The 57,671-nt window shown below is 68.8% G+C and carries 55 protein-coding genes and 2 pseudogenes (1 of these 57 running past the window's edge); 35 read left to right on the top strand and 22 right to left on the bottom strand.

What is annotated here, in order from left to right; translation table 11 throughout:
• Positions 1–926, top strand: partial view of an NAD(P)-binding domain-containing protein gene (locus ABZX90_RS31600; protein WP_355210537.1) — the 3' portion only. It extends 469 nt beyond the left edge of the window; 926 of the gene's 1,395 nt are visible here — the last part of the coding sequence; its start codon lies beyond the left edge, outside the window; the stop codon is at positions 924–926.
• A gap of 238 nt (positions 927–1,164) precedes the next feature.
• Positions 1,165–2,235 carry a helix-turn-helix domain-containing protein gene (locus tag ABZX90_RS31595; protein ID WP_355210534.1) on the top strand — a complete coding sequence of 357 codons (1,071 nt, stop codon included), beginning with the start codon at positions 1,165–1,167 and terminating at the stop codon, positions 2,233–2,235.
• A gap of 69 nt (positions 2,236–2,304) precedes the next feature.
• On the opposite strand, the gene ABZX90_RS31590 is transcribed toward ABZX90_RS31595, so the two are convergent.
• Genes ABZX90_RS31590 through ABZX90_RS31580 form a run of 3 tightly spaced genes read right to left on the bottom strand, consistent with a single transcriptional unit; the run spans position 2,305 to position 5,042 of the window.
• The gene (locus ABZX90_RS31590; protein WP_351131121.1) at positions 2,305–3,084 is read right to left on the bottom strand and encodes a D-Ala-D-Ala carboxypeptidase family metallohydrolase; all 780 of its coding nucleotides are present in this window, start codon (positions 3,082–3,084) and stop codon (positions 2,305–2,307) included.
• A gap of 45 nt (positions 3,085–3,129) precedes the next feature.
• Positions 3,130–3,669, bottom strand: coding sequence for a hypothetical protein (locus ABZX90_RS31585; RefSeq protein ID WP_355210531.1), 540 nt, complete (start codon positions 3,667–3,669; stop codon positions 3,130–3,132).
• A gap of 26 nt (positions 3,670–3,695) precedes the next feature.
• Positions 3,696–5,042, bottom strand: coding sequence for a GH25 family lysozyme (locus ABZX90_RS31580; protein ID WP_355210528.1), 1,347 nt, complete (start codon positions 5,040–5,042; stop codon positions 3,696–3,698).
• A gap of 489 nt (positions 5,043–5,531) precedes the next feature.
• On the opposite strand from ABZX90_RS31580, the gene ABZX90_RS31575 reads away from it, so the two are divergent.
• Positions 5,532–6,380, top strand: a complete 849-nt coding sequence (locus ABZX90_RS31575) for a thermonuclease family protein (RefSeq protein WP_351131108.1) — start codon at positions 5,532–5,534, stop codon at positions 6,378–6,380.
• Between the two features lie 95 nt (positions 6,381–6,475).
• Here ABZX90_RS31575 and ABZX90_RS31570 read toward each other — a convergent pair whose 3' ends face one another.
• From ABZX90_RS31570 to ABZX90_RS31550, 5 genes are all read right to left on the bottom strand, one after another.
• On the bottom strand, positions 6,476–7,018 hold the full coding sequence (locus ABZX90_RS31570) for a hypothetical protein (protein WP_355210525.1): 543 nt from the start codon (positions 7,016–7,018) through the stop codon (positions 6,476–6,478).
• Positions 7,019–7,063: 45 nt separating this feature from the next.
• Positions 7,064–7,777, bottom strand: a complete 714-nt coding sequence (locus ABZX90_RS31565; protein ID WP_351131107.1) for a GvpL/GvpF family gas vesicle protein — start codon at positions 7,775–7,777, stop codon at positions 7,064–7,066.
• Positions 7,778–7,930: 153 nt separating this feature from the next.
• Positions 7,931–8,299 (bottom strand): low affinity iron permease family protein, encoded by a 369-nt coding sequence (locus ABZX90_RS31560; RefSeq protein ID WP_351131106.1) that lies wholly within the window; start codon positions 8,297–8,299, stop codon positions 7,931–7,933.
• Positions 8,300–8,301: 2 nt separating this feature from the next.
• Complete coding sequence (locus ABZX90_RS31555; RefSeq protein ID WP_266764544.1) at positions 8,302–8,481, bottom strand: CsbD family protein; 180 nt, start codon at positions 8,479–8,481, stop codon at positions 8,302–8,304.
• A gap of 593 nt (positions 8,482–9,074) precedes the next feature.
• On the bottom strand, positions 9,075–9,644 hold the full coding sequence (locus ABZX90_RS31550) for a DUF5709 domain-containing protein (protein ID WP_355210666.1): 570 nt from the start codon (positions 9,642–9,644) through the stop codon (positions 9,075–9,077).
• A 214-nt stretch (positions 9,645–9,858) separates the two neighbouring features.
• On the opposite strand from ABZX90_RS31550, the gene ABZX90_RS31545 reads away from it, so the two are divergent.
• From ABZX90_RS31545 to ABZX90_RS31525, 5 genes are all read left to right on the top strand, one after another.
• On the top strand, positions 9,859–10,032 hold the full coding sequence (locus ABZX90_RS31545) for a CsbD family protein (RefSeq protein WP_351131103.1): 174 nt from the start codon (positions 9,859–9,861) through the stop codon (positions 10,030–10,032).
• Positions 10,033–10,458: 426 nt separating this feature from the next.
• Positions 10,459–11,886 carry an MFS transporter gene (locus ABZX90_RS31540; protein ID WP_355210663.1) on the top strand — a complete coding sequence of 476 codons (1,428 nt, stop codon included), beginning with the start codon at positions 10,459–10,461 and terminating at the stop codon, positions 11,884–11,886.
• A 570-nt stretch (positions 11,887–12,456) separates the two neighbouring features.
• The gene (locus ABZX90_RS31535) at positions 12,457–14,727 is read left to right on the top strand and encodes a M4 family metallopeptidase (RefSeq protein WP_355210519.1); all 2,271 of its coding nucleotides are present in this window, start codon (positions 12,457–12,459) and stop codon (positions 14,725–14,727) included.
• 251 nt (positions 14,728–14,978) lie between these two features.
• Positions 14,979–16,661 (top strand): hypothetical protein, encoded by a 1,683-nt coding sequence (locus tag ABZX90_RS31530; protein WP_355210516.1) that lies wholly within the window; start codon positions 14,979–14,981, stop codon positions 16,659–16,661.
• Between the two features lie 404 nt (positions 16,662–17,065).
• Complete coding sequence (locus ABZX90_RS31525; RefSeq protein WP_355210513.1) at positions 17,066–19,606, top strand: discoidin domain-containing protein; 2,541 nt, start codon at positions 17,066–17,068, stop codon at positions 19,604–19,606.
• Between the two features lie 117 nt (positions 19,607–19,723).
• Here ABZX90_RS31525 and ABZX90_RS31520 read toward each other — a convergent pair whose 3' ends face one another.
• From ABZX90_RS31520 to ABZX90_RS31480, 9 genes are all read right to left on the bottom strand, one after another.
• Positions 19,724–19,987, bottom strand: a complete 264-nt coding sequence (locus ABZX90_RS31520; RefSeq protein WP_355210510.1) for a hypothetical protein — start codon at positions 19,985–19,987, stop codon at positions 19,724–19,726.
• Between the two features lie 506 nt (positions 19,988–20,493).
• Positions 20,494–21,396, bottom strand: coding sequence for a hypothetical protein (locus tag ABZX90_RS31515; RefSeq protein ID WP_355210507.1), 903 nt, complete (start codon positions 21,394–21,396; stop codon positions 20,494–20,496).
• Between the two features lie 259 nt (positions 21,397–21,655).
• Positions 21,656–22,120 carry an ATP-binding protein gene (locus ABZX90_RS31510; protein WP_355210504.1) on the bottom strand — a complete coding sequence of 155 codons (465 nt, stop codon included), beginning with the start codon at positions 22,118–22,120 and terminating at the stop codon, positions 21,656–21,658.
• A 154-nt stretch (positions 22,121–22,274) separates the two neighbouring features.
• Positions 22,275–22,715: an OsmC family protein gene (locus ABZX90_RS31505; RefSeq protein WP_351131091.1), complete on the bottom strand. Its 441-nt coding sequence runs from the start codon at positions 22,713–22,715 to the stop codon at positions 22,275–22,277.
• 87 nt (positions 22,716–22,802) lie between these two features.
• On the bottom strand, positions 22,803–23,480 hold the full coding sequence (locus ABZX90_RS31500) for a response regulator transcription factor (protein ID WP_351131090.1): 678 nt from the start codon (positions 23,478–23,480) through the stop codon (positions 22,803–22,805).
• A complete protein-coding gene (locus ABZX90_RS31495; protein ID WP_351131089.1) occupies positions 23,477–24,841 on the bottom strand; it encodes a histidine kinase in 1,365 nt (454 codons plus the stop codon). Before ABZX90_RS31495 ends, ABZX90_RS31500 begins: the two co-directional genes overlap by 4 nt.
• A gap of 248 nt (positions 24,842–25,089) precedes the next feature.
• Positions 25,090–25,938 carry an ABC transporter permease gene (locus tag ABZX90_RS31490; RefSeq protein WP_351131088.1) on the bottom strand — a complete coding sequence of 283 codons (849 nt, stop codon included), beginning with the start codon at positions 25,936–25,938 and terminating at the stop codon, positions 25,090–25,092.
• Complete coding sequence (locus ABZX90_RS31485; protein ID WP_351131087.1) at positions 25,935–26,870, bottom strand: ATP-binding cassette domain-containing protein; 936 nt, start codon at positions 26,868–26,870, stop codon at positions 25,935–25,937. Before ABZX90_RS31485 ends, ABZX90_RS31490 begins: the two co-directional genes overlap by 4 nt.
• Before the next feature lie 206 nt (positions 26,871–27,076).
• Positions 27,077–28,105, bottom strand: a complete 1,029-nt coding sequence (locus tag ABZX90_RS31480; RefSeq protein WP_355210498.1) for an NAD-dependent epimerase/dehydratase family protein — start codon at positions 28,103–28,105, stop codon at positions 27,077–27,079.
• 124 nt (positions 28,106–28,229) lie between these two features.
• On the opposite strand from ABZX90_RS31480, the gene ABZX90_RS31475 reads away from it, so the two are divergent.
• From ABZX90_RS31475 to ABZX90_RS31450, 6 genes and pseudogenes are all read left to right on the top strand, one after another.
• The gene (locus tag ABZX90_RS31475) at positions 28,230–28,808 is read left to right on the top strand and encodes a TetR/AcrR family transcriptional regulator (RefSeq protein ID WP_355210495.1); all 579 of its coding nucleotides are present in this window, start codon (positions 28,230–28,232) and stop codon (positions 28,806–28,808) included.
• A gap of 194 nt (positions 28,809–29,002) precedes the next feature.
• Positions 29,003–29,845 (top strand): PP2C family protein-serine/threonine phosphatase, encoded by an 843-nt coding sequence (locus ABZX90_RS31470; RefSeq protein ID WP_355210492.1) that lies wholly within the window; start codon positions 29,003–29,005, stop codon positions 29,843–29,845.
• 46 nt (positions 29,846–29,891) lie between these two features.
• Positions 29,892–30,896 (top strand): MASE1 domain-containing protein, encoded by a 1,005-nt coding sequence (locus ABZX90_RS31465; protein WP_355210489.1) that lies wholly within the window; start codon positions 29,892–29,894, stop codon positions 30,894–30,896.
• Between the two features lie 177 nt (positions 30,897–31,073).
• Positions 31,074–32,714 carry a phosphoglucomutase (alpha-D-glucose-1,6-bisphosphate-dependent) gene (gene pgm / locus ABZX90_RS31460; RefSeq protein WP_351131079.1) on the top strand — a complete coding sequence of 547 codons (1,641 nt, stop codon included), beginning with the start codon at positions 31,074–31,076 and terminating at the stop codon, positions 32,712–32,714.
• A gap of 191 nt (positions 32,715–32,905) precedes the next feature.
• Positions 32,906–33,373 (top strand): DUF5990 family protein, encoded by a 468-nt coding sequence (locus ABZX90_RS31455; RefSeq protein WP_355210485.1) that lies wholly within the window; start codon positions 32,906–32,908, stop codon positions 33,371–33,373.
• Positions 33,374–33,582: 209 nt separating this feature from the next.
• Positions 33,583–33,738: pseudogene (locus ABZX90_RS31450) on the top strand (NADPH:quinone reductase); the annotation flags it as partial.
• 182 nt (positions 33,739–33,920) lie between these two features.
• Here ABZX90_RS31450 and ABZX90_RS31445 read toward each other — a convergent pair.
• The gene (locus tag ABZX90_RS31445) at positions 33,921–35,522 is read right to left on the bottom strand and encodes a tyrosine-type recombinase/integrase (RefSeq protein ID WP_355210482.1); all 1,602 of its coding nucleotides are present in this window, start codon (positions 35,520–35,522) and stop codon (positions 33,921–33,923) included.
• Positions 35,523–35,609: 87 nt separating this feature from the next.
• Here ABZX90_RS31445 and ABZX90_RS31440 point away from each other — a divergent pair, with 87 nt between their 5' ends.
• Positions 35,610–35,912, top strand: a complete 303-nt coding sequence (locus ABZX90_RS31440; protein ID WP_355210479.1) for a hypothetical protein — start codon at positions 35,610–35,612, stop codon at positions 35,910–35,912.
• Between the two features lie 16 nt (positions 35,913–35,928).
• Positions 35,929–36,879 (top strand): recombinase family protein, encoded by a 951-nt coding sequence (locus ABZX90_RS31435; RefSeq protein WP_355210476.1) that lies wholly within the window; start codon positions 35,929–35,931, stop codon positions 36,877–36,879.
• 25 nt (positions 36,880–36,904) lie between these two features.
• Here the strand turns inward: ABZX90_RS31435 and ABZX90_RS31430 are convergent, their stop codons facing one another.
• Positions 36,905–37,876: a hypothetical protein gene (locus ABZX90_RS31430; RefSeq protein ID WP_355210473.1), complete on the bottom strand. Its 972-nt coding sequence runs from the start codon at positions 37,874–37,876 to the stop codon at positions 36,905–36,907.
• 189 nt (positions 37,877–38,065) lie between these two features.
• Between ABZX90_RS31430 and ABZX90_RS31425 the strand changes: the two genes are divergently transcribed.
• From ABZX90_RS31425 to ABZX90_RS31375, 11 genes are all read left to right on the top strand, one after another.
• Positions 38,066–38,263: a hypothetical protein gene (locus ABZX90_RS31425; protein WP_355210470.1), complete on the top strand. Its 198-nt coding sequence runs from the start codon at positions 38,066–38,068 to the stop codon at positions 38,261–38,263.
• A gap of 173 nt (positions 38,264–38,436) precedes the next feature.
• Positions 38,437–38,613 carry a hypothetical protein gene (locus ABZX90_RS31420; RefSeq protein WP_355210467.1) on the top strand — a complete coding sequence of 59 codons (177 nt, stop codon included), beginning with the start codon at positions 38,437–38,439 and terminating at the stop codon, positions 38,611–38,613.
• Positions 38,614–38,786: 173 nt separating this feature from the next.
• The gene (locus tag ABZX90_RS31415) at positions 38,787–39,923 is read left to right on the top strand and encodes a ParB/RepB/Spo0J family partition protein (RefSeq protein ID WP_355210464.1); all 1,137 of its coding nucleotides are present in this window, start codon (positions 38,787–38,789) and stop codon (positions 39,921–39,923) included.
• A 63-nt stretch (positions 39,924–39,986) separates the two neighbouring features.
• Positions 39,987–40,196, top strand: a complete 210-nt coding sequence (locus tag ABZX90_RS31410; protein ID WP_355210461.1) for a hypothetical protein — start codon at positions 39,987–39,989, stop codon at positions 40,194–40,196.
• Positions 40,197–40,526: 330 nt separating this feature from the next.
• Positions 40,527–40,871 carry a hypothetical protein gene (locus ABZX90_RS31405; protein WP_355210458.1) on the top strand — a complete coding sequence of 115 codons (345 nt, stop codon included), beginning with the start codon at positions 40,527–40,529 and terminating at the stop codon, positions 40,869–40,871.
• Between the two features lie 138 nt (positions 40,872–41,009).
• Positions 41,010–42,812, top strand: coding sequence for a tetratricopeptide repeat protein (locus ABZX90_RS31400; protein ID WP_355210456.1), 1,803 nt, complete (start codon positions 41,010–41,012; stop codon positions 42,810–42,812).
• Positions 42,813–43,070: 258 nt separating this feature from the next.
• Positions 43,071–43,796 (top strand): HAD-IA family hydrolase, encoded by a 726-nt coding sequence (locus tag ABZX90_RS31395; RefSeq protein WP_355210453.1) that lies wholly within the window; start codon positions 43,071–43,073, stop codon positions 43,794–43,796.
• A 23-nt stretch (positions 43,797–43,819) separates the two neighbouring features.
• Positions 43,820–44,770, top strand: a complete 951-nt coding sequence (locus ABZX90_RS31390; RefSeq protein ID WP_355210450.1) for a transposase family protein — start codon at positions 43,820–43,822, stop codon at positions 44,768–44,770.
• 204 nt (positions 44,771–44,974) lie between these two features.
• On the top strand, positions 44,975–45,730 hold the full coding sequence (locus ABZX90_RS31385; protein ID WP_355210447.1) for a ParB N-terminal domain-containing protein: 756 nt from the start codon (positions 44,975–44,977) through the stop codon (positions 45,728–45,730).
• Complete coding sequence (locus ABZX90_RS31380) at positions 45,727–47,163, top strand: ParB N-terminal domain-containing protein (RefSeq protein WP_355210444.1); 1,437 nt, start codon at positions 45,727–45,729, stop codon at positions 47,161–47,163. The genes ABZX90_RS31385 and ABZX90_RS31380 overlap by 4 nt, the downstream gene beginning before the upstream one ends.
• A 333-nt stretch (positions 47,164–47,496) precedes the next feature.
• Entirely contained in the window at positions 47,497–47,703 is a 207-nt protein-coding gene (locus ABZX90_RS31375) for a hypothetical protein (protein WP_355210441.1), read from the top strand.
• 47 nt (positions 47,704–47,750) lie between these two features.
• On the opposite strand, the gene ABZX90_RS31370 is transcribed toward ABZX90_RS31375, so the two are convergent.
• On the bottom strand, positions 47,751–47,903 hold the full coding sequence (locus tag ABZX90_RS31370) for a hypothetical protein (protein ID WP_355210438.1): 153 nt from the start codon (positions 47,901–47,903) through the stop codon (positions 47,751–47,753).
• A gap of 66 nt (positions 47,904–47,969) precedes the next feature.
• The gene (locus ABZX90_RS31365) at positions 47,970–48,602 is read right to left on the bottom strand and encodes a hypothetical protein (RefSeq protein ID WP_355210435.1); all 633 of its coding nucleotides are present in this window, start codon (positions 48,600–48,602) and stop codon (positions 47,970–47,972) included.
• Positions 48,603–48,907: 305 nt separating this feature from the next.
• On the opposite strand from ABZX90_RS31365, the gene ABZX90_RS31360 reads away from it, so the two are divergent.
• From ABZX90_RS31360 to ABZX90_RS31335, 6 genes are all read left to right on the top strand, one after another.
• Positions 48,908–49,456 carry a hypothetical protein gene (locus ABZX90_RS31360; RefSeq protein WP_355210432.1) on the top strand — a complete coding sequence of 183 codons (549 nt, stop codon included), beginning with the start codon at positions 48,908–48,910 and terminating at the stop codon, positions 49,454–49,456.
• Positions 49,440–50,993 carry a terminase family protein gene (locus tag ABZX90_RS31355; RefSeq protein ID WP_355210429.1) on the top strand — a complete coding sequence of 518 codons (1,554 nt, stop codon included), beginning with the start codon at positions 49,440–49,442 and terminating at the stop codon, positions 50,991–50,993. Before ABZX90_RS31360 ends, ABZX90_RS31355 begins: the two co-directional genes overlap by 17 nt.
• A gap of 64 nt (positions 50,994–51,057) precedes the next feature.
• Positions 51,058–51,372 (top strand): hypothetical protein, encoded by a 315-nt coding sequence (locus ABZX90_RS31350; protein WP_355210426.1) that lies wholly within the window; start codon positions 51,058–51,060, stop codon positions 51,370–51,372.
• A gap of 118 nt (positions 51,373–51,490) precedes the next feature.
• The gene (locus ABZX90_RS31345) at positions 51,491–52,657 is read left to right on the top strand and encodes a TIGR02391 family protein (protein WP_355210424.1); all 1,167 of its coding nucleotides are present in this window, start codon (positions 51,491–51,493) and stop codon (positions 52,655–52,657) included.
• 59 nt (positions 52,658–52,716) lie between these two features.
• Positions 52,717–54,579, top strand: a complete 1,863-nt coding sequence (locus ABZX90_RS31340; protein ID WP_355210421.1) for a hypothetical protein — start codon at positions 52,717–52,719, stop codon at positions 54,577–54,579.
• Between the two features lie 638 nt (positions 54,580–55,217).
• Positions 55,218–56,459, top strand: a complete 1,242-nt coding sequence (locus ABZX90_RS31335) for an IS110 family transposase (protein ID WP_355210418.1) — start codon at positions 55,218–55,220, stop codon at positions 56,457–56,459.
• Positions 56,460–56,480: 21 nt separating this feature from the next.
• Here the strand turns inward: ABZX90_RS31335 and ABZX90_RS31330 are convergent.
• Positions 56,481–57,077, bottom strand: a pseudogene (locus ABZX90_RS31330) (IS5 family transposase); the annotation flags it as partial.
• A 66-nt stretch (positions 57,078–57,143) separates the two neighbouring features.
• Between ABZX90_RS31330 and ABZX90_RS31325 the strand changes: the two are divergent.
• Positions 57,144–57,365, top strand: coding sequence for a hypothetical protein (locus ABZX90_RS31325; protein WP_355210415.1), 222 nt, complete (start codon positions 57,144–57,146; stop codon positions 57,363–57,365).
• The coding region (locus tag ABZX90_RS31320) for a transposase (RefSeq protein WP_355210412.1) at positions 57,350–57,671 on the top strand (322 nt) is incomplete at its 3' end. The genes ABZX90_RS31325 and ABZX90_RS31320, both read left to right, overlap by 16 nt.

Here is a 57,671-nt window from a genome sequence, read left to right as displayed (position 1 = left end):
CCTCCGGTACCTGGACCACGCCCGGCCCGGCCGGGGCCGATGGTCTGCCCGCCCTCGGGGAAAGGGCCGTCGCCGGCCGCGTCGCCTACCGCGTCCCCGACCTCAAGGACCCGGCCGTCCGCTCTCGCTACGCCGGAAAGCGCACCGCCGTCATCGGCTCCGGCGCCTCCGCCTTCACCGCGCTGGCCACCCTCGCCGACGTCGCCAAGGACGAGCCGGGCACGCACGCGGTGTGGGTGCTGCGCCGTGGCATCGGCGGTTCCACGTTCGGCGGCGGGGAAGCCGACCAACTGCCCGCCCGCGGCGCCCTGGGGCTGGCCGCGAAGGCCGCGGTCGACAACGGCAACGCTGACGCGGTCACCGGTTTCCGCACCGAGGCGATCGAGCGGGCGGCCGACGGACGGTTGATCCTGGTCGGCGAGGACGGCCGACGCCTCGACCCGGTCGACGAGGTCATCGTGCTGACCGGCTTCCGCCCCGACCTGTCCTTCCTCTCCGAGATCCGCCTCCGCCTGGACGAGCGCCTGCAGGCGCCCATCGAACTGGCACCGCTCATCGACCCCAACCAGCACTCCTGCGGCACCGTCTACCCGCACGGACACCGCGAACTGTCCCACCCCGAGCAGGGCATCTACCTGGTCGGCATGAAGTCCTACGGCCGCGCCCCCACCTTCCTGGCCATGACCGGCTACGAGCAGGTCCGCTCCGTCACCGCCGCCATCGCCGGCGACCTCGAATCCGCCGACCGCGTCGAACTCACCCTCCCCGAAACAGGAGTGTGCGGAGGCGCAGGCCTCGACGACCCGGCAGCCGCACAGAGCGACGGCGGAGGCTGCTGCGCTCCGGCGCCGCAACTCGTACAGATCGGCATCGGCGCCCCCACCACGGCTGGCGTCACCGAGGACTCATCGTCCGGCGGCTGCTGAGCCTCGACCCCAGGTGCCCTCACCGCGCCCGCGGCGTCCGCCGGCTCCACCGGGGAGGGCCAGGCCACGGGCGCGTCGGGGGAGACGCGGCGGTGGCGGCGCTGTCAGTTGACACTCTTTCAAATACCGTCGCTCGAAAGGGCGTTGACTGTCGCACTCGGACAGCGAAAGGGCGCACGCACCCCTTTTTGCGGTGTAGTTTCTACCCGTCAGTAGGGGCTTGAGCAAGGGTGGGTGTGTGGCTGCCTCTCCGCAAACCGAAAAGTTCGCCGTCTGTCTTCGGAGGCTGAAGGATCGCAGTGGCCGGGGCTATGACCGCCTCGGCAAGGAGGCGGGTGTCAGTGGTTCCAGTCTGCATCGGTACTGCTCCGGCCTCAGTGTCCCGACGGACTACCGGGTGGTGCACTCCTTCGCCAAGGTGTGCGGCGCCAGTACGGAGGAGCTCCGTGAACTCCACCGGCTGTGGGCACTGGCGGACACCGACCGTGACGTACCGGCCGTGACCGCGGAGGATGTCCCGGAACAAGAACAGGAACCGGAACCGGAACCGGACGGACCTGCCGTGCCCGCGCAGGCGAGCCCCGGACCGGACGACGCCGTCCCGCAGGAGGTCACCCCCGACGAGGCCGAGAAGCCGCGGCGGTCCCGGGTGCCCGAGAAGCTGTCCTCCCGTTTCGCGGTGCTGGCCGCCGTGGTCGTGGTGGTGCTGGTGGCCGGGTTCGTGTGGATGCCCGCCGACGCCTCGTCGCCGGCCGACGACAGGCTGCTGTACTCCGCCGCGTGCAAGTCGGTGAGCATGGGACAGCATGACGAGTGCGTGCGCGAGGTCCAGAGACTGCTGGTGCGGGCCAAGGGCAGGCTCAGTGTCGACGGGGACTTCGGGCCGGAGACCCTGCGGAGGCTGACCGCGTTCCAGGTGCTGGCGGGTATGCCGGCGAACAACGTGGTCGATGGGCCCACCAAGGAGGCGCTCTACGCGCAGAAGGTGAGCATGTCGACCTGGTCACCGGAGAGGGTGGCGCAGCGGATCCGTGAGGTGTTCGTCGAGGATCCCCGTACCGCCGTGGCCATCGCCCACTGCGCGTCGTTCCTGGACCCGCTGTGGACGCTGCCCAACACCAACGGCAGCCGCAACTGGGGCGTGTTCCAGATCTCCGACGGCCGCCTGCGGGAGCTCGACGGCACACCGCTGCGGGCGTTCGACCCGGAGTGGAACATCCAGGCGGCTCACCGGCTGTGGAGCGCCCGGCACGATTTCCACGACTGGCCGTCCTGCGAGGCGGCGCTGAAGAACGCACCGAAGAGCTGAAGCCCGGAAGTTCCGGGTACCGCCGCCGCGGTACCCGGGACTTCCGGCTCGGGATCACCCGGGGCGGCGTCAGACCGTGCCGCTCTCCCACCACCAGTCACGGCCGAGGTCGGCCCTGCTGTCGACGTGCTGGTGGTCGACGGTGTACCGCTCCAGACCGGAGAACCCGCAGGTCTCCGCCTTCTGGTAGACGGTCTTGGTGGCCACGCCGGGCACATCGAGGTCGGCCGCGGTGCCGTACAGGTGCATGCTGTCGCTGGCTCCGCCGATGTCGGCGTTGTGCTCGATGCTGCGGAAGCCGGAGTTGACCGTGACCGGCTTGTCTCCCAGCTTCTTGCGCAGCGCCTCCAGCTTGTACATGCAGCGCCGGGCGTTCTCCTTCGCGGCCGCCGCGCTCACCTTGCCCCCGTTGAAGGTGCCGCTCGACTGGTCCACGAACTCGCTCCAGTTGAAGTGGGCCGTGGAGCCGTCCGACTGCTCCAGCGCGTTGAGCTTCGCCTGGGTGTTGGGACCGACGACGCCGTCGTCGTCGAGACCGTAGGCAGCCTGGAACCGCTTGACGGCCGCGGCCGTGCCGGGGCCGAAGTCGCCGTCGAGGCCGACCCGGGTGTGACTGGCGCTGTCGGCCGCCCAGCCCGCGACCCGGATCTGCAGCTCGGTCACGTCGGCGCCGCTGTCGCCCTGCTTGAGGGTGCGCGACCACGAATAGGCCTGCGCGACACCGGAGAACAGCAGCTGACCGAACGCGACGCCGGCGCCGACGGCGAGCGTGCCGCGCAGCATGCTGCGGCGGTCGAGGGGACGGCTGCCGACGGAGCGGGCGTCGGCGGAGCGGAAGAAGGAAGTCATCGTCGTCCTTTCGGAACGGTGGTGCGAAAAGGGTGCGGAAGGAGGTCAGTAGGCGAGCTGGAACGTCACGTTCTGCGCGTCGGTGTCATAGGCGTGGACGCGCAGGACGAAGTGGGTGCCGTCGTTGACGTCGGTCGCGACGGTGGCCCACGGGGTGCCGTGCGTGGAGTACTTGTTGTCGTGGTTGCACTTGGTGGTGTGGTCGACGAACACCACACAGGCGTCCAGGAACGCCCCCGGCACGTCCGTGCTGAGGAGCCGCATGTTGATGTCACCGCACCGCGAGGACGTGGTGAAGGTGCCGTACTCCTTGGCGGCCTCCTGGTAGTGGTACGTCAGGGTCTTGGCACCGCCGTAGCAGCTGATGGCGGCGGCCGAGGACTGCGCCGAGGCGGGCGCGACGCCCACGCCCAGCAGCGCGGTCGCGGTGAACAGAACCGAGGCGAACGCCCTGCTTCTGATCATGGTGGTCTCCGTTCGGGTGAGGGGTCGGAAGGCGATCTGGATGGTGGCGGAACTGCCTTTCAGGGGTACGCCGTTGGGCACCGTGACCCTGGTGCCGTCCGGGACGGACCGGTCGGTCATGGGGATGCTCCTCGGTACGGCCGGGATCACCGGTTGGCCAGCCGGTCCAGATCGGCCTGGGTGCCGTTGAACACGTCCCCGGTCGCCGGCGCCCGGACGCCCGGGAAGATCGCGGCGTCGGTGTACTGCCACATCGCCCAGGTCGTCGAGCCGTTCGGCAGCGGCGGCTGGGTGATCGACTGGCGGTAGTCCGCGAGTTGCAGCGGATACCGGGCGAAGGCGGTGGTCGTCCCCATGCAGTCGTCCAGGAAGGACTTCTGGGTGTAGATCATCGGGACGCGGCCGAAGGCGCTCTCCACCCGGTCGAGCCAGGCCTTGGCGTCGGCCACCGTGCCGTAGGTGGGACAGCGCCCGCTGCCGTCGTCCATGCGCTCCAGGTCGAAGATCGGCGGCAGGTCGCCCGCCCGCTTCCCCGTGTAGCCGGTCGCCCGCACGGCGGCGATGAACCGGTCGGCCTGGGCGGCACCCGTGTCGGCCGCCGTGCCCGTGTAGAAGTGGTACGGCGCCACGGCCAGCCCCGCCGCCCTGGCCCCCTCGAGGTCGGTGGCGAGGTATTCGTCGGTGACGTTCATGCCCCGGGTGGCCTTGACCGTCGCGAACTCGGCACCCGAGGCCCGTACGGCCTTCCAGTCGATCGGCGCCCCGCCGGGGTGCTGGTACTTGGCCGTGTCCAGGCCGTCGATCGGGTGACCGGCGGGGTGGGGCGGCGTGCAGTACGCGTTGCGGCTGGACCAGTCCACCAGCTTCGCCCAGGTGTTCGGGCCCACGGTGCCGTCGGCACTCAGGTTGGCGCAGTGCTGGAGCTCGATGACCCGGTCCTCGGTGCCGCCCCCGAAGTCGCCGTCGATGGTCAGCGGCGGATAGTGGAACGGCTCCATGGCCAGGTTCAGCCGGCACTGCACCTCCTTGACCTCATCGCTCTTCGCGCCCTTCTTGAGGGTCGGGCGCGCGTCGGTGTGGCCGCACACGGTCGCCTGCGCCGTGCCCGCCGTGCCCTGGTTCGCGCAGGTGTGCGGCTGCGCGGCCCAGGAGTTCAGCGCTGTCCAGGTCTGCGGACCGAGCACACCGTCCGCGCTCAGTCCGGCGCACCGCTGGAACTCCTTGACCCGCGTCTCCGTCGCCGATCCGAACGAGCCGTCCGCCGCGATCGGCGTGTACCGGCTCGGCTTCGTCGCCAGGTCGAGTTCGCACTGCGCCTCGACCGTCGCGTCCCCCGTCGATCCCTGTTGCAGCGTGGGCTGCGCGCTGGTGTGCCCGCAGACCGCGATCGCGGCGGCCGTGGCAGGCGCCGCCTGCACCGCCGCGGGCCCGCACAGGGGCAGGACCGCTGCCACGGCGAGGGTCAGACCCCGCAGAAGCGTCCTTCGTCCCATCTGGTGTTCCCCCTCTGATGAGTGGCCGGGAACCCCCGGCCGCTGGTCATCCTGGCAGCGGGTGATCCGAGACAGATCCTCTTGCGCCGGATCGGGACGCTGGGACAGTCGCACGCCTGTGACCTGCGGAGATGCGTCACCGCTGGGATGCAAATGGGATACGGACGGCGGAGCTGAAGCGCGATGAGGAGGCCGACGGGCGCACGAATGTGCGGCGGGAGAGGGGGGTGCGCGCTGTCGGTACGGGAGCGGCCCCCGTACCGAACTCCAAGGGACCCGTGATCCGCCGGGTGCGGGTTCGCGTCCTTTCCTGGGTGTGGTCGCGGCTTGACCGGTCCCCCGTTCGGACGCGGCAACAGGCATATGCCAGTGGCGGCGAGTAGTTTGCGGCTTATGGGGGGTCGATCCTCCCGTTCGATCTTCGCTCGAACGTTCGAGCAGGGGGTGTTCGCTCCCCCCCACTCCACCTCGACACTCACAGGAGCCACCATGCCCATGCTGCTGATCAAGGGTTCGTTCACCCTGAAGGACACGGCGCCCGACGGAGACACCGTCCACTTCATCGCCGACAACACCGAAGAATGGCAACTCGTCGGGGGCAAGAACCCCGTGCAGCTCACCCCGGCAGACCACGCGAAACTGCGCCTGGAAGGCATCGACGCACTCGAGACGCACTACCACGGGGCCCACCAGCCGCTGCCGCAGGCCCATGCCGCGGCGAACGAGCTCGTCGAATGGCTCGGCTTCACCGATGTGCAGCGCGACCCGGACGAAAGCGTCACCGCGTCGACTCCCGCCACCACACCCGGCTTCGTCCTCACCCGCGGTGCCGACGTCTACGGCCGTGTGATCGCCCTGGTCGGCAAGGGCACCCCTCCCGGAACCAGCGGCACGGAGATCACCGTCGACGCGGCTCTCCTGAAGAAGACGGCCAACCACCACATGGTCTCCGAAGGACTGGCCTTCCCGACCTTCTACCGCAGCCTCTTCAAGGACCTCCGCCTCGAACTGACCGCGGCGGCGCAGCAGGCCGAGGCGGCCGGCAAGGGCGTATGGCCCGACGACGTCTCGCTCTCCGGAGTGAAGGTCACCGGGCTGTCGTCCATCGAGAACGACTCGGTGATCCTGCCCAAGCTGTTCCGGCGCCTGGTGGACTACTTGAAGCTCGGCATGCCGATCACCTGGTTCCCCGCGTATCTCGCCGGCCAGGAGGACCCGGTCACGGTCCTGTCCACCGGAAAGCGGTTCATGGGTCTGCACCACGTCATCGAAGTCAGCAACGGCGACCTGGTCCGCCTGTCGTACCCGGCCGCCGATCTGCTCTTCGACGAAGCCTGAACCCATGACGCACGCCGAGGCCTTCCCCGCCCTGTCCGATCACCTCACCGGCGAGACCTTCTTCGCCCCTCGTGATCTGAGGCGGTGGGGGAGTGTCATCGAGCCGTGCCTCCCGATTCCTCCGGGGAGTGCAGGTCGCGGGCGTCGAGGCGTCGCCCTTCGGTGTCGGCGACGACGAGATTCCAGGCCCTTCCGTCACCGTCGTCGCCGTCCCGCCAGCGCGTGAAGTCGCGGGCCAGGCGACGCGCGCCGGGCCCGTCGGTCCCGGCGGTGTACGTGGTGGCGAGCTCGACGTCGTACTCGTAGGCGTCGAGGTGGATCAGCGTGACCCGGGTGAGGTGGCGGGCGGAGTCGGCGGCCTCGTTCTTCCGTGCCCAGCTCCCGAAGCGGTGGAGCAGGTCCGCGTCAGGCTCGCGCCGGGAGACGGGGCCGCTCGGCGGGTGAGGGGTACCTCCGGTGCCCTGCTTGCAGCCCAGGATCCATGCTCCTCGGTCGAGGTCCACCACGGCCGTGGGCTTCGCGGTGAGGGAGCGGTGGATGCCTTTTATGGATCTCGGGTTGTTCGGCCGTGCCCAGTGGTCCGAGGTGAACCGAGCCGGTACACCGAGGGCAACGCGTCCGGCATCGGCGCCGAGCACCAACTCGTCGTACCTTTGGCGCCCCTTACGGCGAAGGCGTCTCCATCAGCTGAAGCTGTACGGAGGGAGCGGTCCGTCGAGCCGGAAGTCGAAGCCCTCGCCCATCTGGTGGGCGAGACTCAACTCCGTGGTGAGGAACAGCTCGTCCTGTTCGTCGCTCACGAGGAAAGCGACGCTGAGGAAGTCCGTTCCGCCGGGCTGAGTGGCGTCGACCTTCCGGGCGAACGGGCGGAGTGCCTCGATCACCCCTGTCGCCAGGGCTTCTTGACGGGCCCGTGTCTCGTGAGCGACCAACTCGCCCAGCCGCGGAGCCGCGTCGGGGTCCGCCGTGCCGGCGCGGATCTTGTCGTCGAGCCGCCGGGCCACGTCCGACGCCGAGAGGATCTCGCCCAGCAGCATCTCCTCGTCCTGCGACGCCTTGAGGCGGTACTCGGCGCAGCCCTCCAACTGGCGCAGCCGGTCGGCGTAGTCCTCCGCGCGCTCTTCCAGCGCGAGCCGGACCGCTTCGTCGTCCGGGGCGGTGCAGCCGAACCTCAGGGGCAGTACGGTCCCGTCCGCCATCAGGCGTCGCTGGACCTCCTGATGTGCGCCGATGTCCCCGTGTTCGGGGCGCAGTTCCTCCGGTGCGTCACTCACCACCGCGCAGAGGGGACCAGCGGTCACCGTGCGCAGCCGGGAGGGCGATGCTCCTACTCCGTCGAGACCGTCGAGGCGTAGCGGATGGTCCTTCGACGTGATCGAGTAGATGTAAACGCCCATGGCTCATTTCTCCGCGTGAGACGCGCTTCTCTCCCGCCGGGAGGAGCGTCACACCGCACTCGCATTCAAAAGTGCAATACCATTATATAAGGGTACTTGACCCATGCGGTATGGATGAGCTGCAGTGCGGCGAGAGCCGCTGGGCCCTCGGATCTAGGTCTCGTCCTCCATGCGGATCACCTTCCTCAGATCCTCGTGTGCCCTGCCGGGTGCGCCTTCCCGCGCTTCCAGCAGCGCCGCGGCGATGGCGTCCAGCTTGCGCTGGATGGCACGCTCGGAGCGAAGTTCGGAGTTCTTCAACAGAGCCAGGAGCAGCAGCGTCACCGCGGTCATCGCGTCACCGGCGAGAAGGAGCCACTCGCCGGCGAGACCTGCGATGTGCACCGCGACGGTGAGTGAGACCAGCCCCACGCAGAACGCGAAGAAGGCCGGTGAGCTGGTGAACCTCGACGCCGATTCGGCGAACCGCTCGAAGCCGCCGCGTTCGTCACCACCGCGGTCGGCGGGATGCTGAAGAGTCATGGTCAGTGCTTGGTCCACTGGCGCACGCGGGCCGTGGCCGACTCTGTCATCTCCTGTGCCTTGCCGCGCAGTTGTTCACGTCGCCCCGCTCTCTGCACCGAACTGTCGCCCAGCGCCTTTCCGACGGACTCCTTCACCTTGCCCTTGATCTGTTTCGCCTTCGCGTTGCCCTTGAACTTCATCGTTGCCGTCCTCTCAGGGCGCCCCGTGCCGCGACATGGCCGGCTACCGCCCTCTTTCTCACCGTGTGGCCTCGTGGACGGCACCGCAAACCGGCGTGTTCGTCCGCGACCGGCACCTCATGGCGTACGGCCGGGTTTCTCCGCGCCACCGAGGGGGACCCAATGTGGACAGCCCGGAGTCGCAGGGAACCCGGTCCCGACCGGGATCGCACACACCAGGCACCGGGGCAGCGGACAGAAGGAAGATGAAGTGCCGTGACCGCGGACATCAGCATCAGGACCACCACGCGAACCGAAACGGGTTGGGCGAAGGCACGCCGTCCGCGGAAGAGCGGTCCGCGGACCTGTGTTCCGGCGACGGCCGACCGAGCGGCACGCCAGGACCGGTCCGGCCCCGAGTGGAACATCGTCAGGGGCGAGGACTGACCGTCCGTCAGCCCGCATCCGTGTGAGTTCGGAGGCTCGGTCCGTGCGGACGCGAAGAGTCGATCCGTACGCGTGCGAGAAACGATCCGTGCGAGTTCAAGGACTCTGCGCACCCCGGGTTCCGCGCACCCCGGGTTCCGCGCACCCCGGGTTCCGCGCACCGACCGCTAGGGACCGGTGTCCGTCTCGGAGCGCAGCCGGCGGACCACGTCCTCCGGGGGGCGGCGGACGTCCTCGTCCGGCAGCCGCTCGGGCACCTCGTCCGGAAGCAGGTGGACGGCGGCCTCCTCCCCGGACGAGGAGGTGGCACCGTCGATGCCGAGTTCCTCGGCGAGCATGTCGTGCTCGGCGTCCTGGTGGGCGCCCTCGTCGAGGGCTCCGGGCCGATCCGGGCGATCCGCCGCCACCTCGTCGTCCAGGGGCTCGTCGTCCTTGCCCTCCAGGTCGACCTCGCCCTCGACGTCGTCGGTATCGGGTTCCTCCAGCGCCGGATCCGTCCGCTCCTCGGCCAGCTTCTCGTCCAGGCTCTCCCCTTCGCGCTGCTCACGCGGCGTGGTACCCCGATGGTCCACGGCGAGCGGGCGCTCGGGCGGCGACCACCCTTCGTCGAAGGGATCCGAGCCCCGGTCCTCCAGGGTGTCCTCCGGGTCGAGGATGCCTTCGTCCTCGCGGACATCGGGGCCTTCCGACTGGTAGACCTGATCACCCATGACGTCGTCCTCGCTCTGGCTGCCCAAGATGTGCGCGACCCTCCGGACGGATCGAACTGTCATGGGCCCATGTATCCAGGCTCGCCCAGCCCATCCATTCCGGCACGCCGGAGCCGCGCGGGACCACGGAGAGTCACCGAGCGGTCGGGTGCCGAGCGGAATGTTCACGTTTGGCACCGGCGTGAGGGGTCACTCGACCCCTCGGCACCCGAAGTCGATCGTGATGAGGAAGTGAGCAGTCGTGGCTGGAGACCAGAAGGCCAAGGCCAAGATGGAACAGGCCAAGGGCAAGACGAAGGAAGCGGCCGGGCGCGCCGTGGGCAACGAGCGGATGATGGCCGAGGGCCGGGCCGAGAAGGCGAAGGGCGACGCGCGGCAGGCCAAGGAGAAGACGAAGGACGTCTTCAAGCACTGACAGTTCAGTGCGGGGCAGCCCGCGCTGCTGTCCGGCCGAGCCACGTGGGGCCCGTTCCTGTGAACGGGCCCCACGGCTCTGTGCGATCCGCTCTGTGTGAACCGCTCTGTGTGAACCGCTCAACCACTCTGTGTGAACGGCGCTGTGTGAACCGCCCGTGCGCACAGAGTCTGTGCGCACGGCTCCGCGCCGCAAGGTCGGCCCCGAAGCCCGCTGCCCGGGCCGAACCACATGGTGAGGCCCGGCCCCGCTGCCCCCGGAGCGAGCCGGACACGATGTCGTGTTGCCGGATGCCGGCACGGGCCGAAGATGGTGGGGGAGCGGCGGAGAGGAGCCCCCGGCGTGGGAGCGGACACGCAGGCAGAGGGACGCGGGGACAGTACGCCAGGGGCGGCCGAGGGAGCCGATCCGCGGCGGTGGCGCGCCCTGTGGGTCTCCCTGGCGGCCGGGTTCATGAGTCTGCTCGACGTCACCATCGTCGCGGTGGCCCTGCCGTCCATGCAGCGGGAACTGCACGCCTCCGCCCCGTCGATCCAATGGGTCGTCTCCGGCTACGCCCTCACCTTCGCGCTGGTTCTCGTGACGGCGGGACGCCTGGGCGACGCGATCGGCCGACGGCGGATCTTCCTGCTCGCGCTCGCCGCCTTCGTCCTGTGCAGCGCCGCGGCGGGCGCCGCCCCGACCATCACGCTCCTCATCGTGGCCCGGCTGGCGCAGGGTGTGGCCGCCGGCTGCCTCGCACCTCAGAACTCCGCCCTCATCCAGCAGATGTTCCGGGGAGCCGAGCGCGGGCGGGCCTTCGGGCTCTTCGGCGCCACCGTCGGCATCTCCAGCGCGGTGGGCCCCGTCGTCGGCGGACTGATCCTGAGGCTCGCCGACGGGCCCCAGGGCTGGCGCTGGATCTTCTATGTGAACGTGCCGGTCGGAGCCGTCGCCTTCCTGCTGGGCCTGCGCCTGCTGCCCAAGGTCGCTCCGGGCCGTCGGGAGCGACTCGACCTGCGGGGCGTTCTGCTCCTCGGCTGCGGCGTTCTCGCGATGATGCTTCCGCTGATCCTCGCGGAGTCCGGTGGTGTATTGAGGTTGTGGTGGCTCTTCCTCGTGGGCCTGGCCCTCCTCGCGGCGTTCGCGCGGTGGGAGCGGCGCCTGGCGGCGGGCGGCGGCCAGCCGCTTCTGCATCCTCGCCTGGTGACGAGCACGCGAGGGTACGCGGCCGGAGCGGTGATCGCCGCCCTGTACTTCGTGGGGTTCAGCGGTGTGTGGTTGGTGTTCGCCCTCTACTACCAGAACGGTCAGGGCTACTCCCCGCTGCGTTCGGGGCTCGCGGTGACCCCCTTCGCCATCGGTTCGGCCGCTGCCGCCGTGGTGGCCGGGCGGCTGGTGGAGCGGCTCGGCCGGCTCCTGACCGTCTGCGGCCTCGCCGCCGTGGTCCTCGGCCTGGGTGGAGCCGTGCTGATCCTGCTTCTCGCTCCCGTGGACAGCGCGGTGTGGTTCGCGGCTCCCGCCCTGTTCGTCGGCGGTCTGGGCGGTGGCTGCGTCATCTCGCCCAATGTCACGATGACGCTGCGGGACGTGCCGGTGCGGATGGCGGGAGCGGCCGGGGGCGCGTTGCAGACGGCCCAACGGCTGGGCGGCGCCGTCGGCACGGCCGCACTGCCGGGGCTGTTCTACGTAGTGCTCGGCACCGGCCGTCACGACTACCGCTCCGCCGTGGCGATCGCCGTCGGCTCCGGGATTCTGCCCATCCTCGGCGCCCTCGGCCTCGCCGTTCACGACTGGCTGCGCGACCGCAAGCCCCAGCCTTCACCCTGCCCACCCGAACTGTCCCACGGCCACACACACGCGAGTCAGCTCTGAGGGCCGAGCATCGGACGGGCCGAGGCTGAGCGGCCGAGCCCACGAAAGGCCGAGCCCGAGAGGGCGGCCGGGCATCCCGGGGGCGAGCGCCGAGGGCCCACTTCTCCGCCAGGGTGCGTCCGGACCTCCGGCTGTACGAGTCGGCGGTGGCAGCCGCGTTCACAGCCACCTCACAGCGGCCGAAACGACCTCGCGCGGGTGATGAACTCGCCGTGGACAATGGCCAGTTCAAGCCGATGTTTTGTCGGCTCCATGACAAGACCATCGGGGAGATGTCACTCTGCTGTCGAACGTTCACGCTTCGTTCACACCTCCCGCGCTCCTGATCCCCCGCCCCGTCAGTGCCCCGCGCCCCTGATTCCCCGCCCCGCCAGAGCCCCCGCGCCCCTGATTGCCCCCGTCAGTGTGCCCCCGCACCCTCACGATCCACGCGCCGCCGAGTCCGCGAGCGCCGTCGTGCGGCACTTCGTGCGGCGCTCCTTCCCGCCCAGCCTTCCGGACCGGCCGCACCCTGCCGTTCCGGTCGCCCGGGCCTCCCCCCGGGCCAACCCCCCGCAGAAGGAGATCACCTTGAACCGGCAACACGGTTCCGCCCGTCGGCGCAGACGCGCCGCTGCCCTCGCTCTCACCACCGCGACCTCGTTACTGGTCCTCGCCGTCCAGCCGGGCACCGCATCCGCCGCTCCCGCCGACCCCGTTCCGGCCAAGACCGTCGCCAAGCCCCGAGCCGGCGCGGCCCAGGTCCCGTTGTCGCCCGCCAGGCGCACCGCCCTCGTCAAGAGCGCCGGAGCCGCGGTGGGTGCCACCGCGAAGCGACTCGGCCTCGGAGCGCGGGAGAAACTCGTCGTCAAGGACGTCGCGCAGGACGTGGACGGTACGACCCACACGCGGTACGAGCGCACCTACGCGGGACTCCCGGTACTCGGCGGCGACCTGGTCGTGCACCTGAAGGACGGCCGGAGCACCGTGTCCGAGGCCAGTCGGGCCGCCATCGCGGTGGCGAGCACCAAGCCGAGGATCGCCGCCGCCGACGCCGCGGCGAAGGCCCTCGCGGTGGGCAGGAAGGCGGCCGTCGAGCGATCCGCGGTCGACGGGGCGCCCCGGCTCGTCGTCTGGGCCGCGGGAACCCGCCCGGTCCTGGCCTGGGAGTCGGTGATCGAGGGCTTCCAGCCCGACGGCACACCGAGCGAGCTGCACGTCGTCACCGACGCGGCCTCCGGCAAGGTCGCCTCCCGGTACGAGGGTGTGGACACCGGCTCGGGCACGGGCCAGTACAGCGGCACGGTGCCGCTCTCCACCACGCCGTCCGGCTCGTCGTACCAACTGGTCGACGGGGACCGCGCGGGCCACCGCACCTACGACCTCAACCAGGGAACCTCCGGCACCGGGACCCTCTTTACGGATGACAACGATGTCTGGGGCGACGGCACCCAGAGCGACCGGCAGACCGCCGGCGTCGATGTCGCCTACGGCGCGGCCGCGACCTGGGACTACTACAAGGACGTCTTCGGCCGCAACGGCATCCGCAACGACGGCGTGGCCGCCTACAGCCGGGCCCACTACGGCAACAGCTACGTCAACGCCTTCTGGTCCGACAGCTGCTTCTGCATGACCTACGGCGACGGCGCGAGCAACGCCAAGCCGCTGACGGCGCTGGACGTGGCGGCGCACGAGATGAGCCACGGCGTCACCAGCGCCACCGCCAACCTGACGTACTCGGGAGAGTCCGGCGGCCTCAACGAAGCGACGTCGGACATCTTCGCCGCGGCGGTGGAGTTCCACTCCGATCTCGCGGCCGACGTCCCCGACTACCTGGTCGGCGAGAAGATCGACATCCGCGGCAACGGCACGCCGCTGCGCTACATGGACAAGCCCTCCAAGGACGGTTCCTCCCGCGACTACTGGGACTCCTCCCTGGGCAGCATCGACGTCCACTACTCCTCGGGGCCGGCGAACCACTTCTTCTACCTGCTCTCCGAGGGGAGCGGCCCGAAGACCGTCAACGGTGTGTCGTACGACAGCCCGACCCATGACGGCCTGGTCGTGACGGGCATCGGCATCGAGAACGCCTCGCGGATCTGGTACCGCGCGCTGACGACGTACATGACGTCGACGACCAACTACGCCGGTGCCAGGGTGGCGACCCTCCAGGCCGCGGCCGATCTCTTCGGGGCCTACAGCCCCACCTATCTCGCCGTCGCCGACGCCTGGGCGGGCATCAACGTGGGCGACCGCATCGCCCTGGGTGTCAACATCGCCCCGGTCGCCGACCAGACCTCCGGGGTCGGCCAGGAAGTGTCCCTCCAGGTGAACGCGTACACCACCAACGCCGACGCGAGCCTGACCTACGCGGCCACCGGCCTGCCGGACGGCCTGGCCATCAGCGACACCGGCCTGATCTCCGGGGTCCCGACCACCACCGGGGTCAGCGACACCACGGTCACGGTGACCGACAGCACCGGGGCGGCCGTGTCGGTCAGCTTCCATTGGCGGGTCGCGTACGTCTACGCCAACAGCACCCGCGTCGACATCCCCGACGTCGGCCCGGCGGTCGAGTCGCCCATCATCATCACGGGCCGGACCGGCAACGCCTCGGCCACCACCGAGGTCTACGTCAACATCGTCCACACCTACCGGGGTGATCTGACGGTCGATCTGGTCGGTCCCGACGGAACCGCGTACGCGCTGCTGAACCGCAGCGGGGGTTCGGCCGACAACGTGGACCAGACGTTCACGGTGGACGTCTCGGCACAGCCGGTCGACGGCACCTGGAAGCTGCGGGTCCGTGACCTGGCCTCGATCGACGTGGGCTACATCCAGCAATGGCGGATCACGCCCTGACCCAGATGTGAGCCAGATGTGAGCCAGGTCTGACCCGTGCCCGTCCGGGCCGCCGCTGCGGTCCGGACGGGCACGCTGTTCGCGCGGAGCGTTCGCGCGCGTTCCGCCGTGCCGGTGTCCTGGCGACAGGCGTCCCCCGGATGCTCGACGATGGAGGGGACAGCACGTGGCGGTGCGGCGCGTCCACCTCTTCGGGGTGCCGGACCGGCTCGTTCGCGCCGCCGGGCGGCCGAAGTTCGCGGGAGAGCGGGATGGACTACTACGACCTCGGCACCCACAGCCGCCCCGTGACGACCTCCTCCGCCGAGGCCCAACTGTGGTTCGACCGCGGGCTGGTCTGGTCGTACGCCTTCCACCACGAAGAAGCCGTCACCTGTTTCGAGGCCGCCGCGGCGGCCGATCCCGACTGCGCCATGGCGTACTGGGGCATCGCCTACGCCCTGGGACCGAACTACAACAAGCCCTGGGAGTTCTTCGACGGCGAGGATCTGGCCCGGACGGTCGAGCGCACGCACACCGCGGTACGGCTCGCGGGCGAGAAGGCGGGCGCCGCGACCCCGGTCGAACAGGCCCTGATCGGTGCGCTCGGATCCCGCTACCCGCGGGCGGAGCCGGTCGAGGACTGCTCGGTGTGGAACGCGCCCTACGCGGACAGCATGCGCACCGCCTACGACCTCGCCCCCGACGACCTCGACGTCGCCGCCCTGTACGCCGACGCTCTGATGAACCTCACTCCATGGCGCCTGTGGGACCTACGCTCCGGTGAACCGGCCGAGGGTGCCCGGACGCCGGAAGCCAGGGCCGTCCTGGAGCGGGCGCTCGCGACGGAGGCGGGGGAGCGGCACCCCGGGGTCCTGCACCTGTACATCCACCTGATGGAGATGTCTCCCGCGCCCGAGACCGCCCTGCCCGTCGCGGACCGGCTGCGCGGCCTGGTGCCCGACGCCGGCCATCTCCAGCACATGCCCACGCATCTGGACGTGCTGTGCGGCGACTACCGGCGGGTGGTGGCGGACAACACTGACGCGATCGTCGCCGACGAGAAGGTCCGCGCGCGGGCCGGCGCGATGAACTTCTACACCCTGTACCGGTCGCACGATTTCCACTTCAAGATCTACGGGGCCATGTTCCTCGGCCAGGCGAAGACCGCTCTGGAGACCGCCGCGCACCTCGAAGCGTCCATCCCCGAGGAGCTGTTGCGGGTGCAGAGTCCGCCCATGGCGGACTGGCTGGAGAGCTTCCTCGCGATGCGGGTCCATGTGCTGATCCGGTTCGGCCGCTGGGCCGACATCCTGCGACTGCCGCTGCCCGCCGACCCGCGGCTGTACTGCGTGACGACCGCGATGCTCCACTACGCCCGCGGTGTCGCCCTCTCCGCCACCGGCCGGACCGCCGAGGCCGAGGCGGAGCGCGAACGGTTCCGCGCGGCGGTGTCCCGGGTCCCGGAGACCCGCATGCTGTTCAACAACACCTGCGCCGACATCCTCACGATCGCGTCGGCGATGCTGGACGGAGAGCTGGAGTACCGCAAGGGCAACCACGACGAGGCCTTCGCCGCGCTGGAGCGGTCGATCGCGCTGGACGACGGTCTTCCCTACGACGAGCCGTGGGGATGGATGCAGCCCACCCGGCACGCCTACGGGGCACTGCTCCTGGAACAGGGGCGGGTGCCGGAGGCGGAGGCCGTCTACCGTGCCGACCTCGGACTCGACGACACGCTGCCGCGGGCCGCGCAGCACCCCGGCAACGTCTGGGCCCTGCACGGTTTCCACGAGTGCCTGGTCCGGCTCGGCAAGGTGGGGGAGGCGCAGATCGTCGGCCAGCAGCTGAAGATCGCGCTCGCGTCGGCGGACGTACGGATCGAGGCCTCCTGCTACTGCCGTCTCGCCTCCGCCGCCGATCCCGCCGATCCCGTCGAACGGGACTGCTGCTGACGGAATGTTGCTGATCAGCCATCGCTGACTGAGCGTCAAGAATGGTCCGCCGGACCCGATGTGATCCCTCGGTCCGGGGCTCGGTGGCGGTCGGCCGGTGCGTTCCGTGCCCTCGTGTGCCTTCAAGCCTTGACGGATCTGTGCGGTGTCCCGACCGCCGGTGGCGTCCCCCTTCCAGGTCAAACCCCTCGGAGTCGCCCACCGACAGGGGCCCCGCGCATACGAGTTGAAGAAACTCGCGTCGCGGGACTTGCCACCCTGATGGTTCATTACTTAAATCAAACCGTGAACTAAGAGGCCTGGAAGCCCAGTTCGCGCCCATCCCTTTTAAGTCAGAGCTGCTTCCCAGCTCCGAACCCAGTGTGTCCGCTTCGCTCGTCACCCCACCCGCATGGAGTCACGGCATGAAACTCAGAACCCTGGGTGTCGCGCTCGCCGCAATGGCCGCGCTCATCACCCTGCCCCTCCAGAGACCGGCCGCCGCGGCCGATCTTCCGCTGTCCCAGGGCAAGACGGCCACGTCCTCGTCGGACGAGAACGGTGGCACCCCCGCCGCCTACGCCGTCGACGGCAACGCCGCCACCCGGTGGTCCTCGGCAGCCCTGGACACCCAGTGGCTCCAGGTCGACCTCGGCGCCTCGGCCACGATCACCAAGGTCGTCCTCAACTGGGAGGTCGCGTACGGCAGTGACTACCGCATCCAGACGTCCCCGGACGGCAGCAACTGGACCGACATCAAGACTGTGACCGGCGGCGACGGGGGCACCGACACCCTCGACGTCTCGGGCCAGGGCCGCTACGTACGGATGTACGGCGTCCACCGCGGCACCCAGTACGGCTACTCCCTGTGGGAGTTCCAGGTGTTCGGCGACGGCGGTACGACCCCGCCCGCGACCTGTGACGCGGCCAACGCCGCGCAGGGCAAGACAGCCACCGCCTCCTCCACGGAGAACGCGGGAACCCCGGCCTCGGCGGCCTTCGACGGCAACACCGGAACGCGCTGGTCGAGCGCGGCCTCCGACCCGCAGTGGGTCCAGGTCGACCTCGGAGCGGCCCGCGACCTGTGCCGGATCGACCTCAACTGGGAGGCCGCGTACGGCAGGGCCTTCCAGATCCAGGCCTCCGCGGACGGCCAGAGCTGGACCACCCTCAAGACCGTCACCGACGGCACCGGGGGCACGGCTTCCTACGACGTCTCCGGCCAGGGGCGCTACGTCCGGATAAACGGGACGACCCGGGGCACCGTGTACGGGTACTCGCTGTGGGAGGTCGCCGTCCACACCGGTTCGGGAGGCACCCCGCCCGTGGAGGGCGGCGGCGACCTCGGGCCCAACGTCATCGTCGTGGACCCCTCGACGCCCAACCTGCAGGCCAAGTTCGACCAGGTCTTCGCCCAGCAGGAGTCGAACCAGTTCGGCGCCGGCCGCTACCAGTTCCTCATGAAGCCCGGCACCTACAACGGCATCAACGCCCAACTCGGCTTCTACACCTCGGTCTCGGGCCTCGGCCTCAACCCCGACGACGTCCACATCAACGGTGACATCACCGTGGACGCGGGCTGGTTCAACGGCAACGCCACCCAGAACTTCTGGCGTTCGGCGGAGAACCTGTCGATCACTCCCTCCAACGGCACCGACCGCTGGGCGGTGGCACAGGCGGCCCCCTTCCGCCGTATCCACGTCCAGGGCGGTCTCAACCTCGCCCCGAACGGCTACGGTTGGGCGTCCGGCGGCTACATCGCCGACTCCAAGATCGACGGCACGGTCGGCCCGTACTCCCAGCAGCAGTGGTACACCCGTGACAGCTCCGTCGGCGGCTGGACCAACGGTGTGTGGAACATGACCTTCACCGGTGTGCAGGGCGCGCCGGCGACGAACTTCGACTCCGGCCCGTACACCACGCTGGACACCACCCCGGTCTCCCGCGAGAAGCCCTTCCTCTACCTGGACGGCAGCGCGTACAAGGTGTTCGTGCCCTCCAAGCGCACCAACGCCCGCGGTGTCTCGTGGCCCAACACGGCCGGTACGTCGATCCCGCTCGACCAGTTCTACGTCGTCAAGCCCGGCGCGACCGCGGCGACCATCAACGCGGCCCTCGCCCAGGGCCTCAACCTGCTGTTCACCCCGGGCGTCTACCACCTCGACCAGACCATCGACGTGACCCGGGCCAACACCGTCGTCCTCGGTCTCGGGCTCGCGACCGTCGTGCCGGACAACGGCATCGACGCGATGCACGTGGCGGACGTGGACGGGGTCAGGCTCGCCGGATTCCTCATCGACGCAGGCCGCTCCAACTCGGGCACCCTGCTGCAGATCGGTCCGTCGGGCGCCTCGGCCGACCACTCCGCCAACCCCACCACCATGCAGGACGTGTTCGTGCGGATCGGCGGTGCGGGTCCCGGCCTCGCCACCAACTCGGTCGTGGTCAACAGCGACGACGTCGTGATCGACCACACCTGGCTCTGGCGGGCCGACCACGGCGAAGGGGTCGGCTGGGACACCAATCGCGCCGACTACGGCCTCGTGGTCAACGGCGACGACGTCCTGGCGACCGGCCTGTTCGTCGAGCACTTCAACAAGTACGACGTGCTGTGGAACGGCGAGAACGGGCGCACGATCTTCTTCCAGAACGAGAAGGCGTACGACGTTCCCAACTCCGCCGCCATCACCCACGACGGCATCGTCGGATACGCGGCCTACAAGGTCGCCGACTCCGTGGCCGTGCACGAGGCATGGGGTCTGGGCAGCTACTGCAACTTCACCTCGGACCCGTCGATCGTGCAGGCGCACGGCTTCCAGGTCCCGGTGAAGACAGGGATCAAGATGCACGACATCCTGGTGATCTCCCTGGGCGGCAAGGGCCAGTACGCCCACGTCATCAACAACACAGGCGCGCCCACGACAGGGACGGACACCGTCCCGTCGAAGGTCACCCAGTTCCCGTGACCTTGAACGGCGCCCACTGACAGCCACGCGGGTGCCGGTGCTCCACCCTGTTCCGGGGGAGCACCGGCACCCGCAGGCCATTCGCGCGGGGGCCGCGGCCCCGACGCCGTGGTGTTCTCAGACGGGGCGACGTCCCGACCGGCGGACCAGCGCGGCCCCCGTCGCGTCTACGCTCGTGTCGTGAGCCCGGGGCGCTTCCCGGTCGGGCGGCCCCGCCAGCTCCACCAGGGCGGCATGGGCGAGGAGGCGACGGGCCAGTTCACGTGCCTCGGCGGGCGTCAGCGAGGCCCACACCCCGTGCTCGTCGCCCTGGTCGGGGCCCACGTCCAGGGTGACGCGGCCGATCGGCCGGTCCGGTGTGGCCAGCCGCATCTCCTTCACGGAGATCCTCCGGCCGCAGGAAGTCACCAGCGGCAACTCGCCCGCCCCGGCCCCCTGTAGTCGCCTCTGTCCGGACGCCATCATCGCTCTCACGCCTTTCCACGAACAGATCAGCCGGTCTGTCCACCGCCCGAGGAGTCATTCCGCCTCCCCAGTACCTGCCGGGGTACTCCAATCAGCGTCACGTGGCACGTGTTTGTTCCCGGCCTCCGATCGTCCCGCGCCCTCAGAACGGGTCGCGCCGACGCCGCTGCCACCGGACGGATCGCTCTCACCGGTCCCGCGCCCCTCGAACGCGCTGTGGTGTTCCCGCGTTTGACGGAATCCGGTGATCGCAGGCCCGGTGATCACGCTCCGGGTGCCGCGGGATTCCGCGCCTCAGATGGAACATGCCGCGGCGGCGACAGGGCGGGGCGCCCCCGTTCGTCGCCGCCGTGCTCGTGCCGTCGGTGCCGGCCGCCCTTCGCCGTCGCGCGTCGTCCCCGTCGGCGGTCAGTGATCGCCGGTCAGCGGGGGGTGGAGACCTTGGTGGTGCGCAGGGCCCCGAGGCGTTCCAGGAGCAGGCCCTCCCTGGTGGACCAGGGGGAGATCTCCACACTCGTGGCCCGGCAGGCCTCCATCAGGGCTTCCGCGACCAGCGCCCCCGCCAGCGACTGCCCGGCCCGGTGCCGGGAGATGCCGGGCAGACGGCCGCGGCCCGCGGACCCGTTCTTGGCCAGGACGCCCACCGCGGCTCGTACCTCGTCGAGGGTCAGCCGCTGCGGGGCACGGGAGCGGCCGCGGCCGGCGGTGGTGTAGCGGGCGAGCTGGGTGAAGGTCTTGGAACAGGCGAGCACCCGCCCGTCCGGGTCGGCCCGCGGCAGGTCGGCCACCTCGGACAGGCGGTCGCTCAGGTGGTCGCGTACCTCGGCCAGCCGCCGTTTCGAGGACACGGCCTCGCCGAGCTTCCAGTCGCGGGTGACCGTCCGGGCGCCCAGCGGCAGGGACAGAGCGGTACGGGGCTGTCTGGCCGTGCCGGACGCGATCTCCACGGTCCCGCCGCCGATGTCGAGCACCAGCAGGGAACCGGCCCGCTCGCCTGCCCAATGGCGTGCGGCCACATAGGCCAGGCGGGCCTCCTCCTCGCCGGACATCACCCGCAGCCGGGTGCCGGTGGCGTGGGCCACCTGGGCGAGGACCTCCTCGCGGTTGGGCGCGTCGCGAATCACCGACGTGGCGAACGCGTACACCTCCGGCAAGGACTCCCGGTCCTCGGCGAGTGTTTCGGCCACGGCCAGCTGGACACTGCGTACGCCCGATTTGTCCAGTCGTCCCGTGGCGTCGAGCGTCTCGTGCAACTGGAGTCGTACCTTGCGGGACAGCACCGGCTCCATGTCGACCCCGGCGCGCCGCCGCGCGACGGTGAGCAACGCGCTGTGACACCCGACGTCTAGTACACCTGCCTGCCGCACTGTGTTAACCACCCGTTTCCTGACCGAAGGAGATCTGCGAACTCACCATTGTCCCGCACGCCGGCCGTTGTGACGCGACACGATTTCGTTTCGGCTGTTCAGGAGTCCCTGATGGTGTCACGGAAACGCCGTGCGGCTGCCGACGGCGACGGCGCACGCGCTGCCGTGTTTGCGGCGGCGTGGTTTAGGCGCTTTCGCGCCGGGGACGAGCCCGGCGTCAGGTGAGGGGTTGGGTCACGTTGCTGTCCGGGGCGTCGGCCAGCGTCACCACGGCGGTGATCCGTTTGCCGACGGGTTCCCGGTGCACCTCGAAGGCCTGGCAGACGGCCATGACGATCTCCAGCCCGTGCTGGCCGACCCTGCCCGCGTCGGCGGCACGCGCCACCGGAAGGGTCGGGTCGGAATCCCAGACGGTCGCCTTCACCGTGCCCTGGTCCACCTCCAGGGACAACAGGCAGGGGCCGCCCGAGTACTTGACGGCGTTCGTCACCAGTTCGCTGACGACCAGGGGCACCATGCCCATCACCCGTCCGGAGACGGGCAGGCCGGCGACCGCCTGCACCCGCGTCAGGAAGTCACGGGTGAACGCCCGCGCCTGAGCTATGCACGCGGAGTCACCGTCGTACGCGACAGAGGCCTCGATCAGTGCACCCCGCTGTTCCTGCTGTCCCGCTTCGTTCACCGGTTGGCCCATACGATCCGTCCCGCATCCACCCTCTCCGACGTTCGGCGTCTGCCCCGGATCTCCAGCTTCACTCCACCCGGTCGCGCAGGAGTTTCCAGGCGGGTGCGGGTGCGGGTGCGGGTGCGAGTGCGAGTGCCCGGGCAGGGCGCGGTCAGTCGTCGGCGACCGTCACGGTGACGGGCGTACCGGCCTCGACCGTGCGGCTGACCGTGCAGAGCCGGTCGTGGGAGGTCTTGACCGCCCGGGGGAGGATCGCACGGGCGCGGTCGCCGGACTCGCCGTCCGGGAACGCCACGGAGAAGGCGGCCGCGAGGTCCGTCATCCGGTTTCCGAGCTCGTCGCTGATCTTGTTGCCGGTCACGGTCACCGTGAACCGCACCGGCTCCGCGTGGCGGCTGGTCGCGACATCGACATCGGCCGCGGTGCAGCCCCCGATGGCGGCGAGCAGCAACTCGACCGGGGTGAAAGCCTCGGCCCCGTCGGGATCGGAGCTGGTACCGAAGGAGATCGTCCCGCCGCGCGCGTTCGTCGCGGTGAAGTGTCCGGTGCCGGTCCGCTCGACGGTGACGAGACGCAGGTTGTTGTCGGTCATACCGCCGACCCTAGTGTCGCGCCGCACCGCCCGCCTCGTGTCCCTCCGGCACACGAAGGGGTACGAGGAGACGCCGCGCCGGGTGCGTCACTCGGGTGGGTTCGGGCGGACGAGGCCGAGGTCGTAGGCGAGGATGACCGCCTGGACGCGGTCGCGGGCTCCCACCTTCGCCAGGACGCGGCCCACGTGGGTCTTCACGGTGGACTCCGCCACGACCATGCGCTCGGCGATCTCACTGTTGCTCCAGCCCTGGCCCATGGCGACGAAGATCTCGAACTCCCGCTCGGTGAGGGCGCGTACGCGGGGGTCGTCCTGTGGTCTTCCGCTCGACGGATCGTGGGGGAGGTGCTGGGCGTAGGCGTCCAGGAGGCGGCGGGTCAGGGCCGGAGCGATCACGGCGTCCCCGGCGGCGACCGCGCGGATACCTGCGAGGAGCTCTTCGGGATGGGCGTCCTTGAGGAGGAAACCGCTGGCTCCCGCGCGCAGTGCGGCATAGGCGTATTCGTCCAGGTCGAACGTGGTCAGGATGAGGACGCGGGAGCGGCCACCGGACGCGACGACCCGACGGGTGGCCTCGATCCCGTCCATACCGGGCATTCGTACGTCCATGAGGATCACGTCCGGGCGGAGTTCGGCCGCCCTGCGGACCGCGTCGCCGCCGTGGGACGCCTCGCCGACGACGTCGGTGTCGGGTGTGCTCTCCAGGAGCATGCGAAAGCCGAGGCGTTGCAGAGGCTGGTCGTCGACGATGAGCACGGTGGTCACGCCTCACCGCCCGCGGTGGCCGCCGGAGCGAGGTCGGTCCCGGCCCAGGGGGTGAGGTCGAGGGTGGCCCGCAGCGTCCAGCCGCCGTCGGCGGCGGGTCCCGCGACGACGGTCCCGTCGTAGAGGGCCGCGCGTTCTCTCATACCGGGGATTCCGTGTCCTTCGTCGTCGTGCGGCCGGGAGCGCACGGGTTCGGCACCCCGGCCGGTGTCGTGGACGTCGATGCGCAGGAGCGAGTCCTCCACGCTCACCGTGAGATCGACGCGTGTCTCGGGGCCCCCGTGCTTGAGAGCGTTGGTGAGGGCCTCCTGCACGATGCGGTAGGCGGCCAGTTGGACGCCGCGGTCCAGGGTGCCCAGTTCGCCGCTGCTGCGGTGGACGACCCGCGGGCCGGCGGACCGGATCCGCTCGCACAGGGCGTCGATGTCCCCGATGCCCGGTTGAGGGCTCAGTTCGGGCGCGGCGGGAGTCCCGGTCTGCTCGCGCAGGACGCCGAGCATGCGGCGTAGTTCGCCGAGCGCCTGCCGCCCGGTGTCGCCGATGAGCAGCAGTGCCTGCTTGCCGCGTTCCGGCGCGAGGTCGGTCGCGTAGGCGCCGCCGTCGGCGAGGGTGATGATGACGGAGAGGTTGTGACCGACGATGTCGTGCATCTCGCGGGCGACACGGGTGCGTTCGGCGGCGGCGGCCAGCTTGCTGCGCTGGTCGCGCTCGATCTCCAGCCGGGTCGCCCGGTCACGCAGGACCGCGAGCTGGCCGCGCCGGATCCGTACGGCCAGTCCGAGCGCGACGGCCGCGGTTATGGTGCTGAACAGGAAGAACAGCGCGTCCAGGACGTGCACGTCGGACGGCAGGCGCACGGCGACCAGCCCCAGCGCGGCGGCCGTGACCGCGCAGGCCGCGGGCAGCCGCCGCAGCTCTCCGTGCAGGACCAGGCTGTAGAGGGCGATCAGCACGGCGATGTCGGCGCGCAGCCAGACGCCCAGCGCAAGCTGGACGAAGAACACCGCGGTGATCACGGCGAACGCGAGCGACGGCCTTCTGCGCCGCCACAGCAGCGGCAGGACCAGTCCGGCCTGCAACGCGAGCGTTCCCGGCCAGGGCAGCTCGGTGAACTGGGTGTCGAATCCATGGCGTCCGCCGCCGCCGTCGTCGTCGTGCACCAGCTCCGGCACGCAGAACAGCAGCGCCACGACGGCCGTCACCGCCGCGTCCAGGATCCATGGACGGTTCCGGTCGCCCTGCTTGAGTTTGCGGCCGAGGCGGGACAGCGCACGGGCCACCGGGTGGTTCCACGGCAGATCGGCCTCCGCGAAGGGCGGGTCGTCCGCCGCCTCCCGCCGGGCGGTGTCGTCGATGTTCATGGGAGTCACCGGTCCGCGCTCATGGGTGTCACCTGTCCATTGTGTGTCCGGCCACGTCCTCGTACGCGCCTGGTCGCGCCCTCGTACGCGCGTCACGGCCCATGTCCGTCGTGGGTGCGCGGCGCCCGGACGGCACGGCACCGAACCGGGTGATCCGGTCGGGTGCCGCGCCGGTCGTGGGGCGTCAGGCTTCGGTGCGCGGTGCGCGGTGCGCGGTGCGCGGTGCGCGGTGCGCGGTGCGCGGTGCGTCAGGCGTCCGAGCGGACGAGACGGTAGGCGGCGCCCGCCAGCGCGAGCACGGTCCAGCCCAGGAAGACCACCAGCCCGGCGGTGGGCGACAGGGCCGTCGCGTCGTGGGTCAGCGCGAACATCGACTGGCCCGCGCTGCTCGGCAGGTACGGGCTGATGTTGTCCTGCCACGAGCTGGGCAGCAGCGAGATCAGGCCGGGCACCAGCATCAGCGAGGCCACCAGCACCGAGATGCCACCGGCGACCGAGCGGAGCAGGGCGCCCAGAGCGGTGCCGATCACGCCGACCAGGCCGAGGTAGAGGCCCGCACCCAGCAGGCTCCGGACCACGCCCGAGTGGGACATGGTGAGGGCCGCGGGCGTGCCGGAGACGATGCCGCTGTCGATCGTGAACGCGACGAAGACACCGACGGTGGAGACGACGAGGGCGACCAGGCCGAACACCGCGGCCTTGGACCACAGCACCGGCAGCCGGCGCGGGACGGCGGCCAGCGTGGAGCGGATCATGCCGGTGGAGTACTCACCGGCGGTGACCAGCACGCCCAGGACCCCGAGTGCGAGCTGCGCGAAGTTCGTGCCGAACACGGAGAGGCTGAGCGCGGTGGCCGACACGTCGTCCGGGCGCAGGGGACGGCCGGAGTCGAGCTCGGACTTGTAGTGCGCGGCCGCGATCACGCCGAAGGCGACGAGGAACAACAGACCCAGGCCGAGGGTGATCCAGGTGGAGCGGAGGGACCACATCTTCGCCCACTCGGAGCGCAGCACGCGGCGCCCGGTGACCTTGTACGCGGGACGTTCCGTCCCCGCCGGTGCGGACGTGGGGCTGTCGGTGACGGTGACCGTGCTCATGCCGCCCTCCCAGGTGTCTCGACGGTGGCGCTCGCGTGGTACTCGACGGCGTCGCGGGTCAGATCCATGAACGCCTCTTCGAGGGAGACGGTCCGGGAACTGAGTTCGTACAGCGGGATGCCGTGCTCGGCGGCCTTGAGGCCGATCGCTCTCGTGGACAGGCCCGTCACGTGAAGCTCCTCGGATCCGGCCGCGCCGGTGATCTCGACACCCGGTCCGGCCAGCACCTCGCGCAGGCGGGCCGACTGGTCGGACGCCACGGTGACCGTGTCACCGCCCGCCCGCTGGACCAGTTCCCGGACGGTGGTGTCCGCCAGCAGGCGCCCTCGTCCGACGACGATCAGGTGGTCGGCGACCAGCGCCATCTCGCTCATGAGGTGCGAGGAGACGAAGACCGTACGGCCGTCCGCAGCGAGTCCGGTCAGCAGATTGCGGATCCACAGCACGCCCTCGGGGTCCAGTCCGTTGACCGGCTCGTCGAGCATGATGGTGGCCGGGTCGCCCAGGAGGGCCGCGGCGATACCCAGACGCTGGCCCATTCCGAGGGAGAAGGCGCCCGCACGCTTCTTGGCCACCGACTGGAGGCCGGTCAGCTCGATGACCTCCTCCACCCGGCGGCGCGCAATGCCGTGGGTGTGGGCCTGGGCCATGAGGTGGTCGAAGGCGGACCGGCCCGGGTGGACCGACTTGGCCTCCAGCAGCGCGCCGACCTCCTGGAGCGGCGCGGCGTGCTCGGCGTAGTGCTTGCCGTTGACCTTGACGCTGCCGCCGGACGGCGCGTCCAGTCCGACGATCATGCGCATGGTGGTGGACTTGCCCGCGCCGTTCGGGCCCAGGAAGCCGGTGACGGTGCCGGGCTTCACGACGAAGTCCAGCCGGTCCACCGCCGTCTTCTCCCCGTACCGCTTCGTCAGCTGTTGTGCCTCGATCATCGATGTTCCTTACCTTCGGGGGCAGGCCCCCCACCTGGCTGCTCACCGTCCACGCTAGGAGCCGACGGCCCCGGATCCGTGGTACTGGAGAGCTCTGTGCGGCGAGGCCCGTAGTACCCCGGTATCACTCGTGTCCGGCGTTCGGGTGACGGGGCGGGACACGGGTCCGGCGGCGGTCACGCGCGCGGCGGGCGGCCGGCACCCGATCAGGCGCGCACGGCACCGCGCGCGATCAGGCTCTCGGCGCAGTCCACCATCGTCCGGCGGGCGGGACGCGGCTGCCAGCCGAGGACCCGGCGGGCCTTCTCGGTGCTGTGACGGTTGCGCCGGCCGAGAGCCGGGGTGATCTCACGCAGCGAAGGGTCCTTGAACCGGGCCAGCAGGCGTACGACGAAGTCGGGGACCTGCCGGGTGGACACGCGGTGCCCCTCGGGGCCGAGTTCCTCCCGCAGGATGCGCGCCATGTCCGTCATCCAGAGGAACTCCCCGGTGGCGAGGAAGCGTTGACCCCCGGCCTGCGGGGACGTCATGGCCCGGATGTGCACGTCGACCAGATCGCGTACGTCCACCACCTCCAGCCCGATCCTCGGAATCCCGCTCATCTCCCCGGAGATCATCCGCCCGACGATGCCGACGGACCCGATGTTCTCCGTCGTGAGGACCGGGCCGAACACGGCTCCCGGAAGAATGGTGGTCAGTTCGGTCGGACCGTCGTAATCCTCCATGAAGTCCCAGGCCGCGCGCTCGGCGAGTGTCTTCGAGCGGCGGTAGGGGATCAGCGTCGGGTCGTCGGGATCCGTCCACAGCGTCTCGTCGGTCACGCCTTCCGTGGCGTACGACGAGGGGCTCGCCGCGTTCGCCGCCGACGTCATCACCACGCGTTTCACACCGGCCGAGGTCGCCGCGCGCAGGACCCGCAGGGCTCCGTCGCGGGCCGGGGTGATCAGGGCGTCCGGATCGTTCCCGGCCGCGATCCCGAGCGGGGACGCCACGTGCAGGACGTGATCGACGTCCTTCAGCGCGGCGTCCCAGCCCTCGTCGGCGGTGAGGTCGGCGACGGCGAAGGAGAGCCGGCCCGCCGGGTCGACGGCGGTGGACACCGCCTCGGTGACGCCCTTCGCCTTCTCCGGGCCACGCACGGTGGTGCGCACGTCGTAGCCCCGCTTCAGGAGCTCGGCGACGCACCATCCCGCGATGTAGCCGCTGCCTCCGGTGACCAGAACCAGTTCGGCCATGATGTGTCCTCCACGGTGTGGACGATGATGTGGGAGAATGAAACGGAGGGCCCTCCGATACGATTCGAAGCTACCGGAGGGGCCTCCGTTTATCAATTCGTACGGGGATGGACGGCCACTGCCTGTGAACGCGCAGCACGCGAAGCCGACGCGCAGGGACGCGCTCGACAACCGGGAGCGGATTCTCGTCGTGGCCCGCGAGGCGCTGGCCGAGTCGAGCGGTGCGTCGCTCACGGCCATCGCCAAGAAGGCGGGCGTCGGCATCGGTACGCTCTACCGCCATTTCCCGAACCGGGAATCGCTCATCATCGAGCTGTACCGGCACGACATCCAGCACCTCATCGATCTCGCGCCGGAGCTGGCGGCGTCCCACCCGCCGCTCGAGGCCCTGCGCCGATGGTTCGACGAGGTCGCCCGCTACGGGCAGCTCAAGTACGGCGTCGCCGAGGTCATCCATGCCGCGACCCATGGCGGCCTGGACGAGGAGTACTACGAACCCTTCCTCCGTGCCATCGCCGTACTGCTCGACGCCGCAGCCGCCGACGGCACGCTCAAGGACGGTCTCGATCCCGAGGATGTCCTCCTGCAGCTCAGCGTGCTGTGGCGGATCGACCCAGCGCGCGGAGGCGACGCCCGCGCCGCACGGATACTCGACCTGATCGTCGACGGCCTCCGCCGGCCGCATTCCGAGCCGACGGTCTGACGGACGCTTTCGCTGTCGCCGAACGGTTCGAATGCCTCCGGTTCGATCTGGCCGGCACTCCTTCCCGTCGCCCGCGCCCGCGCTGTCGGCCGGGAAGCCCCGATGTCGGGTCCCGCCCCCTGGGTCGTTATCATCCGATAGAGATGTTTTTTTAACATTTCTTTCATTCTGTGGTTTTCCACCCGGGGTGGTCGATGTCCCGCAAGCCCCCGACGGACGACGACGACGAGCTGTTGGCCAGGCTCGGGTCGCTGACCGCCCAGGCGCGTGAACGCGCGGAGTTCCAGCGCTCGCAGGTCGAACTGGCCATCGCGCTGCAACGCGGCATGCTTCCGGGCGACATGCCGTCCGCCCCCGGGTTCGATGTGGCCGTCCAGTACGCACCGGCCTGCTACGGCCTCAACGTGGGCGGGGACTGGTACGACGCCTTCACGTTGCCCGACGACCGCATCGGCCTCTCCATAGGTGATGTGCAGGGCCACAACATCGAGGCCGCCGCGTTCATGGGGCAGGTCCGGGTCGGCCTGCGGGCGCTCGCCTCCGTCACGAGCGACCCCGGAGAGCTCCTCGCCCAAACGAACGACCTCATCCTGTCCATGGGCACCGACCTCTTCGCGACCTGCACGTTCATGCGGCTCGACCCGGCCACCGGCGTGCTGGAGAGCGCGCGGGCCGGGCACATACCGTGCGTCTGGGCGACGGCGGACGGGAAGTCCGGCATCGCCGAGGACGAAGGGGGGCCGCCGCTCGGCATCGAGGTGGGGACGCAGTACCCGGTGACGCGGCACCGGCTCACCACCGGCGGAGTCTTCGTCCTGCTGACCGACGGGGTCGTCGAGGGCCCTTCGATGAACGTCGACGAGGGGCTCGACCAGGTCGTACGGCTGGCCGGGATCGCCGCCGTCGCCGGCATGTCGGCAGGGTCGCTGGCCGCCGCGGTGATCAGGGGAGCCGAGCGCGTGGGACACGAGGACGACGCGGCGGTACTCGTGGTCGGCCACGACGCGCCCACGCTCACGCTCACGCTCACGCCCTAGGGCCGGATGCCCGCTCGCCTCGCAGACAGGGCCGCGGCGGTGTCTGATGGCTCCTGTGGTGGGTACACGCGAGCTGAGCCGACCGGCCGTCGTCGCTCTCCAGACGCTGGCGATCGCCGCCTGCTACTTCGGGGCAGGGCGGCTGGGACTCCTGCGGCGGCTCTCCGTGGAGTCAGCGGTGTTCACACCCATCTGGCCGCCCACCGGCGTGGCCGTCGCCGCCCTGCTGCTCCTGGGGATCAGCTCATGGCTCGGGATCGCGCTCGGGGCCCTCCTGGTCGTTCTGTCCCTCTCCTCGTTCTCCTCGTTCCAGGCCTCCGCGGTCGGCATCGTCGCCGGCAACACCGTCGCCCCCATCTGCGCCTACCTCCTGCTGCGCGGGGTGCGCTTCCGGAGCGATCTCAGCCGGCTGCGCGATGGCCTGGCCCTGGTGTTCCTCGCCGCCCTGGCCAGCATGATGATCAGCGCGACCGTGGATGTCGCCCTCCTCGTCGCCACGGACAAACTCGCACCGGACGGCTTCTGGCCGGTCTGGCTGGCGTGGTGGGTGGGCGACGCCATGGGAGTCCTGATCGTCACCCCGGTCATCCTGATGCTGTACGCCGCACGCGCGCCGGTGCGCCTGTCGCGGTGGAAGGAGGCCGCCGTACTCCTGGTCGTGGCCTGCGTCATGGTGCCGCTCGCCACGCGCAGCTCCATCAGTCTGCTGTTCCTCATCTATCCGCTGCTGATCTGGGCGGCGCTGCGATTCGAGCTCCCGGGCAGCCTGGTGTGCGCCCTCTTCGCCTCCGTCATGGCCACCGTCGCGGCCACCGAAGGGGTCGGTCCCTTCGACCGGCTGAGTCATACCGAGGTCATGATCAAGCTGCAGGCCTTCAACGGAACCATGGCCCTGACGGCGCTCCTCCTGTCCGCCGTGATCACCGAGCAGCGCAACACCAGACGCTCCGTGGAACTGGCCTGCCAGGAACTGGTGCAGGTACTGGAACACCTGACCGCCGGGAATCCCTCGCCAAGACCGCCCCCTCCGGAAGCCGACGAACGGGGCTGACAGCGGGGGCGGAAGAACGCCTCACTGTGCCGGGCCGTCCTGCCCGAAGGGGTGCGGTCCGGCGTTGCCTTGTGCTGCCCAGCCTTCGGACGTCGTGGCGGCACCGTGCCGCCGCGGAGCCCCGTGGGGAAAGATGAGACCACCAGCGATGAACCACCGATGTGGAGGTGCGGGCACATGCAGCACGAGCGAGCGGGCAGTCCGGCGGGCCCCGAGGACCTCGTCGACGTAGCCCGGTTGGTCACGGCGTACTACGCGCTCCACCCCGACCCGGCCGAGCCCGGCCAGCGCGTCTCCTTCGGTACGTCCGGACACCGCGGTTCGTCACTGGCGACCGCGTTCAACGAGGACCACATCGCCGCGACGAGCCAGGCCATCTGCGAGTACCGCGACGGCCAGGGCATCGACGGCCCGCTCTTCCTGGGCGCCGACAGTCATGCGCTGTCGGAACCCGCGAAGGTCACCGCCCTGGAGGTGTTCGCGGCCAACGACGTGTCGGTGCTCCTCGACAGCGCGGACGGTTACACGCCGACTCCGGCGGTCTCGCACGCCATCCTCACCCACAACCGCGGACGGTCCTCCGGCCTCGCGGACGGTGTGGTGGTCACCCCCTCCCACAATCCGCCGGCCGACGGCGGCTTCAAGTACAACCCGCCGAACGGCGGCCCGGCGGGCTCCGAGGCGACCTCCTGGATCCAGGACCGGGCCAACGAACTCATCATGGGCGGCCTCAAGGACGTACGCCGCATCCCCTACGCCAGGGCGCTCGCGGCCCCCGGCACCGGCCGCTACGACTTCCTGGGCACGTATGTGGCCGACCTCCCGCAGGTGCTGGATCTGGACGCGATCCGCGCGGCCGGCGTCCGCATCGGCGCCGACCCCCTGGGCGGGGCCTCGGTCGCCTACTGGGGGCGCATCGCCGAAGCGCACGCGCTCGACCTGACCGTGGTCAACCCGCTCACCGACCCCACCTGGCGCTTCATGACGCTGGACTGGGACGGCAAGATCCGGATGGACTGCTCCTCGCCCTACGCCATGGCCTCGCTCATCGAGCAGCGCGACCGCTTCGACATCGCCACGGGCAACGACGCCGACGCCGACCGCCACGGGATCGTCACCCCGGACGCCGGACTCATGAACCCCAACCACTACCTCGCCGCCGCCATCGGCTACCTCTACTCCCACCGCGAGCAGTGGCCCGCCGACACCGGGATCGGCAAGACCCTGGTGTCGTCCGGCATGATCGACCGGGTCGCCGCCGACCTGGGCCGTCAGCTCGTCGAGGTGCCCGTCGGATTCAAATGGTTCGTGGACGGGCTGGTCGACGGCTCCATCGGGTTCGGCGGCGAGGAGTCGGCGGGCGCCTCCTTCCTGCGCCGCGACGGCTCGGTCTGGACCACCGACAAGGACGGCATCATCCTGGCCCTTCTCGCCTCCGAGATCACGGGAGTGACGGGAAGGACGCCCTCCGAGCACTACGCCGCGCTGACCGCGCGCTTCGGTGAGCCCGCCTACGAGCGCATCGACGCCCCGGCGTCCCGCGACGAGAAGGCCCTCCTGGCCAAGCTGTCGCCCGCGCAGATCACCACGGACACCCTCGCCGGCGAAGCGGTCACCGCGGTCCTCACCGAGGCCCCGGGCAACGGCGCGCCCATCGGCGGCATCAAGGTGACCACCGAGAACGCCTGGTTCGCGGCCCGCCCGTCGGGTACCGAGGACGTCTACAAGATCTACGCGGAGTCGTTCCTCGGAACCGATCACCTCCGCCAGGTACAGGACGAGGCGAAGGCCGTGGTCTCGGCGGCGCTGTCCGGCTGACACCACGGCACCGGCGCGGTGGTCTCGGCGACAGGACCCTTCCTGACCGGGACCGGGCGAGGGCGGATTTCCACCTGCCCTCGCCCGCGGCGGCCGAACGGAGGGCGGACGCTCGCCGCTGACGGTGGGCGAACCGTCCCCCAAGGCTCGCGGATCTCGCTGCCGGGCAGTTCGGCGGCATGATGGCCCGTATGCGCATCCGTATCGACGCCGTCGACCTGCCCGGCCTCACGTGCCCGGCCCCCGAGGGCCGCACCCCATCGGCGTACGACAACATCCACGTGGCCGTCCAACGCCGCGACCGCCCGGCCGAGCTGCTCGATCCGCAGCCGGGCGACGGCGCGTCCGCGACATGGACCCTCGAATGCACCGCGGCACCGTCGCCGACGGGTGTGGAGGTGAAGGGTCCCTATGTGCAGGACCGCCTGGGCCACCGGTTCATCTATCTGTCGTGGGGCACGGTCGACGAGGCGGGCGTCTTCAGCATGTTCCGCCGCGCCAAGCTCATGCTCGACGCCGTCCCCGCCGACGTGCTCGCCGCGGCCGCGCGCGACGGACTCCTCGTCGGACGCCTGGGCCTGACCGACGAGTGCGGCAACCCACGGTGCGCCCGGGTCGTGCCGCCACAGATCGACTGGACCGCCGAACCCGCCGCGTAGGCCCCTGCGCCACTCCCGAGGCGGTCTCCCGAGGCGGTCGAGGGTGTCCTGGCCACTAAGCGGGGTTCCGCCCTCCCCGTCGCCGCGGGCGGTGGCGAGGCCTGAGTTAGAACCTATAACGAAAGTCCTTGACGTTCACTGGCGCCGAGTAATAGCCTCTAACTAAAGCAAGAGCAGGTAACTCAGCGCGAAGCAAAGTGGAGGTCGTCATGAACGCCGAAGGACTCGTCCAGGTCGTGCTGCCGGGCAAGGTGGAGCCGGAAGGGCTGGAGATCCGGCACGGAGCCGTCCCCGTCGCGGGTCCCGGCGAGGTCGTGATCCGGATGGAGGCGACCGGAGTCTCCTTCGCCGAACAGCAGATTCGTAGCTCCCGCGTTTGAACGCCGGGGGAGGCTCGTGAGGAAAGGCCCAGGCCAACGCTTCTGAACTGGGCATTTCTCATTTCCTTGACTCACGCATGGTCTAGTCCACTGCTCGATGAAGCGGGAAAACGAGCTCGATGGGTCCAAGATGGGTCCCGCGTGTGGCCCGACGGGCCCGGCGGCCGTCAGGCCACCCGGCGACGCCGCCGCTTCAATACGCTCTTGCTCGCTGTCTTTTCAGGCCGTGCTGGCGTTTCCACTGCGGCGTGCCCGAGCTTTGTTGCCGCTGCGGCCTTGCGGTAGGCAGTGATGAGGTCCAGCGACGCTGATGCGGTTGCGGCGTGCATCTCTGGTAGCACCGTCTGGTAGGTGTCGGTCGTCATACGCATGGATGAGTGTCCGAGCATCGCCTGCACGGCTTTCGGGGCGACGCCCGCGGCGAGCGCGAGACTGGCCGCCTCGTGGCGGCCATCGTGAAGCCGAATCGGCGGCAGCCCGGACAGCTCTATCAGGCGGTCCCAGCGGTTGCTGAAGAACTGTGGGTGGTACATCGAGCCGTCTTCCTTGGTGAAGACTCGGTTGGCGGCCTCGGCGGGCGCGGGGACGCCAACCGATGTCCACTTCTCCCGTTCGGCGGCCTGTTTTTCCCGCCAGGCACGTAGCAGCATCACCGAATCTCGGTTCAGTTTGATGTCGCGGATGCTGTCGGCTTTCGGGTCGTCCTTGTGTACTTCGTAGGAGATGCACACCAGTTGCTCGCTGATGTGGATCACTTCGGCGTCCAGGTCAACCTCGTTCCAGGCCAGTGCGGCCAACTCGCCGCGGCGCAGGCCGTGGAAGAGGATCAAGTGCCAGGCGGGGAAGTGACGGTCGTCGATGATGTGGTCCAGGAACTCGGCGGTTTGCTGCAGGGTCCACACCATGACGGGGGATGGCTTCTCACCTGTGCGTTCCCAGCGGGCGACCCGCGGCGGGGTCCAGGCGAGCGCGCGTGGTTTGGTCACCTTGGGAAGGGTCACGAGCGACGCGTAGTTTTTGGTGACCAGTTCCTCCTTCACTGCGTCAGCCAGTGCGGAGGACAAAGTGGAATTGATGCTGACCATGGTGGCTGGGCCGGTGGTGCGTTGCACCTTCGTGCGCTCGGTCAGGTACTCGTCGCGGGCTGCCAACCATGCCGTCCGCCGGCGGGCCTTCTCTTGCCTTTCCTCCCGGCTGGCGGCTGGCGCCGCCCGCCATGCGGCGGACGCAGCGGCAGCGGCCTCTTTCAGCATGGTGACCTTGGCGCGTTGCTCGACGCGCTGCTCGTTGTGGCTGATGATCGAGTCGTATATGCCCTGGCAGTGGCGGGCGCGCAGGTCCCGCATCCTTAGGGCGCCCAGGTGTGGCACCAGGTACAGGGCGATGTCACGTTCGTACTCATAGGCGGTAGTCCGCTTCAGCTCGTTCCTCTTCTTCTTGAGCCAGCGGTCCAGGAATTCGGCGACTGTCTCATCCGATAAGGCGTTGATCCCGGCTTTGGATGCCCGCCATACCTCCTCTGCCTTTGTTGCAGCGTCGGCCTGGGTGGCGAATCCTCCTTCGCGAGCCCGCTTCCGCTTTCCCGTTCCATCGCGCTCCAGTTCGATCGAGTAGTACCAAGAACCGTGAGTACGCTCCTTGAGGCGTAGGCAGGCCCGATCCAGGGAGCCGACCTGTTGCTTACCGTCGGCGTCGAGGGTGGGTGTGCCGTCCGGGTGTGTCAACGGCCCCTTGCAGGCGCACCTTTTGTATGTCTTGTCCTCGAACACCGAGCAGCCCCCTGTGCTTAGTTATACGTATCGGCACTCATTCTTACCGATCCTGTCGGCCACGCACCGGCTTTACCCGTGTATCGTGTGCGGCAGGTTGGCGCGGGGGAGATCGCGACACCGAAGATGGCGACGACGAACACTCTGGCCGCCGACCAGCGCGGAATGAGCCTGGACGAGGTCCTGGCACTGCCCGCGACAGTCAACGTTGTGACCGCCGCCCGTGCACTGGGCATCGGGCACAATAAGGCTTACGACCTGATCAAGGCCGGGCAGTTCCCCGTAAGGGTTCTGTCGATAGGCAACACGGTGCGAATCCCCACGGCAGCTCTGTGGGAGGCGCTGGGGGTCAGCTCGCTGCGGGGAGCCCTCGGCGGGCCGTCGAGTTGAAGGTGAGAACGGTGGCATGCCGCGGTTGTACGGGTTCGACAACCAGGCCCTGACGCGCGTTCGCGCGGATGAGCGCCAAGTCGTACGCGAGGCTGTGAGCCGCATCCGGGCCGGGCAATCGCAGGCTGAGGCCGCAGCGTGGATGAACGCTGAGGGACACCGCGGAACCATGGGCGGCGCGTGGACCAGCATGACGCTGGGCCGACTCCTGGACAACCCGGCGATCGCCGGCCTGGAGCGCGCCCCTGACGGCGGAGAGCTGGTCGAGACAGGCCGTGAGGCGCTGATCACCCCGGAGGAGTTCCGGGAGTTGCAGAAGCGCCCTGGCCGGCGTGGCAGCGTCCGCTCGGGCGAGAGCCGCGAGCCGAACAACGAATACCTACTGGCAAGCGGCGTCACGGTGTGCGGCGAGTGCTCCACGCCGATGACGGGAGGGCGTACCAGCGCGGGCACGCCCTCCTACCGCTGCCAGACCAGCCGCGGAGGGTGCGGCAAAGTCCGCATAACCGCGTCCCTGTTGGAAGACCACGTGGCCGAGCATGTTCTGGGTGAGCTCGCCCGCCCCGGATCGCGCGCTGTCCTGGAACAGGCCAGAGAGCGTGCCGAGGCTGAAGCGAAACAGCTGCGCGGGCGACAGGTCACCCTGGAGGAATCCCGCGCCGAACTGGCCGCACCGTACGCGGCCCATGACCTCTCGCGGGACGCGTTCGTTGCGGCAGACAAACGCATCACCGAGGATCTGAAGGCAGTGCGATCCCGGCTGCGCTTTGTCGAGCAGGCCGCCAACGTGCCGTTGGGCGGGGTGGAGGACTTGGCCCGCTGGTGGGAGCACGCGCCGTACAGCTCCAAACGGGCGCTGGTGCTACTGCTGTTGGAAAAGATCGTTGTGCGTCAGGCGCGTGCCCGAGGGGTGCGCGACGTCGACGACCGGGTAGAGCTGAACTGGCGCGCTGCCGAAGCCGTTTGAGGCTGAACCGGCACCGCGCCGGGCGCTACGGCTTTACGTCGTGATCAGGTGAGGTCGGCCACCAGTAGATGACCTCGTTCATCGTCTCCACGTCGAGAGTCTTACGCAGGTCGCTCATCTGCTCGTTGGCCCAACTTGTGCTGATCCCGCACGCCTTCGCAGCCTGCTTCTGATTCTTGCCCAGGCACAGTTGGCGAAGGACGGCCCGCTGGGTGGGATTGGTATTCAGTGTTCCATCAGGATTGGCGCCGCCGCGGCCGCCGACCCATGGGTCGGCGCCTTGCCAGAACAGGTCGAACACGGCGGCGATGAAGCCACACACCAGATGGTCACGGACCAGGACTGCTTCTTCCGACGCGTCTACCTCGCTGTTGTGAACAGGGATGAACGCGGCCTGGGTGTCGTACATGACCATGCGTGGAAACGGCGTGTTGAGGGTGCGGATTTCTCCGCCGGCGGCGGCCATCTCGTGCGCCCAATCGCCGACGTTGGCGACTCGGCGGACGGAGCTGTGGTAAAGCGTGCGCAGTGCCAGGCCGCGCGCGAGGGCTTGCGGGTCGCGGGTCCTGGAACGAGTTAGGTCGTCAGCTGTGCGCTGGCCGGGTTGGGCAGTTCGGACCACATTGCGTGCGGCGGCCGCCTGCTCGGAGATGCGTGTGTTGATGAGTTTCTTGCCGGTCAGGAGCTCCACGGAGCCGGTCGCGCGCGCTGCGTCGTAGTGATCGCGAAGCTGCAGCAGAAAGTCAGGCAAGGCGCCGACGTAGGCAGTTACTGAAGTCAGTTGCTGGTGTACCAGGTTGACCATATGCGCGTAGGTGTGGCGTGGCTCGACAGCGGCATATACGTCTGCCTCGTACGGGTGCGCGACGGCCAGGCCCACGTCGACAAGTTCTTCCAGGCCGAAGGTTGTTGGAGCCAGCCTGTCTCCCGCGAGGATGCGTAAGTAAGTGTCTATGGCCTGAGGAGACAGATCAGGCAGCTTCGGTACTTGTGGCACCTTTCGAACCCCTGACAATGTCCAGTGGGCGAAACCCTGGGTATGGAAGGCTTGATGATCGCACAAAACCACTACAGGGTGTTCGAATAAGGCGCAATAAATCAACGCGCGTCACCTTTTCGGGCAGGCCATCTGAAGGCTGTGGGACGCACGCCTGCCTGTCGACTCAGATGCGAAGGGGAACCTTGCATGATCGTTCGTCGTGTTTTGCGGCTCATGGCTTCTGGCGCGCTCGTGGCGATTGCTGGCCTGAGTGTGATCTCGATAGTCGAGGCGCCCGCGCAGGCGCGGGTGGTGGCCGAGGGCTCGGCTGATCTTCCGGTGGTAGCGGATCAGGGCCAAGGGGAGAGTGATGTCCTGAATCAGCTCGGAGATAGCTCCTGGTAAGAGGCCGAGGGTAGGCCGGTCAGGCATCTGGGAAGACGGGCCCAGGTCTCTGGCGCGGGGGGCTCTAGTCCTCATTTGGGGGAAGTGCGGGAATCGGCGAGGGGTGGCGCACGCGAACCGATCGCGTGTGGCAACAAAAGGGGCGCTCGCCGCCCAGTAGGGGAGGAAGGCACGTGGCTGTCGATCCGGCACGCATCCGTCGGCGCATGCAGGAGGCCGAGGGATCGAACCGCCGCAGCCTGGGGGTGCGAGAAGCGCGGGTGGCGCTACGGGCGCTGGCCGTGGTCTTGGATGGGGAGCCCGACGAGAAGCCAGACCATGCAGGGACGGCGATGGAGCAGGCGAGCTGACCTGAACCCCCATTCGTACAGAGGCGGGCGCATCCATTGGCGCCCGCCTCTACGCATGCTCTGACCTGCGGTAATCGCCAGAAAATACTTGCCACCACTCCTTGTGCAGCTACAATAAGAGCAGGAGGCGGGAGGGATCCGCCCCACCCCACCAGGCCTCTTGGAGCGAAGCCGTGACGATCCAGTCCCTGCCCATCAGCGAGATCCACCGCAACGAGCGTCAGCCGCGCGAATACTTCGACCCCGCCGCACTGCTGGAACTCGCGGACAGCATCAAGCGGTTCGGTCTCATGCAGCCCATCGAGGTTCGCCCCATGCAGCCCTCCGGGGCCCGGGCGGACGGCGAAGTCCACGTCTACGAGATCGTCGCGGGCGAGCGTCGCTGGCGCGCCCACCAGCTCGCCGAGCTGACGCACATCAACTGCATCGTCTCCGTCGACGACCTGACCGGCCTGGAGCGTTTCAAGAGGTCGGTCGCCGAGAACCTCAACCGCGCCGATATGACGCCGATGGAGGAAGCCAGGGCGTTCCGACGGATCCTCGACGAGGGGGACGGTGTCGAGGCCGGCGCGGTCGCCAAGGAGTTCGGGAAGTCCACGCAGTACGTGAACCTGCGCCTGGCGCTGCTCGCCCTGACTGACGAAGTCCAGCAGCACGTCAACTCGGGCGCGATAGGCACCCAGGCCGCCGTGCAGATCGCGGCCCTGACTCCCGGCAACCAGGCGGCGGTCATGAAGAAGTGGGCCAAGGGCGCCTTCGCGGGCGACAACGAACTGGTGCACTTCGCCTACGCGTTGAAGCAGCAGCAGGGTCAGACCATCGCACTCCTTGTGGAGGATATGACCCCCGAGCAGCGCGAGGAGCGGCGGCGCGAGCGCGTCACGGCGCGGAGGAACATCGACAAGATCGAGCAGGTGCTCGGCCTGCTGGAAGACCTCGGCAAGGCTGACCCGATGAAGCTCGCTCTGGCCCTGGAGGGCGAGGTCGGCAAGCGTATGGCGCAGATGGACCGCGTTGCCGACGCGGTAGCCAAGGCCCGGTGGAACCTGCGGCAGGTCAAGGCGCATGCCGAGGCCCGCGAGATCGCCCGCCTGAACCCTGACGCCGAGCACAAGAGCCTCGCGGCGCCGGTGGGGCCCGAGGCGCCGGTGGAGCCGCAGGTCCCGGTCGAGCCCGAGGTGTCGGTGGAGCCGCAGGTCCCGGCCAGGCCGGAGACTTCGGTCAGGCCGAAGCGAGCGGCCTCGGCCAAGCCGAGGGTTCCGGCCAAGCCGAAGGCTCCGGCCAAGCGTGCGGCTTCGACTGCGGTTTGACTGGGCTCGGCCCGCCTTGCCCGGGGCGGGCCGAGCTTGGCCCCAATCACCGAAGGGAACCCTGTGAGCGATACAACCGGCCGCCCTGACTGGTCGAGCATGAAACCTGCCGACTTCGGAGCCCGTGCCGAGGCGGGCCAGGATGCACTGTTCCTTGTCGACGAACCAGACGCCTGCGGCACCGACACCCTGGACGGCTACGGCTTCGGGGCTGTCCTGTGGGTCGACCGGCCTCGTTCCGCCCCGGCCGGCACCGATCCCCTCGTTGACTAACCGCACCCCGACCGCTGGCTGGCTGGAGCGTAACGACGACCGCAAGGTCACCTGTCTCGACTGCGCGAGAGATGTGCCACAACACTCGAACGTGGTACGTTCTGTTCGCTGATCGGGAACGGCTGCAGTCGCGGGACCGGCCCGTCAGTAACGCCGTGGCATGCGGCATCCCCTCACGGTGTCTGGCGGGCGGCAACCCCCCGCGCCCTGCCCGCCAGACACCGGCTCCGCCCATGCGGAGCCGTAAGGGATACCGCCCCACGCACCCGCGAAATGGACCCGCTCAGGCCACCCGGCCGGGCGGGTCCCCGCGTACCCAGGAGAGGACACATGACTACGACCTACCGCGCCGACCACGCAGACGACCCCGAGCGGTACGAGCGGCTCATGCGCGAACGCTACGGACCGCTGGACAAGGTCATGGCCGAACGAAGCGGACCCGGTTCACCTGCCCGGAGACCGCCGATTGACCGCGCCGACCGGGCCACCCCCGACCCCGCCGCTGCGGCCCACCTTGCCGAGCTCAAAGAGGCGATCGCGCACGGCCCTGTCGGCAGACCTGGCCCCGCTGCGCCCGTAGAGCAGCGCACTCCGCCAGTCCCCGGCATGACGTGGTGCCACGCGTGCGACGGCTGGTGCACGCCGCAGGGCATCTGCGGCTGCAACGACCAATAGGCGAGGACTGGCTATGTTCATGAGTAGGGGTTCTGGCTCAACTTTTACTTTTGTGGAGGCTCTACGCTCTGTGATTGTTGATCTTTCACTTTGCTGACCTCGGGGAGAAAACGCAGGTTCCGACTGATGATGGCTGGTATGACACGACTGTGGAGGATGCTGGCCTGGGTTGGGGTGGTTGTCGGAGCCTTACTGCCTGCGGGGTTGATCGTGCTCGTGGTGGTCGCGGACCTGGACACAGCTGGCCAAGTGGCGGGCATTGTGGGAACTATCGCTGGCCTGGCCGGGCTGGGGGTGTCGGTATACGCGCTGAAGCAGCAGGGCGCGGCGAGCGCCGACGGCGAACGGTCGGTCGTCAGTGGAGACGTCTCGGGAATCGTCTCCACTGGTGATAACGCCATGAACTCGCTGACCTGGGCTGAGCGCGCCACCGTGCTGCCTCCAGAGGCGTTCACGTCGATGGCTGAGCTAGCTGCCCCACAGGGCCTAGTCAAACTCCCCCCGTACCCGAACCGGTTCGTCGGCCGCGCCCAACTCCTGACCCGTCTCGACGAGATGCTGGAAAGCCCCGGCGGGGTGGTGGTACAGGCGGTCCACGGCCTCGGCGGGATCGGCAAGAGCACCCTGGCCGCGTATTGGGCCGCCACCCACGCCACTGGCCGTCACCCAATCTGGTGGATCACTGCCGACAGCCCGGCCACCCTGGACGCGGGCCTGGCAGCCCTGGCCACCGCGCTGCAACCTGCACTGTCCGATGTGCTGTCCTTCGAAGCCCTGCGGGAGCGGGCTGTGCAGTGGCTCGCCGCCCACCACGGATGGCTGGTCATCCTGGACAACGTCAACGATCCGGCCGACATCAGTTCCTTGCTCGCCAGAACACGCGGCGGACGTTTCCTGATCACCAGCCGCCGCACCACCGGCTGGCACGACCTGGCCACTTCTATCCCCATGGATGTCCTGGACCGGGCCGAAGCTGTGGACCTGCTCACGGGTGTCCTCAACCGCAGCCACGCTTGTGACCTGGACGGCGCGGACGACCTATGCAGAGAACTGGGCTGCCTCCCGCTAGCCATCGAACAGGCCGGCGCCTTTATCACCGAGACCGGCAGCACCCCACGCGACTACCTCGACCTGCTCGCCACCTATCCGGCCGCCATGTACCGGCACAGTGCAGAGGGCACCGACACCTCACGCACCATCGCCCGCATCTGGCACGTCACTTTGGACCGGCTGGCCGACGAACCCCTCACCGGAACCGTCCTACGCATCCTGGCTTGGTACGCCCCTGACAACATCCCCCGGACCCTTCTGAACGGCCTTGCCAACCCACCCGACCTCACACATGCCATCCGCCGACTGGCCGCCTACAGCCTGCTCACCACCCACCGCAACACCCTGAGCGTGCATCGCCTCGTCCAAGCCGTCGCCCGCACCCCCGACCCTGACGGCCCCCACCGCACGCCTCACGCCATCGACCACGCCCGGGAGCGGGCCGCCACCCTGCTGTACGAGGCCCTACCCAAGGACAAGCGGGATCCAGACTCCTGGATCCAGTGGCGCCGCCTGATCCCCCATATCGACGCCCTAGCCGAACATGCCACTCCCGATACCGACACCACCATTACTGCCGACCTATTTGGCCGCACCGGAGGATTCCTCCTCCGTCAAGGCCCCCGCGCCACCAGATACCTCCAACGTGGTCTCGCTGGTGCCCGGCGTGCCTTGGGTGAGAATCACCCGCACACTCTGGCTTTTCGTAACGACGTGGCTTCTGCCTATCGGGCGGCAGGGGATCTCGACCGTGCTATTCCCTTGTATGAGGCAGTCCTCGCGGATGCCCGGCACGCCCTGGGTGAGAATCACCCGTTGACAGAGACGGTCCACAGTAACCTCGCTGCCGCCATCGTTGAACGCGACGGCGGCAACTCCAGGCAACCTTGACCCATGGCTCACAAGCAACGCCAGGCCCCGCACACCCCGGACATGTGGCTCCCGAAGCAGTGCATCGCACATCAACACCAGAACCGGAGCTCGTGAACAAAGCCAGTAAGGACTCGCAGAGAATCAACTTGTGGGTTCCGGGACTTGGCTCCGCAGGTCAACGCGCTGATCGCCCGCATGTTGTTCTTCTGCGAGCCCTAACGACTTGGTCCGCGATAGCCCTGGTCATTCTCGTCCGGCCTGCGGTAGGAAGATCAAATGACTCGTCTCCCTGCCTGCGGTCTTGAAGGGCCCATCCGCGCCAGGACCGCCTCGCAGGCGCCGTTGGCCGTGCGGGCCGTCCTCTTCGACTTCTCCGGCACCCTGTTCCAGATCGGTACGTATGCAGACCGGATCCGAGCGGCGATGGCTGAACCCGTGGACGAGGCGGCGATGGACGTCATGCTGAGCGGGCTCGAAGCCGGCCTGTCGGACCGTGGCGTGGTCGAGGCCCAGCGTGGCCGCGACGTCTCCTCAAGAGCACATCGCCATGCCTTCACCACCTGGTACGCCTCGGTTCCCGAGCTGGCACCAGTCGCTGACGTGCTCTATGAGCAATTGCAGGCCCCTGAGCATTGGGTGCCTTACGTAGACACTGAGTCCACACTGGTCCGACTGACTCAGAGCGGCGTGGCTCTGGGGGTGGTCAGCGATGTGGGCTGGGATCTGCGGGCCACCTTCGCTCACCATGGCCTTGACCACTACTTTTCGTCCTGGGTGCACTCCTACGAACACGACACTGAAAAGCCGGACCCGTTGCTGTTCCAGCATGCCTGCCGTGAACTGGGTGTCGCTCCGGAGGAGACGCTGATGGTGGGTGACCATCCTGCGAAGGATGGCGGCGCGGCTGGGGCGGGACTGCGCTCGTATGTGCTGCCCGGTCGAGCCACTCCCGGTTCGTGTCGCGGACTGGATGCAGTGCTCCGCCTGGCCGATCGAGTGTGACCAAGAAGTGGGTCCGTGCGGCCTTGTCCCATCCTGCCTTCTGCGGCGTCTCCCGTGCGCATCTCGGCGATTTGATCGAGGAGTTGGCAGGCCCGTGGCTGGCCCGGTGTGAGTCGGCTCTGGATGAGCGGCGTGGTGCCGCGCGGCGGCGGCAGACCGGTGCCGGGCCGAAGTGCGGCCTGGTCTTCACCGACCGGGTGCTGGTCACCCTGGTACATCTGCGCACCGGGCTTCCGCACGCCGCGCTGGCCGAGCGGTACGGCACCGCCCGCTCCACCGTCTCCCGCGCCATCGGCGAGATCCGCCCGTTGTTGGCCGCGCGCGGCTTCGCGGTCCCCGACCGTCCCGGGGTGCGACTGCGCACGCTGACGGATGTGTTCGCCTACGCGGAAGCCGAGGGGATCACGCTGCGGATCGATGGAGCGGAGACCCAGGTACGCAGGCCCAAGGCCAACCGGCCCGGACAGCGGGCCTTCGTCTCTGGAAAGAAGAAGCAGAACACCATGAAGACCACCACCATCAGTGACGGTCAGGGGCGTCTGCTGTGGTCGGGCGCGGACCGGCCGGGTCGCATACACGACCAGACCGCGATGCGCACCGAGGGCATCGCTGAACAGCTCCGGCTCCGTCCGAAGGTGAGAGCTGAGGTCGACGAGGGCTACCGGGGCCTGGCCAACGAGTTCCCCGACCAGGTCAGTGCCCCGCCGAAGAAGCCGAAGGACGACGCACCGCTCGGCGAGCAGCACGCATGGCGGGAGATGCGCCGTCGGCAGTCCTCGCACCGGATCTGCGTCGAGCACACCAATGCCGAACTGCGGCAGTGGCGCCCGCTCCAGCGATACATCGGCCGGCGCGAGGACTACGCCGAAACCCACGTCGTGATCGCCTCACTGGTCTCGGACCGCTCTGCCCGCCGGGTAACCCGCCGCAAGCCGAGCACTGAACTGGTGCTCGCCCGACAGGCGGCCTGCTGATCAACTACCAGCCGATCTGCCAGGCCAGCACGCCCCGACCTCAATCGCGGACCGAGTCGTAAGGGCGAAACGCGGGCCCGGGACCTCCTGCGTGCCGCTCTCAAGCCTGCCGCCGACACGCAGCTGGAGCTGCTGGGCGCCTGATCCTCTAGTGTGGGCGGGCGTAGGGCGCGGGGGCACGCTCCTACACGAAGGGCTCCTGCTGTGAGTGCTGCGCCCGCCCGCATCCCCGAGTCGCTGCTGCCGCTGGCCGTGCCGATCGACGATCTGACCGAGTACTACCGCAACCCGCGCACCGGCGACGTCGATGCCATCGCCGAATCGCTCCGCGTCAACGGCCAGTACAAGGCCATCGTCGTCAACCGCGGTTCGCACACCGGCCGTTCCAACGAGATCCTGGCAGGTAACCACACCTGGGCCGCCGCCAGGCAGCTCGGCTGGCAGCAGATCGCGGCGACGTTCATCGACGTCGCCGACGAGGACGCCGCCCGCATCGTCGTCGTCGATAACCGCACCTCAGACCTCGCCGGGTACGACAGTGATCTGCTGGCCGACATCCTGGAAGAGCTGCCCGACCTCGACGGCACCGGCTACGACCAGAACGCCCTGGACAAGCTGCTCGACAGCCGGGCTCTGCCCGACACGATCGACCTGCCGTCCGACGGCGCGGGTACCGGGTCCATGGCCAAGCTGGAGTACCTGCAGTGGGGCTACCTGCAGTGGTCCACCATCCGCGTGCAGATCACCGCAGCCGAGGTGGAAACCCTCAACGCCATCTACGAGCAGTACCTCACCGAGTCCCGCTCTGACCTCGGTTTCGGCTGGCACCTGCTGCAGGAGGCTCACACCGAGACCGTCGAGGCCCCGGCCGTCGGTGTGGAAGCGGCCTCGGGCCAGGACAGCCCCGCGGACGGCGCCGGCGGAGCCAGCGACGAGGGCCAGGAGGACGAGGACGCATGAGCGCCCCCACCACGACGTTCTACGAGGCTTACCCGCTCAAGGACCTGCGCCCCGCCGACTACAACCCGCGCCACCTGTCCGAGGAAGCCTTCGAGCGTCTGACGGCGTCTATCCGTCGGCACGGCATCGTGAAGCCGGTCATCCTCAACGCTGACGGGACACTGGTCGCAGGCCACCAGAGAACCAACGCCATGACCGCGCTCGGGATGACGTACACCCCTGCCGTCATGCTCGGCAGCAAGGTCCGCCTGAGCGACGAGATCCAGTTCAACCTCCTGCACAACAGGGTCGAGACTGAGGCGAGCGTTGTGTACGCGCAGCCCGGGTCCTTCGGCGAGTGGTCATGGATCCCGTGGCAGACGATCGAGGTCGCCGAGTCCCGCAACAAGCCGTTCCAGCAGGCGATCTCGTTCATGACCGGCGGACACGGAGCGTGGGGCAGCGTCGTCATCGACGACCAAGGTCGCATTGCCCTCAACGCCGAGTACGCGGTCGTCGCCGCGAAGAGCCACTTCGACGTCCTCGCCTGGACCTGCCCATCCCTGGACGCCGCGCAGCTGGTCGCCGACCTCACCGGCGAGTACGGCGTGTATGACTGGACCGGCCTGGAGGAGCAGGCGCCGGTCTACAACCAGCACATCGTGCAGCCCAAGCGGCTGCGCCAGTACACCTCGCTGCGCAAGCAGGGGAAGCTGGCGTACAAGAGTGAGGTGTGGGAGAAGCTGGTACTCCCGCGGCTGCGGAAGCGCCCCGACATGCGAGTGGTCGACTTCGGAGCCGGGCACGGCGACTACGCCAAGAAGCTGCGCCCCGAGGGCTACCTCATCGACGACTACGAGCCCTACAGAACTACCCCCGGGAAGTACGCCGTCGACATCAAGGGCGTCGTGTCGATGGTCCGCACCATCGAGACGGGGCTGCGCGAGCACGGCCTGTACGACGTGGTCGTCCTCGACTCGGTCATCAACGCCACCACGTCGCTGGACTACCAGCACTGGGTGCTCACCGCTGTAAATGCGCTGTGCGCGGCCGACGGCACGGTGTGCATCGGCACCCGCAATCTGCTGGCCGAGCAGGCATTCGAGAAGTCGCAGCACTCCACGAGCCGGGAATCCTCACGTCTGACGTTCCTCGACTCCGAGCACGTTGACATGCGGTTCATGCAGGGCAAGTGGATGAGGATCCGCTTCCATACCCCTGAGTCGCTGGCCGAACTCCTGCAGGCGTACTTCGGGGAAGTGACCGTCGCCGGCCGCTCCAACGCAACGCTGCGCGCCGTCTGCAAAAACCCCATCAGGCTTTCCGACCTCGATTACGAGAAAGCCCTCGATGAGGAATTCAATATGCCCTACCCGAACGAATTCAGACACGGTCGCCATAAACGGCTCGTGGAAAATTTGGTAAAGTTGGTTAAAGAAAGGGAAGTTCCCTAGGTCTCATGCAGAGGGGGGATCCGAGTAATGCAAAAACCGCCCGTGAGGGTCGGATTAACCACAACCGCGCCATACCTGATCATGTGGTTGGTTGGGGTTCGTAACGTCAACCTCGAAAAGCACTGCCTGGAGTCGTTCGGGGTGCCAGACCGCTACCCGGTCAACCCGCGGGCGCCCCGCCAAAGCGTCACACTGCCGGCGGAGAGCCCGCCCCTCGCCTGGTATGCGTGCGCCCTCCCTCATCCCTGGGATTGGTCGAGCAACGCGCACCTGGCTTTCGAGTATGCCGAGGGGCACCAATGGGAAGGTCCCGCCCTCGTGCGCGGTCTTCAGGTGACTCTCGAAAACGCCCGCCCTATCTTCGGATGGGGCGAGCAGTCGATACCCGGCTTCGCTGAGAGGCGCGGCCAGTACCTGTACCGCACGTGCCGGAACTGGCAGTTCGCCTGGTGGCTGCGCTCGAACCGCGACGCGCCGGACGCTCTGCCTATGCCGCCCATGCCGCCCGCCGACAACCCGGACCAGCTCAAACTGATGTGACGACCCGAGGCGGGGCGGCAGTGCGCCGCCCCGCCTCCGCGCCCAGTTCAGACCCCGTCCGGCGGGCCGCTTCCGGGGCCACGCCATTCGCGGATCAGTCGCTTCAGGGCCTCAAGCAAGCCCGTGACTTCATTCGTCAGCCGTGTCGCGACCAGCAGCAGCAGGCCCAGGGCTTCCAAGGCCAAGACCCACTTGATCACAGGGATTTCCATCGCGTACGCGTCCCTTTCCAGGTTCAGGGACAGCTCAGGCGTTCAAGGCCCCGGTCAGGCACCCAAGACGTAGTCCCCGAGTCCAATGACACCCGGGCGCCCGACCCCTGGTGCTCGCGGAACGAGAGGTACGGCGAGACGGCGTACGCCGCAGGCCAGCGATAGCGGTTCCACTGCGTCCGGAACCAGGCGAAGCGGCTCATCGGCATCCCGCAGACGAACCGTACGGCGCCGGTCCAGCCAGTCCTGCAGACCAGCCAGTGATGTGAAGAGCGAAAGCGCCCGGGTCAGCAGCGCGCCGCTGAGCTCGACTCGGTCGTCAGCCGGCGCAGTCCGCTCCTCGAACGGCAGAGGGGGACGAATCTCGTCGAGGGGGACGTAGTCGAAGCCGCGCCGGCTGGGCGCGTGCGACGCTTTGGCTTCGAAAACAAACGAGGGCTCGTGCTGGATGCCTGGCCAGAGCACGTCCGGGGCTGCCGCGATCTTGCCGTCGCTGGTTGGGAACCAGCACCTCTGCTTGCCCTCGTCGATCCAGTCAAAGATGTCAATGGTCGCGGCAGCGCCGTCCTGGCGGTTAACTGCCGCAAGGCGGCTCCAGCGTTCCAGCTGGGCGAACAACACCGGCAGTTCTTGATGCGCGTGCCAGTCCCCGGTGAGCGTTGCCAGTTGCTGACGGTTGGTGCCCACAGGCCTAGTCCTGGAGTACCGCACGGTCCGCTCTACTGGTCGCGGAGGAATGGCGACAGCAGGTGCGTACCGCTGAAGCAGGTCCGAAGGTGTGGCCAGAGGAGCAGGTGATGGCGGCCGGGCCTGCGAGGGCCCGGAGCCGAAGGTGCTCCATATCTCCATGGCCACACCGTAGATCAGGCACCGTCCGGCTGGGCCGGTTCGGCAAAAACAGTCTCGTGAAGGTCGCGGCCCGTCCGTCCGTCGGTGCCATACGGAATCATGTGGGTGGGGCGCGGGGGCGCAACCGGAAGGATCGCTGCCCCGTGGGACGCCCCGATAAGGCCACCCGCGCCGCCATAACGCAGCGCCGCGCGGACGCCATCGACCTACGCCTTGCCGGCGTGGACTGGCTCACCGTGGGCCGCAAGCTCGCCGCAGACCCCGGCATCAACTCCGACCGGATCGCCTACCCCCAGGGCTATGGCATCGACCGGTACAAAAAGGGTCAAGAGCCGCCCGGTGATGAACAACTGATAAACGCCGCCTGCAAGGACGTACGGCAGGCTCTGAAGGAGCGCACCACCGAGCAGGACGAGAAGGCCGACGAGCTGCGGGCGGTGGAGAACCTACGCCTGGACCGCCTGTTCTTCGTCGCCTACCGGCAGGCCGTCAAGGACGGTGACCTGCCTGCCATCGACCGGGCCCTACGCATCATGGAGCGCCGCGCCCGCATGAACGGCCTCGACCAGCCGTCCAAGACCGAGATCGTCACGCCTCCCAGCTCGGGCAGCGAGCTCACCGCCATCGCACTCGACGAACTCGAAGCCCTCATCGGCATATCGGAGGAGGCCGCAAGTGGCTCGGACGAGTAGCAGCGAGCGTGAAGCCAAGGCGCTGGCCGCCTATCGCAGCAGACCGCCGGCGGTACGCCGCGCCATGGCGGCGAAAGCCTCCCCCGAACTGCGTGCCCAACTCGCCCGCATCGAACGCTCCATCGCCATGGACGCGTCGCCGGGGGCGCTCGCCGCAGTCCTCACCGAACGCCGCGAAATGCAGGCCCGCCACCTCCACCTCATCGACCAGGCGTGGATCGACATGGCCGAGGGCAGGGCCGACCGCGTCATGATCACAATGCCGCCGCGTCACGGCAAGTCGCGCCGGGCCTCCCGCTGGGCACCCCTGTGGTACCTGCGTCAGCACCCCGACCGCCGCGTCATGATCGCCTCCTACTCAGGAGACCTCGCCGAAGAACACTCCCGGTGGATCCGCGACGCCATCGAGACATGGGGCGACGAACTCGGCATCCACCTCAACCCGTCCAGCCGCGCGGCAATGCGCTTCGACATCCAAGGCCACCAAGGCGGCCTCGTCGCCGCAGGCATCGGCGGCAGCCTCACTGGTAAGGGCGCCACCATCGCCCTCGTCGACGACCCGGTACAAGACATGGCCTCCGCCGACTCCCCGAACATGCGCCGCAAAACGTGGGAATGGTGGCAGTCCGTGCTCCAGACACGCCTGGAGCCCGACGGCGCGATCTGCGTCATCCAGACCCGCTGGAACGAAGACGATCTCGCCGGACGCATCCTCGCCGACGCACAGGCCAACGAGTGGCACGTCATCGACCTGCCCGCGCTCGCCGACTCACCCAACGATCCCCTCGGCCGCGAGTTGGACGAGCCGCTGTGGCCCGAACGCTTCGGCGCCGACCACCATGCCGTCACCCGCCGCCGCGTCGGAGAACGCGTGTGGGCCGCCCTCTACCAGCAAAAGCCGCGCCCCCCAGAGGGCGGCGTATGGCAGCGCGCCTGGGTCACGGACCATCGCATCACCACCGTCGAGTTCGGTGGCCTCGACATGGCCCGCATCATCGTCGCCGTCGACCCCGCCGGCGGAGAGTCCGCCGTGGGCGACGAGACCGGCATCATCGGAGCCGCCCGCGGCTTCGACGGCCACCTGTACGTCCTCGAGGACCGCTCCGCATCCATGGGCGCCAACGACTGGGGCCTCACAGCGTGCCGCCTCGCGATGTCCCTCACGGCCGACGCCATCGTGGTGGAGTCCAACTACGGCGGCGACATGGCCCGGCAAGTCCTCTCCCAAGCCTGGGAACAGCTGCGCCGCGACGGCACCACCGGCGGACAGCTGATGCCCCGCGTCCTCGAAGTCACCGCCAAGGTCGGCAAACGACTGCGCGCCGAACCTATCGCCCAGCTGTACGAGCAGGGCCTCATCCACCACGTCGGCACGCACGTCACCTTGGAGGACCAGATGGTCACCTGGGTCGTCGGCATGGACTCCCCAGACCGCATGGACGCCGCCGTCCACGGACTGACCGAACTCGCCGACCCCGACCAACTCGCCGCCGTCGCCGGACACATCCACGACGACCGCCTCGGCGGCCGCCGATGACCCCCGGAAACGGCCCCATAAAGCCCAACGGCCATTCCAGGCACGGCTGTTACCCTCTTGGCCCATGTCGACCAGGGGGAATGTCGCCGCCGCAGCAGTCGGGTGCGCGGTCGTTGTCACCAGCACGATCCTGCTGTGGCCCACCTCGAACCAGCCACCCGCAGCGCCTACCTCGGATCAGATCAAGGCCTCCGCGCAGGCCCGCCTGGACGCCTCGCTCAAGGCAGGGCACGCCGCCAGGGCGAACATCTGGGCCGTGGGCAAGACGCCGAACGGCAAGCAGTGCCAGGCCGCGTGGGACAACCTGTTGGACTCGGAGCAGCGTGACCAGAGGTATGCGATGTGGATGCTCGGGTGCGCCGACACGGCCACCCCGTAGCAGCACGGCTCGCGGTGCACGATGCTCGTGATCGGCTGGACGAAACTCCCAACCGGTGGGGCAGGGTGCCGTAGTAACCTGCGCCCATTGCTCAAACTAGGACGCTGGGGGACAGCACGTGACCGATCGGACCATCGCGCCGAAGGGAATGCCACGGCCTACCGGCGAGCACGGCCAAGCCCTTCTCGACCTGGTCTGGCAGTACTTCGCCGACTCACTTTGCTGGCCGACCTTCGACTACGTCGATCGGAAGCTTTATGCGTCCGGTCTGAAGTTCGAAGAGGCCGTGCAACAGCTGTGCCCTGCGCTGCTACGGGGTGTGGACGCTGGCCTGTGGCGGCTTCCGCAGAGCGCGACGGAGCTGTCTCTAACGGTTGCTGGCGCTGCGAACTGCACTAGAAGCGCGTTTCTTATCGACATTTTCCTCATCATGGTGCGCAGAGCAGCATCGATCGAGCCCCATTTTGAGCCCGAGGAGCCTGGTGCGCTGCCCGAGCTGTGGCCCAACGACGTGAAAGATCTGATGCCGGCCCAGGTCGAGTTGCCGAGCTTTGTCGATCGGGACTTGGTGGCCAAGCAGGTTTTGTTCACCAGCTACGCGCTCGGGCGGCACGAGCCTTGCTTTCGCGGGGGCAACCACGCTACGGGCACCTATAACTGGAAGCTGGCCTTCGACCGGGACATTCGACCGTTCGCTGACGTGCGACAGGTAGATGAGTACTGGCGCATCCGTGAGCAGGTGCTGGGGCCGACGCGGGTTGAGGCCGACAACACGCTCTTCCATAAAAGCCCGGTCCCTGATGTCGCTCCGATGCCGAAGGCCATACCGGACGTCCTGGTCGCGGACGTGGACGCGGCGGAGGCCATGCACGTCACCTGCATGCTGCATCCGCTGATCGCGGATGTCGCGGCCGAGCGGTTCAACAGCGGCTTCTTCATCGATGCGGTGGCTCGTGCGTTCCAGGCGGTGGAGCACCGCGTGCAGACGCTGGTCGGCGTCAGCGAGATCGGTGAGAGGCTCATGGGCATTGCCTTCGGCGCTAAGCCGGGTCCCCCGAAACTCACGGTGACCCGGTCCACGGGCAGTTCGCTGGAGAGCGAGCAGAACGGCATGCAGTTCCTATTCAAGGGCGCGACTGGTGCGCTGCGTAACCCTCGAATGCACGGGCCGGACGCGAAGGATGCCCGCGATGAGGCCGAGGAGATGCTGGTGTTCGCCAGTTTCCTCATGCGGCGTCTCGATATCGAGGACGACAAGCGCAAGGCCGCCGTGGCGGGCCCGTGATCGCACGCGGCATCTAAGCTGGATGTGGGCGCGGGGCCCGGTCGCCTGGAGGGGCATCCGTGAGGCACCCGCGTGAACTGCTCATCGACGCCTGGTCATGGCTCAACTACAAGCAGGCGATGGCTCACCCCGGCAGGCCGGGCCACCATGCGTTCCCTGAGCTGAACAACTCGTGGGTGCCCGCCGAGGACCTACGCCGCCTGGCCGCGTACAAGTTCCTCGCCGCGTACGACTCCAACCAGGCCGGGCAGCTTGCCTCCGTCACTGGTGATGACCAGCACGGCATGGAGCGCCGCGAGTTGGGCGACCCGTCCAAGCTGATCGACACCACCCTCAGCTACCTGCTGGGCGCGGAGCAGACCATCGTGGTGCCGGGAGCCGAGCGCCCCGACCAGGCGGGCGAGCAGCCGACCCAGGAGGCCAAAGCGGCTGCCGACCTGCAGGACAAGCTTCGCTCCTGGGCGGAGAAGGAGTTGCTGCCGCTGCGCATCCAGCAGGCCGAACGGTGCGCGGTGCGCAGCGGCGACGGCGTTTACACGTTGGCGTGGGAGCCGTCCAAGCGGCGTGTGCTGCTGCGCACATACGACCCGGGCTGGTACTTCCCCGAGTGGGACGAGGGTGAGCAGGACGCCCAGGAGTACCCGCAGCGGGTGCACTTCGCGTGGGAGCTGTCCGCTGACCCGGTGCGCGGCCTCAAGGACCGCGTGCGGCGCATCACCTACGAGCTCGGCCCGATCGGGCCCGCCACAGCGCCTGGCCAGACCAGTGACGGCCGTGCGATCCGCGAGCAGGTAGCCGGCGCGGACGGCGACCCTGTGCTGACGGTCGGCGACACCCTCGACGCGCTCACTGGCACAGTGACCCGCACCTACCCGTGGGCGCCGGGCAAACCGTCTTCGACGACGTGCTACCTGACGGACGCCGAATGGCTGCTGGAGGACCTTGGCTCCGCGCACGACGTGTTCAGCCTGCCCGCCGACAAGGCCGCCTACCGGGTGCGCTCCGACGGCCAAGTCCTCGACCGGCTCGACCTGATGGTGGACTTTATCCCGGTCGTGCATGTCCCGAACTCGATCCCCGATGTCGGCGAGCACTGGGGCAAGCCCACGCTGGCGCCCGTTCTGCAGCTGATGGACGAGCTGCAGGCCACCGACACCGACAGCGCGTCCGCGTCGTCGACCACGGGCACACCGATCGTGGCTCTCGCCGGGGCACGGCTGCCCATTGACCGCTCCACCGGCCAACCGCTGCCGGTGCGCGTGGAGGCAGGGACGGTGTGGCAGCTGTCCGACAACGGCCGCATGGATGCTCTGGACACCTCGGCACAGCTCGCCGAGCTCCGCCAGCGCGTTGACCACCTGCTTGACCGGCTGGCCTCCAACACTCGGCTGACCACGGCCGGTCTCGGCACCCTCGACGTGGCCAAAGTGCCATCCGGGTACGCGCTGCAGCTCGCGCTTGGCCCGCTCGACTCCCTCGTTGGCGGGATGCGCCTGGCCCGCGGCCACAAGTACCAGCTACTGCTGCGTATGGTGCAGCGCCTGCACCAGGCCGGGCAGGAGTGGCCCGCCGGCGAGTCGCTGCCTGCCCGGCTGGCGTGGGGTGCGCACACCCCCACCGACCGGACGACCGCCCTCAACGACGTCACCGCAGGCTACGCGGCGGGCGTGTTCTCCCTGGAGACCGCGGTCCGCATGCTGCAGGAGGCCGGTTATCCGATCGAGGACGTCGCCGAGGAAATCGAACGCATCCAGAAGCGGGCCTTCGACCAGGCCGCTCGGCTCGCCGATGCGACCGGCGACAATGGGGTCGTACGCGAATACCTGGGCCTGCCTGAGGCCGATTCGATGCCCACGGTGCCGCTTGTTGCGCCGGCAAGACCCGCGCAGAGTGTGCCGCTGTCCACCCCGCCCGCGACGTGACCACCCACGTCAGCCTCGCGTACGTTGCGAGGGTGACGCTGGCCGCCGTGGAGGCCTAGCTGTGCGTCGGCGACATCCTTATAGTCGGGCCCGGCGAGATGCACGACACCAGCAACGAGGGTCACGAGGCCGAGGGGCCTTGACCCACACCGCGCCACTGCTTGGGCTGATCCCGAACTGGTCTCGAAACCAGCGTGAGAAGGCGCCTGGTGAGGTAAAGCCCAGGACCTCGGGGATGGTGTGCTTGATCTGCCGTCTGCGCAGGTAACGGCGGTTGCGGCGGGAGGAGTACGCCTAATAGGCGTTGAGGGCTGGGAGTTGGATCAGCTCTAGGCAGGGGCCGAGCGAGATGTCTTGCTGTATGCCGCGCTTTGAGTGCTTCGACAAGAGTGACGCGTGCGCGGCCCCTGCCGCTTGGGACGCGACCGCCGTAGCGTGCCGTGGTTCGAGCCGTTCCCAGGGCCACCTCTTGATCAGCCGGAGTCGTGGAGCTCTTCACGAGAGCGAGGACCCTGAGAACAGCTGGGGCCACGGACGGCTGATGGGGTGGTGCGCCGGCGAGCGCTTCTATTAGGTCGCCGAGTGGTCCTGCCGCGGCTCGACGCCGGCGGACAGCGACGTATCGAAAAGAGGCGTGCATGCAGGTGACCTGCGGAATCGACTGGGCCGAAGACCATCATGACGTGGCGGTGGTTGACTCCGAGGCTCGTCTGCTCGGCAAGCTCAGGGTTAGCGATGACGCGTCGGGCTTCCAGGACCTGCTGCGTCTGCTCGCCGAACACGGCGACACTCCCGACGATCCGATCCCGATCGCGATTGAGACCTCGCGCGGGCTCATGGTGGCCTGCCTGCGGGCCTCCGGGCGCCAGGTGTTCGCGATCAACCCAATGGCCGTGGCACGCTACCGGGACCGGCACGCCGTCTCCCGCAAGAAGTCCGACCACCAGGACGCCGTTGTCCTGGCGAACATCCTACGGACCGACGCAGAGCTTCACCGGCCTCTGCCGGGCGACTCTGAGCTGGTCAAGGCGATCGCCGTCCTCGCCAGAGCCCAGCAGGACGCGGTCTGGGACCGCACCCGAGCCCACAACCGCCTGCGCTCGCACCTGCGTGAGTACTACCCGGCAGTCCTCGAAGCGTTCGCCGACAAGCGCGAGAGGCTTCTGGCGCGAGAGGCTCGCGCGATTCTGGCGATCGCGCCCACACAGGCCGAGGCCGCCAAACTTGCCCGCAGCAAGCTCAGGGCCGCCGTCACACAGGCTGCCCGCCAGCGCCGGATCGAGGCCGAGACCGACCGCCTGCTCGAGGTATTCCGCCGGACCTGGCTTCGTCAGCCGGCTCTGGTGGAAGCGGCGATGGGGCACCAAACACTTGCCTTGCTCGCCCAGCTCGAAGCGGCCTGCAAGGCCTGCGACAAGCTGGCAAGCGCCACCGAGGAGCTCTTCCTCCAGCACCCCGACGCGGAGATCATCACGAGCTTCCCGGGCCTCGCGGTGCTGACCGGCGCCCGGCTCCTCGCCGAAATCGGCGACGACCGCACACGGTTCGACACAGCCCGCGATCTGAAGGCTTACGCCGGAAGCGCCCCCGTGACGCGCGAGTCCGGCAAAAGCCGCCGCGTCAGCCACCGCCGGATCAAGAACAGCCGCCTGGCCGCAACCGGCCGGCACTGGGCTTTCGCCGCACTCACCGCCTCAACCGGCGCACACGACCACTACAACCGTCGGAGAGAGACCGGCGATCGCTACTACGCGGCTCTCCGAAACCTTTTCAACCGCATGCTCGGCCAGCTCCACCACTGCCTGACCACCCGCCAGAGGTTCGACGAAGCGATCGCATTTGCCCCGCCGAAACCATCACCACTCGCCGCAGCTGCTTGACCCGATAGCTGCATGGGGTGTCTTGTCACCGCCGAAGTGGTCCGGGCGGGTGCGGGGGCGTCCGCCGCCGAGGCGGCCGACACAGATGCGTTCCATTGCGGGGATGAACAGCGGGGCATCGCTCCACTGGCCTGGAGTGATCAGCAGGGCCAGGGGACGGCATCCGCCTTCCCTAGCCAGATGGATCTTGCAGGTCAGGCCGCCCCGGGAGCGTCCGAGCCCCTCGTCGGGACGGTGTTGCCGGGGCGCGCGCCTCTTCCCGGTCTGCGGGGTCCTCTTGCGTGCTCCGGCCGCGTGCTGGTGGGCTCGGCAGATGGTGGAGTCCACCGACACCATCGACCAGTCGATGCTGCCCTGTGCATCCGCGTCGGCCAGGACGGCCGCGAAGAGCCTGTCCCACGTGCCGTCCGCTGACCAACGTCTGTGCCGCTCATACACGGTCTTCCACTTCCCGAACCGCGTAGGCAGATCCCGCCACGGCATTCCGGTCCGGTTCCGGTACAGGATCCCGTTGATGATCCTGCGGTGACTGGCCCAACGACCGCCGCGCTGCCCAGCCTTGGGCAGATGCTGCTTCAGCCGGGCCCACTCCTTGTCCGAAAGATCTCCCCGCCCCATGGACATGCCAACGGACCGAAGCGCGAGAAGTCACATGATCCGCCGGACAGGCCCTAACGTCGGAGCATGACTTCGCAGAGCTCCCTTGAGATTGCGTGGATATTGGAGGCCACCGTCCAGGCCGCGCACGGCGCCGACCCGCACTGGCGCGAGCAGCTGAACATGCTCCGCCCCATCGCCGGATACGACCCGACGACGCAGACGTGGCGTGTGCGTCTGGGCGCGCTCGACCTAGCGCGTGTCTCTTTGATGGGTTGGTCAGTTGATCGGGTGTGTCTGTCCGATTAGTGATCACTGATGCGATGTGGAACCGGATCGAGCCGCTGATGCCGGCCGATCCGGTTCGTGGGCGGCGATGGGCCGACCACCGCCGCACCCTTGAGGCCATCGCGTGGAAGTACCGAACCAGTTCGCCCTGGCGGGACCTTCCCGACGAGCTCGGTTCGTTCCAGACCGCTCACAAACGCCTGATCAGGTGGGCCGTCGACGGCACCTGGGAGCGGATCCTCACCGCTGTTCTGGCCGCAGCGGACTCCGACGACGACATCGACTGGACCGTATCTGTGGACTCCACCGTCGTTCGGGCCCACCAGC

Origin of the sequence: Streptomyces sp. NPDC002935 (genome assembly GCF_040611295.1) — a bacterium.
GTDB lineage: Bacteria > Actinomycetota > Actinomycetes > Streptomycetales > Streptomycetaceae > Streptomyces.
This window is presented reverse-complemented; position numbering and strand designations above follow the sequence as displayed.

Bases quoted from the DNA above. Each gene is read 5' to 3' on its own strand.
- ABZX90_RS31590 (WP_351131121.1), bottom strand. From the start codon at position 3,084: ATGACTTCCTTCTTCCGCTCCGCCGACGCCCGCTCCGTCGGCAGCCGT.
- ABZX90_RS31585 (WP_355210531.1), bottom strand. From the start codon at position 3,669: ATGACCGACCGGTCCGTCCCGGACGGCACCAGGGTCACGGTGCCCAAC.
- ABZX90_RS31580 (WP_355210528.1), bottom strand. From the start codon at position 5,042: ATGGGACGAAGGACGCTTCTGCGGGGTCTGACCCTCGCCGTGGCAGCG.
- ABZX90_RS31575 (WP_351131108.1), top strand. From the start codon at position 5,532: ATGCCCATGCTGCTGATCAAGGGTTCGTTCACCCTGAAGGACACGGCG.
- ABZX90_RS31565 (WP_351131107.1), bottom strand. From the start codon at position 7,777: ATGGGCGTTTACATCTACTCGATCACGTCGAAGGACCATCCGCTACGC.
- ABZX90_RS31560 (WP_351131106.1), bottom strand. From the start codon at position 8,299: ATGACTCTTCAGCATCCCGCCGACCGCGGTGGTGACGAACGCGGCGGC.
- ABZX90_RS31555 (WP_266764544.1), bottom strand. From the start codon at position 8,481: ATGAAGTTCAAGGGCAACGCGAAGGCGAAACAGATCAAGGGCAAGGTG.
- ABZX90_RS31530 (WP_355210516.1), top strand. From the start codon at position 14,979: ATGGACTACTACGACCTCGGCACCCACAGCCGCCCCGTGACGACCTCC.
- ABZX90_RS31525 (WP_355210513.1), top strand. From the start codon at position 17,066: ATGAAACTCAGAACCCTGGGTGTCGCGCTCGCCGCAATGGCCGCGCTC.
- ABZX90_RS31505 (WP_351131091.1), bottom strand. From the start codon at position 22,715: ATGACCGACAACAACCTGCGTCTCGTCACCGTCGAGCGGACCGGCACC.
- ABZX90_RS31495 (WP_351131089.1), bottom strand. From the start codon at position 24,841: ATGAACATCGACGACACCGCCCGGCGGGAGGCGGCGGACGACCCGCCC.
- ABZX90_RS31490 (WP_351131088.1), bottom strand. From the start codon at position 25,938: ATGAGCACGGTCACCGTCACCGACAGCCCCACGTCCGCACCGGCGGGG.
- ABZX90_RS31485 (WP_351131087.1), bottom strand. From the start codon at position 26,870: ATGATCGAGGCACAACAGCTGACGAAGCGGTACGGGGAGAAGACGGCG.
- ABZX90_RS31480 (WP_355210498.1), bottom strand. From the start codon at position 28,105: ATGGCCGAACTGGTTCTGGTCACCGGAGGCAGCGGCTACATCGCGGGA.
- ABZX90_RS31470 (WP_355210492.1), top strand. From the start codon at position 29,003: ATGTCCCGCAAGCCCCCGACGGACGACGACGACGAGCTGTTGGCCAGG.
- ABZX90_RS31465 (WP_355210489.1), top strand. From the start codon at position 29,892: ATGGCTCCTGTGGTGGGTACACGCGAGCTGAGCCGACCGGCCGTCGTC.
- pgm (WP_351131079.1), top strand. From the start codon at position 31,074: ATGCAGCACGAGCGAGCGGGCAGTCCGGCGGGCCCCGAGGACCTCGTC.
- ABZX90_RS31455 (WP_355210485.1), top strand. From the start codon at position 32,906: ATGCGCATCCGTATCGACGCCGTCGACCTGCCCGGCCTCACGTGCCCG.
- ABZX90_RS31435 (WP_355210476.1), top strand. From the start codon at position 35,929: ATGCCGCGGTTGTACGGGTTCGACAACCAGGCCCTGACGCGCGTTCGC.
- ABZX90_RS31425 (WP_355210470.1), top strand. From the start codon at position 38,066: ATGATCGTTCGTCGTGTTTTGCGGCTCATGGCTTCTGGCGCGCTCGTG.
- ABZX90_RS31405 (WP_355210458.1), top strand. From the start codon at position 40,527: ATGACTACGACCTACCGCGCCGACCACGCAGACGACCCCGAGCGGTAC.
- ABZX90_RS31400 (WP_355210456.1), top strand. From the start codon at position 41,010: ATGACACGACTGTGGAGGATGCTGGCCTGGGTTGGGGTGGTTGTCGGA.
- ABZX90_RS31395 (WP_355210453.1), top strand. From the start codon at position 43,071: ATGACTCGTCTCCCTGCCTGCGGTCTTGAAGGGCCCATCCGCGCCAGG.
- ABZX90_RS31380 (WP_355210444.1), top strand. From the start codon at position 45,727: ATGAGCGCCCCCACCACGACGTTCTACGAGGCTTACCCGCTCAAGGAC.
- ABZX90_RS31350 (WP_355210426.1), top strand. From the start codon at position 51,058: ATGTCGACCAGGGGGAATGTCGCCGCCGCAGCAGTCGGGTGCGCGGTC.
- ABZX90_RS31335 (WP_355210418.1), top strand. From the start codon at position 55,218: ATGCAGGTGACCTGCGGAATCGACTGGGCCGAAGACCATCATGACGTG.
- ABZX90_RS31325 (WP_355210415.1), top strand. From the start codon at position 57,144: ATGACTTCGCAGAGCTCCCTTGAGATTGCGTGGATATTGGAGGCCACC.